The organism is Massilia eburnea, assembly GCF_009720745.1.
Classification (GTDB): Bacteria; Pseudomonadota; Gammaproteobacteria; order Burkholderiales; family Burkholderiaceae_D; genus Rugamonas; species Rugamonas eburnea.
Map to the genome: position 1 here is coordinate 1 of NZ_WNKX01000032.1, position 48,870 is coordinate 48,870.

Consider the following 48,870-nt stretch of genomic DNA (forward strand, 5'->3'; position numbering starts at 1 on the left):
TGGCTTATCGAAGATGGCTGTGGCGGGCGCCATCATGCGTAAGCTAGTGCATCTGGTTTACGGAGTCGTAAAGTCAGGCAAGCCCTTTGACCCAAATTTCCTGGGTAACGGGCTTGCTATTCAAGACGGTATCTGACCCCGACTTTCTATTGTTACTTCACGCCGTGCATCAGTTTCTGGATGAATGGCGCGAGGATGAACAGCAGTACGCCGCCCACCATCAGGATCCAGAAGCCTTGGGTGTAGCCTTCCAGCGCGGACTGCACCGACAGGCCTTTTTCACCGGACATCATCGCAGCCACGATGCCGGACAGGTTGTTGCCGATACCGGTGGACAGGAACCAGCCGCCCATGCCCATGCCTACCAGGCGGGTTGGCGCCAGCTTGGTCACCATCGACAGGCCGATCGGAGACAGGCACAGCTCACCGATGGACTGGATGACGTAGACCATGAACAGGGTCCAGAACGGGATCTTGCCGTGGGAATCAACCAGCTGGGTCAGCGCGTACATCAGCAGCAGGAAGGCGAAGCCGTTGCCCAGGATGCCCAGGCCGAACTTGCGTGGGATCGATGGGTTCTTGTTGCGGCGGCCCAGCCACACCCAGATCGCAGCGATGATCGGTGCGCAGGTGATAACGGCGATGGAATTCACCGACTGGAACCATGCGGTCGGGAAGATCCAGCCGCCAAAGTCGCGGTTGACGATATTCTCGGCCAGGAAGGTGAAGGAGCTGCCTGCCTGTTCGAAGAAGCACCAGAACATGATGTTGAAGGCGAAGATGATCATCATGGCGATCACCTTGTCGCGGGCCACAGGGCCGTTGCGCACGCCTTCCACGACCAGCATCACTGCCAGGACCAGGAACAGTACGGTCAGCACGCCCTGCAGGGCGGCAGCGCCAACGACCAGCAGCGCATACATGACTGGAATGACGCACAGTGCGCCCAGCACGACGTACAGGATGCGCTTTGGATCCTTGTTCTCTTCGGTCGGGGCGCCAATGCCTTTCAGGGTGGCGCGGCCGATGTAGAACCAGACCAGGGAAATCAGCATGCCGACGCCGGCGGAAATGAACACAACCTTGTACGCAGGCGTATCGCCGGTGTTGAAGACTTTCTGCGCCAGGGTCTGGGTGATCAGCGGTGCGAAGAAGGCGCCGATGTTGATGCCCATGTAGAAGATGGTGAAGCCGGAGTCGCGACGCGTATCAGCGACAGAATAGAGCTTGCCGACCATGGTCGAAATATTCGGCTTGAACAGGCCGTTACCTGCAATGACCGTCGCAAGACCGAGCTTGAAGATATCGGGGTTCGGCATGGCGATCATGAACAGGCCGGCAGCCATGAAGGCCGCGCCAACCAGGATGGAGCGCTGGTAGCCCAGCACGCGGTCGGCCACGTAGCCGCCGAACAGCGCGCCTGCGTAGACCAGGGCCAGGTAGGAGCCGTAGATCAGGTTTGCCTGCGCTTCACCGGCGGAGTCACCGTTGTAGAACTGCGCAACGACGTACAGGGTCAACGCCCAGCGAATGCCGTAGAACGCGAAGCGCTCCCAGAATTCGCTCATAAACAGCATCCACAGGGGCGCTGGGTGGCCCATGATCTGCTTGAATTCAGGAGGCTGGACCTCGATGGTTGGATTGCTTGCACCGCTCATGCGGCTTCTCCCGGTCGAAAAAAAGCGCATTTTAATCTACCCCGCACAGATCAAGGGCAATTTCGCGTGCTGCAAAGCAGCAATGTGGTATGTTTGCCAAGCTTGCGTCTGTGAATCGGCACAGCATGGGCGTATATTGGAAGTGCAGTCCCCGAAAAGTTAAATAAAAGGATTTATGTATCATGGACAGCAACGTTGTCGATACTCTCATCGCTCCGGAGGGCAGGCTGGAAGTCCTGTCCAAGGCGGAGGTGGTGCAATTGCTGGACTCCGGCAAGGGCGGCCTCTATAACATCTTCCGCAACTGCGCCCTGGCGGTGCTGAATTGCGGCAGCACGATCGACGATGGAAAGGAATTGCTGGATCGTTTCAAGTCGTTTGACATCAACATCCTGCAGCGTGAACGCGGGATCAAGCTGGAAATCAAAGGGGCGCCCGCCATCGCTTTCGTCGACGGCAAAATGATCAAGGGGATCCACGAGCACCTGTTTGCGGTGCTGCGCGATATCGTATTCGTCAATAACGAAGTTTCCGGGAACCCGAAGTTCGACCTGGCCCGCAGCGAAGGCATCACCGATGCGGTGTTTCATATCCTGCGCAATGCGAATGTGCTGAAGCCGCAGCTCAACCCGAACATGGTGGTGTGCTGGGGCGGCCATTCGATCAACCGCGCTGAATATAACTACTCGAAGGAAGTGGGCTACCAGCTTGGCCTGCGCGGGCTGGATATCTGCACTGGCTGCGGCCCCGGCGCGATGAAGGGGCCAATGAAGGGGGCGACGATCGGCCACGCCAAGCAGCGCTTTACCGGCGGGCGTTACCTGGGCATTACGGAGCCGGGCATCATCGCCGCGGAATCGCCTAATCCGATCGTGAACGACCTAGTCATCATGCCGGATATTGAAAAGCGGCTGGAAGCTTTCGTGCGCGTGGGCCACGGCATCTGCGTGTTCCCCGGCGGCGCGGGCACGGCGGAGGAGATCCTGTACATCCTCGGCATCCTGCTGCATCCGGATAATGCGGAGATTCCCTTCCCGCTGATCTTCACCGGGCCGGAAACGGCGCGCGAGTACTTCGTGCAGATTAATGAATTCATCGGCTTGACGCTGGGTCCTGAGGCGCAGAAGCGGTACAAGATCATCGTCGATGATCCGGAACTGGTGGCGCAGGAAATGCAGGAAGGGATCAAGCAGGTGCGCGAGTACCGCAAGTCGCGTTCGGATGCCTATTACTTCAACTGGGCGCTGAAGATCGACGACGAGTTCCAGCGTCCATTTGCGCCGACGCATGAGAACATGCGCAACCTGAGCCTGCACAAGAACCAGCCGGTGCATGTGCTGGCTGCCAACCTGCGCCGCGCTTTCTCGGGCGTGGTGGCGGGCAATGTGAAGGAAGAGGGCATCCGTACCATCGAGAAGTACGGCCACTTCGAAATCCACGGCGACAAGGAAATCATGGGGCCGATGGATGCGCTGCTGGCGTCCTTCGTTGCGCAAAGCCGGATGAAGCTGGCGGGCAAGGCTTACACGCCTTGCTACCGGGTGATCCAGTAATCAGCGTTTGCCTCGCTCGGGCGCCGCCTCACGGCGCTCGAGCAGTTTCCTGATTTCGCGCATTTCGTCGCGTAATTCAGCGCTGTCCTTGTGGAGTTCTGCGCTGTCGCGGCGCTGGCGGGCGTCCATTTCTGCGAATTTGGTCTTGAGCTCGCCAATATCCCTCTCCACCGTGGCGCGCCAGCGGGTGCTGCCGTCGCCTGCCTGGAAAGCGGCTGTCATCCCGGAAATTAACGAGGAATTGATGGCTCCGACGCCAAAAATGACGCTGAGGGCGACACTCAGGCCGGTAATAATGATGGTCGTATTCATTTTCCGCATGTGCGCCTCGAGCGAATCCATACGGCGGGAATGCTCGTCGAGCCGCGCGTTCTGGGCGTCAATGCGTGCGGAGAGCGCGGCGATCATGCCTTTCAGTTCGGCTACCGCGGTTTCAATCATGCCCCTGAGTTCGGCATGCATGCTGGCAACCTGGACTTCGAGACGCGTGACGCGCTCGCCAAGTGATGGCTCAAATTCCTGCGGATTCGCGGAGTTCATGAGCCATATGATGCGCCGCGCTTGCAGGAACTTCAAGCAAGCGCGGGCGTAGTAGAAAAAAGGGGTACGTCCCCTTTTTAGAAAAAGGGGACGTACCCCTTTTTATCAGTCTTCTTTGCGCAGGTGCGGGAACAGCAGGACGTCGCGGATGTTGGGCGAGTCGGTCAGCAGCATCATCAGGCGGTCGATGCCGATGCCGCAGCCGCCGGCTGGCGGCATGCCGTATTCCAGCGCGCGGATGAAGTCTGCGTCGTAGTACATCGCTTCGTCGTCGCCGGCTTCCTTGGCCTTCATCTGGGCCAGGAAACGGGCCGACTGGTCTTCGGCGTCGTTCAGCTCCGAGAAGCCGTTGGCGATTTCACGGCCAACCATGAACAGCTCGAAGCGCTCGGTGATGCCTTCGCGGGTGTCGGAAGCGCGGGCCAGCGGCGACACTTCGATCGGGTAGTCGATGATGAAGGTCGGTTCCCACAGCTGCGCTTCGGCGGTTTCTTCGAACAGGGCCAGTTGCAGCGCGCCCAGGCCGGAGGTGGCAAAAGGCTTCACGCCGAACTTCAGCAGCTCGGCCTTCAGGAAGTCCATGTCGTTCAGCTGCGCTTCGGTGTAGTGCGGAGCGTACTTGTTGATGGCGCCGCAGATGGTCAGGCGCTGGAATGGCTTGGACAGGTCCAGTTCACGGCCGCCGTAGGTCAGCACCGCAGTGCCCTTGGCGTCGATCGCTGCCTGGCGGATCACTTCTTCGGTGAAGTTCATGATCCACTGGTAATCGGTGTAGGCCGCGTAGAACTCCATCATCGTGAATTCAGGGTTGTGACGGACCGACACGCCTTCGTTGCGGAAGTTGCGGTTGATCTCGAATACGCGGTCAAAGCCGCCCACCACCAGGCGCTTCAGGTACAGTTCAGGCGCGATACGCATGTACATCTGCATGTCCAGCGCGTTGTGGTGGGTGATGAAAGGCTTGGCCGATGCGCCGCCGGGGATCGGGTGCAGCATCGGCGTTTCGACTTCCATGAAATCGTTCTTTTCCATGAAGCGGCGGATCGAGGAGATCGCAGCGGTACGCGCCTTGAAGGTACGGCGGGTCTCTTCGCTGGTGATCAGGTCGACGTAGCGCTGGCGGTACTTGGTTTCCTGGTCGGCCAGGCCGTGGAACTTGTCCGGCAGCGGGCGCAGGGCCTTGGTGATCAGGCGCACTTCGCTGACCTTGATGGTCAGTTCGTCGGTCTTGGTCTTGAACAGGGTGCCGGTCACGCCCAGGATGTCGCCCAGGTCCCAGCTGCGGAAGGCTTCCATCGCTTCCTCGCCGGTGGTGTCCACGGTGACGTAGATCTGGATGCGGCCATCGGCCTTCTGGCCCGAGGAATCCTGCAGGGTGGCGAATGCGGCTTTCTTGCCGGCTTCGCGGCGCAGCATCATGCGGCCGGCCAGGACTACGGAAACAGGGGCGGCTTCCAGTTCTTCGCGGGTTTTCTCGCCATACTGCAGGTGCAGGTCGGCAGCCTTGTGCTGCGGACGGAAGTCGTTAGGGAAGGCGACGCTCTGTTTCTCGCGGATGGCGGCCAGCTTGGCGCGGCGCTCGGCGATGATCTTGTTGTCGTCCTGGCCTGGCGCCTGGTCTTGCACTTGGTTTTCCGTAGTCATGGTTTTAAAGGTTTGTCAGTGTATTGATATCGATTTCGCTGAAGTCGCGTGCAATGCAAATCACATTGTCGAAAGTCTTAAACGCTTCAGCAGGCAAAGTGGTTGTCAGGACGACGCAGCGCATGCCGGCTCGGCGCGCCGCTTCCACGCCCAGGGGCGCGTCCTCGAACACGACGCATCGCGCCGGATCGGCGCCGCAGCGTTCGGCCGCCAGCAGGAACACGTCCGGTTCCGGCTTGCCGCGCTTGACGTCGGCTGCGCCGACGACGGTGTCGAACAGTTCGCGCACGCCCAGGCCGTCCAGCGTGAAGTCCACGTTGCTTTGCGGGGCGGCGGTGCCGACTGCCAGGCGGATGCCGGCAGCCCGCGCTGCACTCACCAGGGCGCTGAAGCCTTCCACGGCGCGCAGGTGCGGGGCGTAGATCTCGCGGTACAGCGTTTCCTTCTCGTCGATCAAGCCGGTCACGTGATCATGCGGCAGGCCCTGGCCGAGGTACTGGCCGATGATTTCGTGCCCGGTGCGGCCGGCGGTGGCGGCAAAAAATGCCGCTTCGTCGACAGCATGGCCGCGGCGGCTGAAAAATTCCAGCCATGAGCGGGTATGGAACCCCATGTTGTCGACGATGGTGCCGTCCATGTCGAAGATGAAGGCGCGCTGCTGCGTCATCTCTTAGATGCCTTGCTTCAGCGATGCGGAGATGAAGTCGTCCAGGTCGCCGTCCAGCACCTTGCCGGTGTTGCCGGTCTCGAAGCCCGTGCGCAAGTCCTTGATACGGGACTGGTCCAGCACGTAGGAACGGATCTGGTGGCCCCAGCCGACGTCGGTCTTGGAGTCTTCCAGCGACTGCTGCTCGCTCATGCGCTTGCGCAGTTCGAGTTCGTACAGCTTGGCCTTCAGCATGTCCATCGCTTCGGCTTTGTTGCGATGCTGCGAGCGGTCGTTCTGGCACTGCACCACGATACCGGACGGGCCGTGGGTGATACGCACCGCGGAGTCGGTCTTGTTGATGTGCTGGCCACCGGCGCCGGATGCGCGGTAGGTGTCGATGCGCAGGTCGGCAGGGTTGATCTCGATCTCGATCGAGTCATCCACTTCCGGGTACACGAACAGCGACACGAAGGAGGTGTGGCGGCCGCCGGCCGAGTCGAACGGCGACTTGCGCACCAGGCGGTGCACGCCGGTTTCGGTACGCAGGTGGCCGTAGGCGTATTCGCCTTCGACCTTCAGGGTCGCGGTCTTGATGCCGGCAACTTCGCCCTCGGATTCTTCCAGTACTTCGGCCTTGAAGCCTTTGCGGTCGCAATAGCGCAGGTACTGGCGCAGCAGCATGGAGGCCCAGTCCTGGGCTTCGGTGCCGCCGGCGCCGGCCTGGATGTCGATGAAGCAGTTGTTCGGGTCCATCGGGTTGCTGAACATACGGCGGAATTCCATGGTCTCGATGACCTTCTGGATTTCGGCGGTATCGGCGAGCACGGCTTCCAGCGTGTCGTCGTCATTCTCTTCCTTGCCCATGTCGAACAGTTCGCCCATGTCGCGCAGGTCCGATTCGGCCTTCTGCAAAGTCAGGACGACGCCTTCAAGGGATTTCTTTTCGCGGCCCATGTCCTGGGCTTTTTTCGGGTCATTCCAAACGGCCGGATCTTCCAGTTCGGCGTTCAGTTGTTCCAGTTTCTCGGACTTCTTATCGAAGTCAAAGATACCTCCGAAGTTCGGCTTCGCGGGTGGTCAGGTCCGCGAGCAGTTTGGCGAGGGAATTGATGCGTTCAGCTTCCATGGTTTTCAGGTCTGATAGTTATTAAATCGAACCTGAAATTATACCTCAGAGGCCGACGCCCCGGGCGAGTTACACCAGCAGGCTGAATTCGGCGCGGTAGAGGGAGTCGCCAGTGGCGCCTTTTGCGGCGCCGGCAGACTCGAGGTAGACCTGCATGCGTCCGGCGACGGTGTTGTCGATTTCATAAATCCCCGATGCCAGTGCCGGCTCGCCGGAAAATACGAGCGTGAATTGTTCGTGGTGCGGCGCCGCTTTTCCGGGACGTAGCGCGACCAGGTCGAGCGTCGTCCCGCGCTTGCCCTGGAAGGCGAGGAATTGCTGGCCAACCAGGTCGCGGAAACCCGCCATGCGCAGGCCCGAGGCCGCTGGGGGCGGCGCCGCCAGCGATGCTGCGCGGGCCAAGGCCGGTGCGCCGATCAGGCTGCCGGCCGCCAGGATGAAGTTGCGACGTTCCATGACTTATTCCTTTAACAAGGTTGGTTGCCATTCCATGGACAGGTAAATACCTTCCACGACACCGGGCTCGAAACCGAAACGCCGATACAGGCCGGCCGCGGGATTGCCTTGCAATACGTGCAAGCGCAGGGGCAGGCCTGCGTTCGTGCATTCCTCCTGCAACCCGGCCAGCAAGGTGCTGCCGATGTGTTGGCTGCGGAATTCTGGCAGCAGGCTGATGTCGACCAGGCGCAGTTCATCCTGGCCGCGTGCCACGTACATGCGTCCGGCCGGGACCCCGTCCGCCAGAACGATGCTTTCTTCCATGGCGGGAAAGCGATGCCGGTAGTCTCTTAGCTGCGCCTCGAATTGCATGCGTACCATTATCGCGCTGATGTCGTGATCGAGTAGCAGCAAGTCCTGGCGCGTGCTGGCAAGCAGCGCCAGCAGGAAAGACTGGTCGCCGGCGTCGACAGGGCGCAAGGTCGGTTTGCCGCTCATGGTCAATCAGTTACGGGGTGGGAAAGTGCCGTTCAGGGCGATGATGAAGTTCACCACCAGGTAAGGCTGCATATTGTTGTGGGCGCTGCCGCCCCCCGTCGTACCAAGCTGGCCGGTGGGCGATGGCGCTATGCCCGCGGCATCATGGTAAGGCGCGCTCAGGGTGATCGGCTTGGCCAGCAAGGCATTGGCCGGCGACTGCACCGATGCCGAGGTATTGGATGCCGCCATGCCGTGGTTATGCGACGGCATCTGCTGCAAGGTCAGGCTCACGGCCTCCTCACCGCCTTGTTCGCCGAGGTCGCGCGGCGTCAGGCCAGGGCCGCTGCCGGCGTGCATCGGCATGCGCTGGCGCAGGTCCGGCAAGCCGAAAGTGGTGACGCCATTGCCGCCATAAGTGGTGCCGAGGATGGAGAACAGGGCCGTGTTCTGGGCAATCGGAATCAGCTGGCCGTTGCACAAAGCCCAGCCAGCCGGCGCGAAATTTCCACCGAACATACGGATTTCGCCAATATAACGCTCTGCCATGTTGGGCTCCTGGACTAACTCTGGGTAGGGAAGATGCCTTCCAGGGCGATGATGAAGCTGACAGCCAGGAAGGGGGCCATATTGTCGTGGGGCTGGTTGCCACCGGTGGCCTGGATCGCCTGGGGCGCCATGGCGACGGTGCTGGAGCCGGCCGGGGCATACAACTTTGGCTTGGCCGGCGCCGCCGGCACGTAGGCGCCGGGCCCGGTCAGGTTGATGCCGGTGCCAGTCGGCGGTGGCGGGGTGGTGCTGGCGCCAGCAGAGTGGTTATGCGCGGGGAGCTGGCCGGTAGTCAGCGTCACGCTTTCCACGCCCGCGCGCTGGCCGATAACGTAGTTGTTGCCGCCTTGGGAACCCTGGTGCACCGGCACGCGCCCGCGCAGGTCCGGCAGCGCAAAAGTGGCTTGCCCGTCGCCGCCATAGGTGGTGCCAAGCAGCGCAAAGAGCGCGTCGTTCTGCGCAATGGCCAACAGTGCGCCATCGCAGAATGCCCAGCCTCGTGGCGGAAAATTACCTGCGAACAGGCGAATTTCGCCGATAAAGTTGTCCATACGCCGGTTCCTTTACTTCAGTTCTGCGAAGGGAAAATACCCTGCAGCGCGATGATGAAATTGATGGTCAGGTAAGGTTGCATGTTCTCGTGCGGCTGGCCACCGCCGGAGTTTCCGACCGTGTTTGGCGCCAGCGTGGCGCTGCCATCCAGCGGCGCGTAATAGTTCACTGCGCCGGATTCGACATTGCCCAGCACCCGCCCGGTCGGGTCGGCCTGATGGCTGGCCACGGTGGAAATGCCAAGGGTGTGCGTATGCGGCGGCATTTCGTTGGCAGTGAGCATGTGGCTGGCTTCACCGCCCTGCTGCCCAAGGTTGAAAAGCGCGCCCACATGCGCCGGCACGCGGCCGCGCAAGTCGGGCAGGGCGAAGGTGGTCTGCCCATTGCCGCCATAGGTGGTGCCGAGCAGGGCAAACAGGGCCTGGTTCTGGTTGATCGGGAGGATCTGGCCATTGCACAGCGCCCAGCCTTTCGGCGGGAAGTTAAATCCCGTCATCCGGATTTCGGCGAGATACGGTTCGGACATGCTGCCTCCTTGCAGGTGCATGCGCCCCTGCCGGGGCGTTGCGGCTATTAGGTGGGAAGGGGTGGTTCAGGAGCGGAAGCTGCGGCGGCGGCTCATGCCCAGCGCGGCAAGCCCGCCGGCCAGCAGCGCCAGCGAGGCTGGTTCCGGCACGCCTGGCGTACCCGGATCGCCGGGGCCGCGCAGGAATTCCAGGCTGATGTTGTCCAGCTGATTCCAGTAGATTGGGTCGTTGTTGAAGTTGCCGAATGCGAGCACCGTGCTGTTGGTGAGGGCGGTGACGGTGATGGTCTTGGTGAGCCAGTCGCCGGTCAGGTTGGTTTCGTCAAAAACGGTGACGCCTCCGAACTTCACCTGCGCCTCGTTGTCCGGATTGAATTGTGGGTCGGTGGTCCAGCGCTGCAGGTCGAACGTCAGCTGGTAGGTGGCGCCGGCGATCGTCGCGATGGTCTGGCTGAGAAAGCCAAGCTGGGTGGTATTCAAGTCGCCGAAGACGTGATTATTGGCGTCTGCCAGCGGAGAAGCCGTCACGTCGGTGCCAAAGGCTTGCTGGCCGCCGCCAGGGCTGGTCAGCGTCCACATGCTGTAATCGGCGGTGTTTTCAAAGTCGCCATTGGTGACCAGGTTGGGGCCTGCATGCGCGATAGCGGCCGAAAGAAGCAGAATGGATGTCAGTGCGCCGCGAATTTTCATGTTCATTTCCTTTGGCGGATGGCTGAAAAGATTGATTGGGATCATACTTCTCGATGTTGACAATCAAACATTTATTTCAGGCAACGTGGCACAATTGCAAAGATTCCATATAACTTTGCTAGTCACTTCGCGGCGGTTTAGAGTGCAAACTGCGGTTCTTCGAATTGCAAGATCCGTGAAAATGGCGTCTGACAAATATTCATCAGTAAATTTCATTCAAGAAGGCGATTGATGCGCTTCTCATATTTAGTTCCCGCGGCCGCCATCCTGGCTGCGTGCGGAAGCATTCCCAGCAAATTGCCGCAAGGGGCTCGTGCCTCGCTGGCGATCATCGAAACCACGGACTTGCACGCCAATGTGCTGAGCTATGACTACTACAAACTGGCGCCGGACGCCTCGCTTGGGCTGGAACGCACTGCGACCCTGATTCGCCAGGCGCGCAAGGATTTCCCGGATTCGCTGTTGCTCGATAACGGCGACACCATCCAGGGCACGGCATTGGGCGACTACCAGGCGCTGGTGGCGCCGGTCGGCTGCGGCCAGCCGCTGGCCATTTACAAAGCCATGAATGCCTTGGGCTACGACGGCGGCTCGGTGGGCAATCACGATTTCAACTGGGGCCTGGAATTCCTGGGGCAGGTGACGGCAACGAGTCCGCAGCACTGCGCCGGACCTGCGTTCCCGATCGTGCTGGCGAACGTGGTGGACGCGCATTCCGGCAAGCCGTTGTTTGCGCCATACCGCATCATCGACACGCACGTGACGGCAACCGGGCCGGATGGCAAGGCTGTGGCGGCAACGGTCAAGGTTGGGATCATTGGCTTCACCACTCCGGCCATCATGGGCTGGGACAAACGCTGGCTGGAAGGCCGTGTACGCACCGAGGGCTGGCGCGAGACCGCGCAGCGCTACATTCCCGAGATGCGGGCAAAGGGCGCTGAAGTCATCGTCGCCATTTCGCACGGCGGGCTGGATGGTGCGCAGTATGCGCCTTCGATGGAAAACGGCAGCTGGCACCTGGCCCAGGTACCTGGCATCGATGCGCTCTTGCTGGGGCACTCGCACGAGGTGTTCCCGAACGCCGCCAGCAAATCGGCGGGCTTCAACCTGCCCGATGTCGACAAGGCGCGCGGTACGGTGCACGGCGTGCCGACCGTGATGGCCGGCCTGTGGGGCAAGCAGATTGGTGTCATCCAGCTGGCGCTCCACCACGACGGCAAGCGCTGGGTGGCTGACTCGGGCGCGGCGCAGGTGGAAACGCGCAGCATCCAGCGCGCGGACCGCAGCTTTGTCGAGCCGGATCCGGAAATTGCGGCACTGGTAAAGTCAGAACATGAGGCGACTATCGCCTATGTGAAGACGCCGATCGGCGATACCGACTTCCGCATGTCCGCCTATTTCGCCGATGTTGGCGACGTTTCCGCGATCCAGGTCGTGAACCAGGCGCAGGCCGAGTATGTGCGCCGCTACGTGCAGGCCAACTTGCCGCAGTACGCTCAACTGCCGGTGCTGTCGGTCTCCGCACCGTTTAAGACCGGTGCGGCGGGAGTGGCGGATTACACCGATGTCGCCCCGGGCAACATGGCGCTGAACAACGCGGCCGACCTGTACCTGTACCCGAACGACTTGCACGCGGTGAAGGTCAACGGCGCGATACTGAAAGCCTGGCTGGAGCGCGCAGCCGGCCGCTTCAACACCATCGATCCCGCGCGCAGCGAGCCGCAGGAGCTGGTCAATACAGCCTTCCCGGGCTTCAATTTCGATATGCTGAGCGACCCGGATGTGCGCTACCAGGTCGATGTGACGCAAGCGCCAGGCCAGCGTGTCAAGGGACTTTCCTGGCGCGGCCAGCCGGTGCGGGCGGAGCAGGAATTCATCGTCGCGACCAACAACTACCGCGCCAGCGGTGGCGGCGGTTTCCCGGGGCTGGATGGCAGCAAGACCGTGTTCGCCTCGCCGGACAATAACCGCGCAGTGCTGATCGCGTATATCAAATCGGTGCGGCATCTGAACCGCGCCGCGAACGGCTCGGCGCACAGCTGGCGTTTTGCGCGGGTGCGGACCAAGGGGCCGGTGATATTCCATTCAGCGCCGGGCAAGCTGGCGCTGGCAAAGGATGCCGGCCTGGCCGGCATTTCAGTGGTCAAGGACGATGACGGGAGCGGAAAAGGCTATTCGCTGTATGCGATCGACCTCAATGAGGCTTCCGCTTCTCCTGCTGGACGAGAATGAATGGGCTGACGACGCTGGCCCACAGGTTGGCGTCGCTGGCGATCCATTCCTGGCATTGCTGGTCCGATACCTTGGCCAACTGGCCCGCTTCCATCCAGGCAGATATGCTGGCCTTGTCGTCGTGGGCGATGCGGACGGCGACGTCCACCAGGTCCAGTTCGTCGGCCACCCACACCACATTGCCCTGGGCGAAGTGCTTGAGCAGTTCGCTCCACGGGATGCGGGCGGTTTCGCGGTTTACTTTGGCGCGGAGTTCCGCGTCTTTTTCTGGTTTCAGCTGCATTTTCTGACTCTTAAATCGGTGGAATCTGCTCGACGATGGCCGCCGGCGAACCCCGCCATGTTAACCGATACGCCGGGCCTTTGCGAACATTGCCCACCAGCGCCGGGCGGAAGCAGGCGAGGTTGGTGCCGCCCGCGCGGCGCACGCTCGGGTAGATGATGCCGGTCGAGCCTTCGGCCAGGAGTTCGCGCGCCAGGCGCTGCGAAGCCACATAGCTGTCCGGGTCCAGGCAGCCGGCATATTCGGGTTGGCCGCAGATATCGTGGAACTGGGCGCTGAAGTCCGACAGCAAGGCCTGGTAGCTGACGCTGTCGTCGAAGCGGTCGATTTCGGCGTATTCCACGGTCTTGTGGAAGATCACTTCCGCCAGCGCCGTCTCATGCTCGAAAGCGCAGTACCAGGCGCCGCGCTGGCCGTCGTTGAAGCGGCTGCCTTGCGGGCGGGCGTAGGTGAAGGCGGCATTGATGCTGCGGTAGTTGGGCACGTAGTACACCAGTTCCTCGATGCCAATGCCCAGCGCGCCGCCATGTTCGGCGCGCAGCCGGGCATTGGTGGCGTTATCAAGTTCAAACAGCTGCTGCAGCTCGGCGTCGTTATCGGCGAGGGCAGCCAGCACGGAATCTTCTTTATCGACGAAGCGCGACGGGATCAGGCGTACGGTGTCGAATTGGCGCAGCAGGCGGAATGGCGGCAATTACAGGCCTCCGCGGCGAGCGTCGAGCAACTGGCGCACCGTTTGCATGGCGAGGATGCCGCCGGCTTCCATGTAGTCCAGCGGCGTGCGGCCGCCGAAAATGCTGTTGCGGTTGGCCAGGCTGACCCATTCGTCGGCCAGCTTGTCGCCGTAGATGATGTGCAGCGACTTGTAAATACCCAGCAGGTAGGAAATGCGCGTGATGCGGTCGACTTCCAGCACCCGGTCCGGGTGCTTTTTCCATTCGTAGAAGGCGCTGCTGGACAGGCCGCCCAGCAGTTCGCGGGCGTCGTCGTCGCGCAGTTTCCAGGCGGCGGCCAGCTTGAAAAAGCCCTTGAGGGCGGCTTGCGACAGGCGCTCGCGTTCTTCCTTGCGGCTCAGGTCAACTGTCTGCGGAATGGTGTATTCGCTGTTGGGGTAGGCAAAGGCGGGATTCATATATCCTCCGTTTATGGATTCTTTATACTCCACTTTCGAACTGATTGCAAGATTTGTGCGGAATCAAGGTCGAGCTTCCTGCCTGCTGGCAATATCGCACGATGGAGAAAATTCTTCCCGCACTGGAGGGGCAACTGAGGCGATTCCGGCGCCATGCGGCATGGCTGGCGGCGGCGCATCCCCGGCTGGCCCGTCAGCTGGGGCCGCCGGGCGCGCCGGATGCCCACGTTGACCGCCTGGTGCAGGGCGTCGCCATGATCCATGCCCGCACGGCGCTTTCGCTGGAGCGTGCACGCTGGCAGCAGGATGAGCAGTTGCTTGAATTGCACTTTCCTGAGCAGCTGCGTCCATTTCCCGATTGTGCGGTCGGGCCGGCCCGGGGCGCTGGTGATGGCGTCGCGATCCGGGGCGCCCGCTATTACCCCGGCCATATGGCGGCGATTGAGCTTGATATCGAATGCCGCGCTGCCGCCGGGGCCACGGCTGCCAGCATCTTTATCGACGGCGACGCCACCTTCAGCGCCGCCCTGCGCAGCGCCTTGCTTGCTGATGGCGCCGAACCGGGCGCCAGTTGCGGAGCCAGCGTCCGCCCGCTGGGCGCTGCCGATGCGCGAATCCTGGCCAGATGGCCGATCGCGCCGACCGGACTCGATCCGGACGAGGCGCTGCTTCCGCGTCCGCCAGGCGCACATGCCGGGCTGGCCCTGCTGCGCGAGTACTTCACTTTTCCTGCGCGCTTCAATGTGCTGCGGCTCGATCTTCAGCAGCTCGCAGGCGCTGGCAGCTGGACGCTGCGCTTGCCGGCGCCAGGCCCGGGTACGCCAGCTGCGCGGCTGCTTGAAACGCTGCGGCCCGGCCATTTGCGAGCGGGTTGGCGGGCCCAGGCAAAGCTGCGGCGCATGGCGGCGTCTCCCGTCCTGCTGGACGGACGGCAAAGTGAATACCTGCTGTCCGTTCCACCTGAGTGGGAGATATTCAGCATAGAGCGGATCCGGGTCGATGGCGCTGAGTGCCGGGACTGGACGGCGCGTTGCGTGGATGGCGCGCCTCCCGGCCACGAATGGCGCATTGCCTTCCACGCCGGCGCCGCGCGGCCCATTGGCGCGGTGGCATCAATCGAGGTCAATTGCTGCCGGCGCTCCTCGGTTCTCGGCAGGGTGGCGCGCGGCGCCGGGTGCCGCTGGCGCTTGAATTCCCTGCTTGCGCTGGAACAGGCTGCGCTCGATGCGTCCGCACTGCGCGAGCTGATGGCGACCCAGGCCGTCGCCAATTCGCCCGCCGCCCTGGCAATGATTGCAGCGGTGCGTTCGCTCGCGGCCTGTCCCGCATTGCTCCATCCTGGCCGCGCGGCGCCTTTACAGGGGACTGAGTTTCGCCTGGGCGTTGACGACGCAGCATTCGCCGGAAGCAGCGTGCAGCTTTTCGCCCAAGTGATGGACCGCTTTTTCGGTGAATGCGCGCACATCGATACATTTACCCGGCTGGTCCTGATGTCGGCTGGCACCAGGGAGGAGCTGATCCGATGCAAAGCGAGGAATGGCGCGATAGTCCTGGAGTGAGCGCGGCGAGCGCCCAGTGCTACAATTTCTTCCAGTTGGCGGGCCTGGTGGAGAGGCCCGCCTGGCGCAATGGCACGTCGCTGGCCTTTCCAGCCAGCGACATCTTTACGCTTGAGGGAAGCGCCGTCACTCCCGCTTGCATCGGTTTGCTCGGAATGGCCGGCGCGCTGCCGTACTGTTATTCGGAAGCGATCGCTCGCAATGGCGGAGCGGCCGCACGCGAATTCATGGACTTGCTGTCGGCGCCGGCCATTGATGCCTTCTGCACCGCCTGGCGCGAAGGGCGGCCCGGACCGGCCGCGCTGCCCGGCCTGCCGCCGCAGCGCGGCCCGCTGCGGGCACGGGCGCTGGGCGAGCGGCTATCGCTGGCGCTTGGTGTTCCCGTGCGGATCGAGCAATTTGCCGGGCATTGGGAAAGCCTGCCGTCTGCCCAGCAAAGCGCCCTTGGCAGCGGCAATGCCCGCTGCGGCACAGGCGCCTTGCTTGGCGAGCGTTTGTGGCGGCTCGATGGTTCGGTGCGGGTCCATATAGGCCCGCTGGACGGTTTGGCCTTGCAGTCTTTTCTCCCGGGAGGCCAGGGAGCCCTGGAGCTGGCATCCCGGTGGAGAAACGCCCGGGGCGACGGCAACCTGCTGGCGGAAGCACGCATCCATGTGCTGCCTGGTGCACGCGCTGGCATGAGGCTTGGCGCCGGCGCCTGCCTGGGACACGACGCGCTGCTGACGGTGCGCGAGGCAGGAGAAAGGGATGACTTGCGCTACCGGCTTTGCTAGGATGGGCCACCCAATCCAGGAGGAGACAAGATGAAAAAGATGGTCTTGCTGGCGCTGGCCGCCTCAATCGCATGCAGCGGCGCGTTCGCTGCCCCCAGCAACGCGGAATTGAAACAGCAAGTCGCCGACACCGAACGCGCTTTCGCAGCGACAATGGCAAAGCGCGATCACCCGGCCTTTGTCAGCTTCCTCTCGGATGAAGCGGTATTCTTCAACGGCCCCAACGTCTTGCGCGGCAAGGAAGCGGTGGCTGCGGAATGGAAGCGGCGTTACGAAAAGCCCGAAGCGCCGTTCAGCTGGGAGCCTGACCAAGTGGAAGTGCTGGATTCCGGCGCCCTGGCGCATTCCTCCGGACCGGTGCGCGACCCGCAAGGCAAGGTCATTGCCCGCTTCAACTCCATCTGGCGCCAGGAAGCGCCGGGCAAATGGCGCATCGTGTTCGACAAGGGTGAGCGCATCTGCGACTGCGCCAAGCAGTAGTCAGGCCGATTCGGCGTGCTCCACCAGGAGCTGGACGCGGGTAACGCCGTTGTATTCGTTTGCATCGAGCCGGAAGGCGACGCGTGCCCGTTCGCCCAGGGCATCGGTGTGGCCGAACCAGATCGCATCGTAACGGACGCCGTTCTTCTCCAGCATCAGCTTGAGGTGGCGGTCTTTCAGGATGCGCTGGCTAAGCACGCGGAATTCATCGCAGAACACCGGCGGGGCAAAGCCCTGGCCCCAGACCTGGCCATCGAGCAGTTCGATGAACTGGGTGGTGTAACAGTTTTCTTCGAGCGGGCCGTCGGTCTCGATCACGCGTTCCAGCTGCGATTCGCTCAGCCAGGCCTGGCCGATGGCTTCGAAGGCGGCGCAGAAGTGTTCAAAGGCTTCAGCGCGCAGGCTCAGGCCCGCCGCCATGGCGTGGCCGCCGAATTTGTCGATCACGCCGGGCGCTCGCTTGGAGACCAGGTCCAGCGCATCGCGCAGGTGGAAACCGGGAATCGAGCGCCCGGAACCTTTGATCATGCCATCGCCGGCAGGGGCGAATGTGATCGTGGGCCGATAGAAGCGTTCTTTCAGCCGCGAGGCCACGATCCCGATCACTCCCTGGTGCCAGCTGTCGTCGTAGACGCATATGGTGCTGCGGTCGGCGGGCTGGAAATCGTCCAGGTGCAGCAGGGCCGTGTCCTGCATCTCGGCCTCGATCTCGCGCCGTTTCAGGTTGATGTCGTTCAGTTGCTGCGCCAGTTCCCAGGCGCGCGTTTCATCGTCGGTAATCAGGCATTCGATCCCCAGCGACATATCCTCCAGGCGGCCGGCGGCGTTCAGGCGCGGACCGATGGAGTAACCCAGGTCGATAGGCGAGGCGTTGCGCGCAGAGCGCCCCGCGACGCGGAACAGGGCGGCTACGCCCGGATGCATGTCGCCCCGCCGCATACGCTTCAGGCCCTGCGCAACGAGGATACGGTTGTTCGGGTCGAGCTTGACCACGTCGGCGACGGTGCCAAGGGCCACCAGGTCGAGCAGGCGATCGAGCTTGGGCTGGGTCAGGGCGTCGAATACACCGCGGCGGCGCAATTCGGCGCGCAGGGCCAGCAGCACATAGAACACGACGCCCACGCCGGCCAGGTGCTTGGACGGGAAACCGCAGGCCGGCTGGTTGGGATTCACGATCACGCGCGCGTCGGGCAAGGCGTCGCCCGGCAAGTGGTGGTCGGTCACCACAACGTCGATGCCGCGCCGTTTCGCTTCTTCCACGCCTTCAATGCTGGCAATGCCGTTATCGACCGTGATGATGATGTCGGGATCCTTCTCGCGGGCGGTCAGTTGCACGATTTCCAGCGTCAGGCCATAACCGTATTCAAAACGGTTGGGAACGATGAAGTCGACGTTGGCGCCCATGGAACGCAGCCCGCGCAGGGCGGTGGCGCAGGCGGTGGCGCCGTCGCAGTCATAGTCGGCCACGATCACCATGCGCTTGCCGGCGGCGATCGAATCGGCCAGGAATTCGGCGGCGCGATCGATGTGCAGCAAGCCTGTTGGCACGATCAGGGCGGCGAGTTCGCTGGAGAGTTCCGCCGGACTGTTCAAGCCGCGTGCGGCAAACAGGCGGGCCAGGACAGGGTGAATGCCGCCCTGGCGCAGCTTTTCAGCTTCCTGCGGCGGGCAGTGACGGATGGCGATACGGGTCATTGCGAAAGATTTTTCAGGTTCTGTGCGCGCCAGAATTTGCGCAGGGCGGACTTGCTGGTGCGGATTTCGGTCCAGCCTTCGCGGCCGGTCAGGATCAAGGTCAGTTCTCCGGTGCTGCCATCGCGCAGGGCGGCCAGCAAGGGGGCGAACCAGTCGGCTTCCAGTTGCTGCATGGCGCCAAGCCAGGCGCCCCAGTCGTTGCCCGCGCCCATCGGGATCAGGTGGGGCAGGACCAGGGTTCCCGCTTCGCCGGGCGCAGCTTGCTTGCCTGGGGGGCCCAGGGCGGCCAGCCAGGAAGGCGGCGCGCCAGCAGGTCCGGCTGCGGGCCAGCTGGCGACGGCAATAGAATGAGTGCTGGCTGGCTGCGAAGCGGGGACGCTTGCGCCGCCCCACATCCAGAACGAGTTCACCGGCGCCAGGCCGTGGTACTGGCGAGCCTCATTGACGGGATGCTCATGCCACAGCATCTGGATCTCATTTTGCAGCTTCTTGAAGGCCAGGGCGGTAGCGCCCTCCGGCATCCAGTCGGCGAGGTTGCTGCCCATTGCCGCGTCGGGGGAAGCGGTATCGAGGTCACGCCAGCTATCGGCCCGCATAAACCACGTGTTGGCATCGCCCCAAACCAGTTCGTCGAAAAACGGCTTGGCCAGGTCGAACAGGACGCGTGCATCGGCTTCGTCCAGCAGGAGGCGGCGCGAATCGGCCAGCACCAGGTGGTTGCGCGCCAGCTGGATGTGGACCGGATGGACGATGAACCAGTAGCCTTGCGCCGGGGCCAGCCCGAACCCCTGCATCACGGCCGCGGCAAGGCCGCCCAGCTCGCGTTCCAGCCATGCTTCATGCGGCAGGAGGCGCCCGTCTTCGGCCGGGGAATGCTTTTTTAGCAAGCTGTTGCGCGACAGGAGAGCGGCCAGGGCCGGGGCCTGCAGGTTGCGTGAAAGTTCCGGAGCCAGTTCGGCGGGCGGCAAGGCGAAAGGGAGGACGACGGTTGTGGAAGCCATGCGGCATTGTAGTGGAATCTCTTTATATGGCAAACTGCGGGCTTTACTGTGTCAATTTATTAAAAATGCCGTTTGAATGGCTGGTTGGCCTGCGCTACACGCGCGCAGGCAGGCGCAATGGGCGCAATAGCTTCATCTCCTTCATCTCCGCGATTTCGATGGCAGGCATCGGGCTTGGCGTCACCGCCCTGATTGTCGTGCTGTCCGTTTATAACGGTTTCCAGACGGTGGTGACCGAGCGCATGGTCTCGGTGCTGGGGCACGTGGAAGTCTACGAAGTGGGCGGGACGGGCCTGGCGGACTGGCATTCCGTCGCTGCCGAAGCTGCCCGCAATCCGCAGGTGAAAGGGGCAGCGCCCTTTATCGAGATGCAGGGCATGCTGGTGCATGGGGGCGATTATTTGCGCCCATCGATCGTGCGCGGCATCTTGCCGGGTGAAGAAACCAAGGTTTCCGAAATCGGCAAGCAGATGAAACAGGGCAGCCTCGATGCGCTGCAGCCGGGCGCATACAAGATCATCCTGGGCGCCGAACTGGCGCGCGAGCTGGAAGTGAAGATGGGCGACCGTATCGCGCTGGCTATGTCGCAGGGGAATTCGGCGACGAATATGGCGCCCCTGATGCGCTCCTTCACCGTGGCCGGCACGTTTGAGGCGGGCCACAATGAATTCGATTCCGGGCTGGCGCTGGTCAACCTGGAAGATGCCCAGCAAATCATCAATGCCGTCGGCCCGTTCGGGCTGCGCCTGCGCCTGCAGGATATGCAGAAGGCGCCCGAGGTGGCGGCCGAATTGCGCAATTCCCTGCCGGGCCGGCTGGTGGTGCGCGACTGGACCAGGCTCAATTCGACCTGGTTGGCCGTGGTGAAGTCGCAAAAGAACATGATGTTCATCATCCTGACCATGATCATTGCCGTGGCGGCCTTCAACCTGGTGGCGACGCTGGTGATGACGGTGACGGATAAACAGGCCGATATCGCCATCCTGCGCACCCTGGGCGCTTCGCCGTTTTCGATCATGAAGATTTTTGTCGTGCAGGGAGCGCTGGTGGGGGTGATCGGCACCGCAATCGGCGTCGCCTGCGGCGTACTGCTGGCGTGGAATGTCGGCTCGATCGTGGGCGGGATTGAAAGCCTGTTCGGCGTGCACTTCCTGTCGAAAGAGATCTATTTCATCAGCGCTGTGCCGTCGGACCTGCGCTGGGGCGACGTGGGCGTGATTGCGGCAACGTCCTTGCTGCTGGCATTTATTTCGACCCTTTATCCAAGCTGGCGGGCAGCCCGCGTGAAACCTGCGGAGGCCCTGCGTTATGAGTAAGAATTTGCCATTTGAGTGGATTGTCGGCCTGCGCTATACCCGGGCGGGCAAGCGCAGTGGCCGCAACAGCTTCATTTCCTTCATCTCGCTGATTTCCGTCGCCGGCATTGCGCTGGGTGTGGCGGCCATGATCATCATCCTGTCGGTGATGAACGGCTTCCGCAAGGATGTCACGGGCCGCATGCTGTCTGTCCTGGCGCACGTGGAAGTATTCGAGCGCGGCAGCAGCTTGCCAAACTGGCAGGAACTGGAGCGAAAGCTGCAGGCCAATCCCGAAGTGAAGGGCGCAGCGCCCTTTGTCCAGGTCGAGGCCATGCTGTCGCACGGCGGCGAGGCCCTGCGTCCGGCCGTCGTACGCGGCGTGTTGCCCGAGCAGGAGCCGAACGTTTCCGACCTGGTACGGACCACGCGCTATGGCAGCTTTAACGACTTGAAACCGGGGGAATACCGCATCGTGCTGGGCGTGGATGTGGCCCGCGCCTTGCAAGTGAACCTTGGCGACAAGGTGACCATGGTGCTGCCGCAGGGGACTGTAACCCCGGCCGGCATCGTGCCGCGCATGCGCACGTTCACGGTGGCCGGCGTATTCGTGGCCGGCTATCAGAAATTCGACGACAGCATGGTGTTCATCCACATTGAGGATGCCGAAAAGCTGTTGCGCCTTGATGGACCGGCCGGACTGCGCCTGCGCCTGGCCGATATGCAGCGGGCGCCGGAAGTGGCGGGCGAGCTGCAAAAGCTGGTTCCGAAGGAAATTACTGTACGGGATTGGTCAAAACTCAATGCGACCTGGTTCGCAGCGGTGCAAACTGAAAAACGCATGATGTTCGTCGTGCTGGCGCTGATCGTGGCGGTGGCGGCTTTCAACCTGGTGTCCACCCTGGTGATGACGGTGACGGACAAACAGGCTGATATCGCCATCCTGCGCACCATCGGCGCTTCGCCGCGGTCGATCCAGAAGATCTTTGTGATCCAGGGCGCGCTGGTCGGGCTGCTCGGCGCCTTGCTCGGTGTGGCAGGCGGCGTGCTGGTATCGCTGAACATCGACGTCATTGTTCCATTTATTGAAAACCTCTTGGGAGTGCAATTCTTGCCGAAGGATATTTACACAATTAGCTCGGTGCCATCGGACATGCATTGGTCCGATGTCGGCGTGATCGGCGTTGTGGCCGTGCTGCTGGCGTTCGTGGCGACGCTGTACCCAAGCCGCTGGGCCGCCAACGTCAAACCTGCGGAGGCGCTGCGCTATGAGTGATGTACTGAGCTGCCGCAACCTCGGCAAGACTTTCACCCAGGGCAATTACGTGGTGAAGGTGCTGGAAAAGATCGACCTGTCGGTGCAGCGCGGCGAGCGCGTGGCGATTGTCGGCGCGTCCGGTTCGGGCAAGTCGACGCTGCTGCACCTGCTGGGCGGGCTGGATACGCCGACTACCGGCAACGTGGTCCTGAAGGGCGAAGACTTCGCCAGGCTGAATGAGGCCGGGCGCGGCGACTTGCGTAACCGCGAACTGGGCTTCGTCTACCAGTTCCACCACCTGCTGCCCGAGTTTTCGGCGCTGGACAATGTGGCAATGCCGCTATTGATCCGGCGTGTCAAGCGCGCCGAGGCGGAGCGCCAGGCACAGGAAATGCTGGCGCGCGTGGGCCTGGCCAAGCGCGTGACCCACGTGCCGGGCGAATTGTCCGGCGGCGAAAGGCAGCGCGTGGCGCTGGCGCGTGCGCTGGTCACCCAGCCAGCCTGCGTGCTGGCAGACGAACCGACCGGCAACCTGGATCACGCGACCGCCGAGCAGGTGTTCGACTTGATGCTGGAGCTGTCGCGCACCCTGGGCACGGCCTTCATCATCGTGACCCACGATGCCAGCCTGGCCGAACGCTGCGACCGCATGCTGCGCCTGACCGACGAAGGCTTGAATCCTGCCTGAAAGGCGCACCATGTGGATCGATACCCATTGCCATCTCGATGCCCATGAATTCGGCGAGCGCTCGCTGGCGCTGGCGGCGCAGGCGCTGGCGCGCGGGGTGGGCATGGTGGTGATTCCGGCGGTTGATCGCGCCAATTTCCCGGTGGTGCGCGAACTGGCGCACCAGGCGCCGAACACCAGCTATGCATTGGGTATCCATCCGATCTATGTGCCGCATGCGGTGGAGGAGGACCTGGACGCAATGCGCACTGCGGTCGGGGAGGCCATGACCGATCCGCGCTTCGTGGCGATCGGCGAGATCGGGCTCGATTTCTTCATTCCAATGCTGTGCGAGCCGGAGATGCGCGAGAAGCAGGTGTATTTCCTGCGCGAGCAGCTGAAGATTGCACGCGATTTCGAACTGCCCGTCTTGTGCCATGTGCGCAAGTCGCAGGACCAGGTGCTGAAGCATGTGCGGCAGGTCGGTCCTGCGGGCGGTATCGCGCATGCCTTCAATGGCAGCTTCCAGCAGGCGCAGGCTTACATCGATGCCGGGTTCAAGCTGGGCTTCGGCGGCAACCTGACCTTCACGCGCGCGCTGCAGATCCGCCGCCTGGCGGCTGAACTTCCCCTTTCTTCCATCGTGGTGGAGACGGATGCGCCGGACATTGCGCCTTCATGGATTCATCCGGGCGTGAACACGCCGGCCGAGGTGGCGGGTATTGGCGAGGCCCTTGCAGGGTTGCGCGGCGAACAGCCTGAGCTTGTCGCCAGGACGACTACCGAAAATGCGCTGGATGTCATGCCGCGCTTGCGGGCCTTGATGGCCGCCTGAGCGGCAAAGCCGCCGGGGAGGGGAGATGCGCTGCGCAATCCTCGGCTTGATCGGCGGTGTGGCCTGGCTTCAGGTGCAGGCGGCGCTACCCGGCACCGGGCTGCAGCTCATCTGCGCAGTGGCTGCGGCGCTGGCCGCGCTGGTGGCCGCGCCGATCAGGCTTCCCGTGCTGTTCCTTCCTCATTTGATGCGCATAGCGCTGGCCGGCACGGCTGGCGCCCTGTCGAACGAACTGGCCAAGGCCGATGAGGGCCGGGACTTCGATGTCATCGGCACGGTCGACAGCATGCCGGGCCGGCTGGATGGCGCCATCCGCTTCAACTTCGCCGTCGAAACGCCTGCCGCCGTGCCTCCCTTGATTGTGCTCTCGTGGTATGCGGGAGCGCGGGCGGGCGGAGGCGCACCGCCGCCGGAATTGCTGCCCGGCGAACGCTGGCGCCTGCGCGTCAGGCTGCAGCGGCCACATGGCAATGCCAATCCTTACGGCTTCGATTACGAGGCGCTGCTGCTGGAGCAGGGCATCAGGGCGACAGGCTATGTACGCGCCGAGGGACGCAATGAACGCCTGGCCGGCTTCGTTCCGTCTCCGCACAATGCCGTGGAGCGCGCACGTTACGCGATACGCGAACGCATCGGCGCTGCGCTGCCGAATGCCCGGTACGGCGCTGTGATTGCCGCCCTGGTGGTGGGCGACCAGCGCGGCATTTCGCAGCAGGATTGGCAGGTGTTCAGCCGGACGGGGATTTCGCACCTGGTCTCGATCTCCGGCCTGCATATCACGATGATCGCGGGACTGGCGGCAGGACTGGCAGGGTGGCTCTGGCGGAAATCGTTCTTTGTCCCGGACTGGCAGTTGCCCTTGCTGCTGCCGGCGGCCCGGCTCGCGGCAATTGCCGGGATGCTTGCCGCCTGGGGGTATGTCGCCCTGGCCGGTTTCGGCGTGCCGGCACAGCGCACGCTCTACATGCTGGCAGTGGTGGCATTCGCGGTGTGGCTGGACCGCTTGTCGGCCATCTCGAACGTACTGGCGCTGGCGGCGGCCGTTGTCGTCATTCTTGATCCCTGGGCGGTCTTGTGGCCGGGATTCTGGCTGTCATTTGGCTGCGTCGCCGCGATCCTCTACGCAACCGTTGGCCGGATGGCGCGCATCGAGGCTGACGTGGCGGCGCCCGGCAGCGACTTCAATGGCGCGCGCGAAAGCGGCGATGGCTGGTGGTCTGGACGGGCAGCCAGGTTGCGCGAGAACTTGCGGCAGGCGGCCGTCACGCAGATGGCGGTGACGGTCGGGCTGGTCCCTTTGACGATGCTGATGTTTTCTCAGGTTTCCCTTGTGAGCCCGCTGGCGAACGCGGTAGCGATTCCGGTCGTCAGCCTGCTGGTGGCGCCGCTGGCACTGGTGGGCAGCGTCCTGCCCGCGCCGCTGGCGGCGCTGGTTCTCCAGTCAGCGCACTGGCTTCTGGCAGCCTTGCTGGATTGGCTGCAGTGGCTTTCGGCCCAGCCGCTGGCTGTCTGGTCCGCGCCCGCGCCGTCCTGGCCGATGTTTGTTTTCGCATTGGCTGGCACCGGCTGGGCGCTCGCCCCGCGCGGCTGGCCGATGCGCTGGCTTGGACTGGCTTGCTGGCTGCCGCTGCTCTCAGCAAAGCCGGAAAGTCCGCCGCCCGGCGCACTGCGGGCGATCGCCTTCGACGTAGGGCAGGGCATGGCGATGCTGATTGAGACCAGTACGCATCGCCTGCTTTACGACACAGGTCCCGCCTACAGCCCCGAGATCAATGGCGGCAACCGCGTCATCCTGCCGTATCTGCGGGCGCGCGGGATCAACGCGCTGGACGGGGTGATCGTCACCCACAGCGACAGCGATCACTCCGGCGGCGCGCTGGCCATCCTGCACGAGGTGCGCGCCGGCTGGGTGCTGTCCTCGCTGCCGGATGGTCATCCGATCGTTCGCGCCTCGCCAATGCATGCGCATTGTGTCGCCGGGCAGCAGTGGGAATGGGACGGTGTCCGCTTCGAAATGCTGCATCCAACGGCGTCCAGCTACGGTGAGCCGGAACTGAAGCCCAACGCGCGCGGCTGCACGCTGAAGATCAGTACAAAATCGGGCAGCATGCTGCTTCCGGCCGATATTGAGGCGCCGCAGGAGGCGGCGCTGGTCGCCTCCGTGCCCGAAAAACTGCGTGCCGAAATCCTGCTTGCGCCGCATCATGGGAGCGGCACCTCGTCCACGCCAGGCTTCCTCGCCGCCGTGCAGCCACGCGATGCATTGTTCCAGGTGGGCTACCGCAACCGCTACCACCATCCGCGCGGCGATGTGCTCGGGCGCTACCTTGAATTGGGCGCCGGCATCTGGCGGACAGACGAGTCAGGGGCCGTCAGCGTGGAAATCGGCGCCAGTCCCGGCTTGAGCGCCTACCGCCAACAGCATGCGCGCTATTGGTACGGCCGCTAAACACGCCAAAACAGAACACTTGCGACAGTGCTTTTGTTCCATTCCGGAGCACCTGCGCTTTCAGAAGCATGGCACGGACCTTGCAAACCAAAAGGGTGAACGTCCTTCGGACCTTCGCCACCAAACCTACATCAAGGAGACTGTCATGCAATGGAGTAACCCAGAGTTCATCGACTTCCGCTTCGGTTTTGAAATCACGCTGTACATCTTCAACCGTTAAACGGAAAAGGCCACCGGCAGCCTGCGGTGGCCAACCTGAATCATGAAGATCATCGTACTCGGCTCGGCGGCAGGCGGCGGCTATCCGCAATGGAATTGCAACTGCCGCAACTGCGACGGTTTTCGTACGGGACTTGTGCGCAGCCGCCCGCGCACCCAGTCTTCGATTGCGGTTTCGGCAAACGGCACTGACTGGCTATTAGTCAATGCGTCGCCTGACATCCTGGCCCAGGTGCGCGCCACGCCGGCGCTGCAGCCAGCGCGCAGGGTCCGCGACACGGGGATCGCCGCCGTGCTGCTGATGGATGCCCAGGTCGATCACGTCACCGGCTTGATGATGCTGCGGGAGGGGCCGGCGATCCCCTTGTACTGCAGCGAACCGGTGTGGCAGGACCTGCGGGCCGGCTTTCCCCTGGCACGCGTGCTGGAACACTATTGCGGCGTGCAATGGCATGAACTGCCGGTGCAGCAGGGCGATCGCACCGGCTTCACCGTACCCAGGATGGATGGCTTGCGCTTCACTGCCGTTCCCCTGGACAGCAAGGCGCCGCCATATTCGCCGCATCGCGAGGCGCCGGTTGCGGGAGACAATATCGGGCTGCTGGTGGAGGACCTTGCCAGCCGCAGGAAACTCTTCTACGCGCCCGGCCTGGGCTCGATCGCGCCGATGACGTCAGCTGCCATGCGCGAGGCGGACTGCCTGCTGGTCGACGGAACGTTCTGGACCGAGGATGAAATGATCGCCCTTGGCTTTTCCAGTAAGCCCGCCGCCGCCATGGGACACCTGCCACAGCATGGCCCCGGCGGAATGATCGAAGTCCTGGACGGGATGCCGGCCGGCCGCAAAATCCTCATCCACATCAACAACACCAACCCTGTCCTCGATGAAGACTCTGCCCAGCACGCAACGCTGCTAAGGCATGGCATCGAGCTGGCGCATGACGGCATGGAGATCGAACTATGAACATGATGTCACGACAGGAGGTCGGCTTCCAGCCGCGCTGGGATAAAGCGACCTTCGTAGACCAATTGATGGCAAACGAGAAGTACTACCATATTCACCACCCCTTCAACGTACGCATGCAGGACGGCAGCCTCACACCGGACCAGATCCGGGGCTGGGTGGCGAACCGGTTCTACTACCAGATTTCGATCCCGCAGAAGGACGCGGCCATCCTGGCCAACTGCCCGGACCGCGAAACGCGCCGGCGCTGGCTGCTGCGTATCCAGGACCATGATGGCTGCGACGGCAATGCCGGCGGCATCGAAGCCTGGACGCGCCTCGGCGAAGCCGTGGGCATTCCGCGCAGCGAGCTCTGGTCGCTGAAGCACGTGCTGCCCGGTGTGCGCTTTGCGGTGGATGCATACGTGAATTTTGCCCGCCAGGCGCCTTGGCAGGAGGGCGTCTGTTCATCGCTGACTGAATTGTTCGCTCCAAAGATCCACAAGGACAGGCTGGCGAGCTGGCCGAAGAATTACCCATGGATTGAAGCGGAAGGCTTGCATTACTTCCGCAGCCGCATTCCGCTGGCCCAGCGCGACGTGGAGCATGGCCTGCAGGTGACACTGGCCTATTTCCAGGGGCGCGAACAGCAGGAGCGCGCGCTCGAGATCCTGCGCTTCAAGCTGAATGTCCTGTGGTCGATGATGGACGCGATTGACCTGGCTTATGGAGGCGGCAATGAATGAGCAGCCAAGACTTTCGCGCATGTTCCGCCTGCAATGGGAGGAAGCGCAGGACGCTTATGTGCTCCTGTACCCGGAGGGCATGGTCAAGCTGAATACCAGCGCTGCGGAGATCATCAAGCTTTGCGACGGCCGGCGTGCGCTGGGCGAGATCGTGTCGCAGCTTGAACAAGCTTTCGCGACCAGCGGGCTGGCGCCGGCGGTGCGGGACTTTGTCGCCACCGCTCAGCAGCGAGGCTGGCTTGTCTAGCGCGGCCATCGGGCAGGCAGCAGCCGCTCCGGCGCCATCGGCAGCAGCGGTGGCGCCGCCCAAGTGGCTGCTGGCCGAGCTGACTTACCGCTGCCCGCTGCACTGCGTGTTCTGCTACAACCCGGTGGATTACGCGTCGCGGCCGAATGAGCTGGACACAGCGCAGTGGATCGATGTGCTGCGGCAGGGCCGCAAGCTGGGCGCGGTGCAGCTGGGCTTCTCCGGCGGAGAACCCTTGCTGCGGGATGACCTGGAGGATCTGGTGGCCGCGGGACGCCAGCTGGGTTACTACACGAACCTGATCACTTCGGGCATTGGTTTGACTGAACAGCGCCTGCGCCGCCTGACCGAAGCGGGCCTGGACCATATCCAGCTCTCGTTCCAGGATTCGAGCAGGGAGATGAATGATTTCCTGAGCAGTACCCGCACCTTCGAACTGAAGTCGCGCGTGGCCGCGCTGATCAAGCAATTCCATTACCCGATGGTGCTGAACGTGGTCCTGCACCGCTATAACCTCGATCATGTCGGCCGCATCATCGACATGGCGCTGGCGATGGGCGTGGAATACCTGGAGCTTGCCAACACCCAGTATTACGGCTGGGGGCTGGTGAACCGTGCGCAGCTCATGCCAACGGCGCAGCAGTTGCGCAAGGCCGAGGAGGTAGTCAACGAATACCGCGAACGCATCGGGAACCGGCTGCGGATACTGTTTGTGGTGCCGGACTACTTCGAATCACGGCCCAAGGCATGCATGAATGGCTGGGGGGCGGTATTCCTGGGCGTGGCCGCGGATGGCGCCGCCTTGCCGTGCCATGCCGCGCGCAGCATCCCAGGCTTGGCTTTCCCGGACGTGCGTGAAACGAGCCTGCACGATATCTGGTACGCGAGCGAAGCCTTTAACAAATTCCGCGGCGACGCCTGGATGAAGGATACCTGCCGCACTTGCGAGGACAAGGACAGGGATTTCGGCGGCTGCCGCTGCCAGGCCCTGGCGCTGACGGGGGATGCAGCCAATCCTGACCCTGTATGCGGGAAATCCGCTGCGCATGGCGAACTTAAGCAAGTCGTGGTCCATGCGCATCGTGCCCAGGCGGCCGGGGAGCTGAAGCCGCTCGTGTTCCGCAGCGATGCCAATTCGCGCCTGTTAAGCTGAACCGGGCGGCGGGAGACGCCGAGCTGCATAAGTTGTGTTTCTTTCATCATGGAAGCTGCAAATATGGTCGATAACGTCCTCAACTGGCATAATTAGAGGCTTTGCACGAAACACGTGTTGCCATAGCTTTTAGAATAAGTTGATGACAAAACCGAAAGTCCATTTCGCCCACGCGAACAGCTATCCCGCGGGTACCTATCGCCAATTCTTCGAGTACCTTGGCCGGGATTTTGATGTCCAGGCCCTCGACATGCACGGCCATAACCCGCGCTATCCCGTGGAAGACGGTTGGGCAAAACTGGTGGAGGAGCTGGTCGCCGAACTGGAAACCCGCTATCAGAAAGCGCCGGTAATCCTGGTCGGCCACTCCCTGGGCGGGATGCTCAGCCTGATGGTGGCCGCCCAGCGCCCGGACCTCGTGCGCTGCCTGGTCATGCTCGATTCGCCTGTGGTGGCTGGCTGGCGTGCCAGTTTCTGGCGCCTGTTCAAGAAAACCCGCCTGGCCGACCGCTATTCGCCGGCGCGCTTCTCGGTGAAGCGCCGCAACGTCTGGCCAAGCCACAAGGAAGCGATGCGCCACTTCGCCAGCAAGGAAGTCTTTGGCGCCTGGGCGCCCGGCGTATTGCAGGATTACCTGGAAAGCGGCCTGGAAGAACATCCCGAAGGCGTGCAGCTGCGCTTCCGCCGCGAGATCGAGACCGCCATCTACCGCAGCCTGCCGCACCATATCGGCCAGCTGGTAAAGGGACAGTTCCCGGTGCCGGTGGCTTATGTCGCGGGCGATAACTCGGTGGAAAACCGCCAGGCCGGCCTGGAACACACGCGTGCCCTGGTGGGCCGCAACTTCCGGATGATGCGCGGCTCGCACCTGTTCCCGATGGAGATGCCGCGCTATGCGGCCGAACTGACGCGCGATTTGATCGTCCAGATGCTGGGCGACCAGCTGCAGGCTTCGCAAGAGCCCCAGCGCCTGCGCGCCTGATGTAAAATCCGCACCATTATTTAAACCAGAAAGCCTCTGCGATGACGATTAAAAGCGATAAATGGATACGCCGCATGGCGGAACAACACGGCATGATCGAGCCTTACGAGCCGGGCCAGGTGCGCTCCGTGGACGGCCGCAAGGTGATTTCCTACGGCACCTCCTCCTACGGCTACGACATCCGTTGCGCCGACGAATTCAAGGTCTTCACCAACATCAACAGCACCATCGTCGACCCGAAGAATTTCGATTCGAACTCGTTCGTCGACGTGAAGAGCGACGTCTGCATCATCCCGCCGAATTCCTTCGCGCTGGCCCGTACCATCGAGTACTTCCGTATTCCTCGCAATGTGCTGACCGTTTGCCTGGGCAAATCGACCTATGCGCGTTGCGGCATCATCGTCAACGTGACCCCGTTCGAACCTGAGTGGGAAGGCTACGTGACCCTGGAATTCTCGAACACGACCCCGCTGCCGGCCAAGATCTATGCTGGCGAAGGCTGCGCCCAGGTGCTGTTCTTCGAAAGCGACGAGATCTGCGAAACCTCGTACAAAGACCGCAACGGCAAGTACCAGGGCCAGCACGGCGTGACCCTGCCTAAGGCTTAAGCTTCCGCCACAGGGAGCGCGAGCTCCACACAAAGTCCGCCGCCGGCACGATTGGCGGCGGCGATGCGGCCGCCGTGCTGCTGCACCACCTGCTGGGCGATTGCCAGGCCCAGTCCATGTCCGTCCACGTCTTTTTCCGTACTGCTGCCACGGTAGAAAGGCTGGAAAATCTTCCCCAAGTCTTCTTGCGCAATGCCAGGCCCGTGATCCATGACACGGATACGCATGTAGCGCGCGTCGCGTACGATTTCCACGTCGACCCTGCCGCCTGCAGGGCTGTGCTTGATGGCGTTGCGCACGACGTTTTCGATGGCGCGCGCCAGCAATTCGGGCTGGCCGGTGAGCTGGGCGTCAGCGCCTCCGCTGAAGGCGACTTCGCGGCCGTTGGTGGCGGCTTCGAACCTGGCGTCCTGCAGGATGTCCTCGAGCAGTTCGCCGAGGCTGAATTCCTGTTGCGGGGAGTCGAAGGCGCCAGCTTCGAGGCGCGATAAGGTGAGGAGCTCGCCCACCAGCTTGTCCATGCGTACGCTCTCGCGTTCGATGCGCTCCATCGAAGCGGCGGCCTTATCCGGCTGCTGGTGCGCCAGGCCGATGGCTGCCTGCAGGCGCGCCAGCGGCGAGCGCAACTCGTGCGAAACGTCGTGCAGCAGGTTCTTCTGGCCATCCAGCAAGGCGCGCAGGCGGGCGGTCATGCGGTCGAAATCGCGGCCCAAGGTGGTGAGTTCGTCGCCGCCGGCGCGCGGCTTGCCGCCGAAGCGGGGCGCCAGGTCGCCGCTGGCAGCAGCGTCGAAGGCTTGCCGCAACGCGCGGATCGGCCGCGCGAAATACCATGCCAGCAGGGCTGCAAAAAGAAGGCTAGCCAGTACGGCGGCCCCGATCGGGATATAGGGCGTCAGTGGACGGACGCGAGCCGGTGGACCGCCCGGGTCGCCGCGGCCGGGGCCCGGGCCAGGGCCCGCCTCCGGCGTGCCGCCAGGACCCGGAGGGCCAAAAGCCAGGCCGCCAGCGGCGGAGCGGGAGGCGGGAGGTGCGTCGGCCGGCGGCGGTCGATGGAAGTCCTGGCGCCGGAAGGCACGCGGGTCGAGGCCAGGAATTCCCGACCCTGCAAGCAGCGCGCGTGAGTCTGGCCCTTCGAGTTCACCCAGGTGCCGGCGCGAAGGCAGGAAGAGCAGATAGCGCTGCCCCTCGGGCGAGGTGACGTTGCGCACTCCGCGCGGATCGGCGCTTGCCAGCATTTTCTGCGCTTCCGACAGCATGCCGGGAGTGGTGATGCGTCCCAGGAGTTCCTTGCCGTCCTCACCGACCGCGTACACGCGATGGCGCGGCATATTTTCCAGCAGCTGGCGCAGGCCATCGGTTCCGCCGTAGGCCAGGGTCGCCGCCGCGGATTCGATCGATATTTCAGCCGGCGGTCCGGTCTCGATATCGGACGGGCGGGTCTCGGCGGCGGCGCGCGCCTTGAGCCAGACCGCACCGCCGATCGCGGCGGTAGCAGCCACCTGCGCCAGCAGGATCGACAAGAAAAATTTCCAGAACAATCGGCCCACGGCTTACTCCCGAAGCAGCTGGTAGCCCAGGCGGTATACGGTCTGCAGGCAGGAACGGCCATCTGAAATGGAACCGAGCTTGTGCCGCAAACTGCTCATATGGACGTCGATATTGCGGTCGAAGCGCGCCATTGGCCGTCCTAATCCCTGCTCGGACAGGACGTTCTTGCTGACAGGTTTACCGGCATTGCGCGCCAATACTTCCAGCAGGTTGAATTCGGTGCTGGTCAATTCCAGCGGGATGCCGTTCCAGGCAGCGCGGCGCTGCTCCGGCCACATGGACAGCTGGCCCACTACGAGTGGACCGCTGCCGTTGTCTGGCACCGCCTGGGTGCGGCGCAGGATGGCGCGGATGCGCGCGGTCAGTTCGCGCGGCGTGCATGGCTTGGTGACGTAATCATCCGCACCCAGCTCGAGGCCGACGATGCGGTCGGTATCGTCGCCGCGCGCAGTCAGCATCAGGATCGGCATCTGGCTCACTGCGCGGATACGGCGCAGCGTCTCAAGCCCGTTCATGCGCGGCATCATCACGTCGAGGACGGCAATGGCGTAGAGGCCGGTCAGGGCGCAGGCGGCGCCGCTTTCGCCATCGTGGGCGGCAGTGACGTCGAAGCCTTCCTGCACCAGGTATTCCTGGAACATGCCGACCAGTTCGACGTCGTCGTCAATCAATAGGACCTTGTTCATGGCGACCATGATAACAAATCAGCCGTGCCGGGCTGCTCCATCTTTACATGCTTTTACCCGCGACTTACGGCGCTTTACAGGGCGTAGCCAGAGAATGGAATCTCCTACCCATTACTGGAGATTGACAATGAATAAGAGCAGATTGATCCAGCTGCTGCTGGCGGCCGCCATGGCGCTGCCGCTGGCGGCAAGTGCGGAAGAAGGTGTGCCGACGGATGGAGATCGTCCACCATTCGGCGGGCCGCGCGGCGAAATGCCGGGTGCTCACCCGGGCCATCCTGGCCAATTCGGCACGTCAGGCATGCCATTCCTGCATGGAATCGAGCTGTCGGATAGCCAGGAAGACAAGTTTTTCCAACTGATGCACAGCCAGGCGCCTTATCTGCGCGAGCAGCAACGCGCCCATGAGAAGGCGATGCGCGCGCTCCATGAGATGCGCAATGCCGACAAGTTTGATGATGCTGCCGCGGCCAAACTGGCGCAGGCGGCGGCGCAGGCGCAGGCCAACCTGATGCTGGCCCATATCCGCACGCACCAGAAAGTGCTGGCCGTATTGACGCCTGAGCAGCGCAAGCAGTTGGATGAGCGTATGGCGGCGCGTCGCGAACGTGGAGGCCCGCATGAACGTTGATTCGATCTCCAGCAGCAGCTACGCCAGCCAGGTGTCTTCAGGCGGTTCCGGCAAGGCGGTCCAGGCGCCGCCTCCGCCACCGCCAGGACCGCCGCCGGGCGAGGGCGGCTTTGTCAGCGCCATCGGGTCTGCACTGGAGTCGTTGGGCGTGACCGACGTCTCCGCCGGCGACAAGGAAGGCGCTTCAGCGGCACTGGGCAGCTTCCTGCAGCAGTTGATGACGTCCCTGCACGAACAAGGCGAGGCAGGCGAGGCATCGGCTGACGGTGCGGGCGGCCCCGGCCGGCTGGCGCAGGACTTGAAAAGCCTGGTCTCATCGCTGCATGGCGACTCGGCGGACAGCGCTTCCGCATCGTCCTCGCTGGAGACTTCGTTTTCGTCCTTGCTTGATTCCCTCGGCGCCGACAGCAGCGATTCCAGGACCAAGCTTGAGAGCTTCCTGCAAACACTGGCGGACAAGCTGCCCCAGGCAGGCAGCAGCGGGAACCTGGTTAACACCACTGCCTGAAAGGAGAACGAATGGACGCACATGATCACAGCCTGGCAGCGGATCTCGAAGCTATGATGAACATGGGGAGTACGCGCCGGCGCTCGCTGCGCCTGCTGCTGGCCGGCGCGGCTTCTCTGCCGCTGCTTGGCTGCGGCGGCGGCTCGGACAGCAGCAGCGGCGAAAGCAGTAGCGGTACCACCGGCAGCGGCGGCAGTACCGGCAGCACGGCTACGAGCAGCAACTGCTCCGTTATCCCCGAGGAGACGGGCGGTCCATACCCGGGCGACGGCACAAACAGCAACGCCAGCGGCATCGTGAACGTGCTGACGCAATCTGGCGTTGTACGCAACGATATCCGCAGCAGTTTCAATGGTCCGACCGGCACTGCCGCCGGGATCCCCTTGACCATCAAGCTCAAGATCATCAACGCCAACAACGGCTGCGTGGCTGCCGGCAATTTCGCCGTCTACCTGTGGCACTGCGACAGGGATGGCCGCTACTCGCTGTACTCCAGCGGCGTGACGGACCAGAACTACCTGCGGGGCGTTCAGGAAGCCGATGCCGACGGCAACCTGTCCTTCACGACCATTTTCCCAGGCTGCTACGACGGCCGCATGCCTCACGTGCATTTCGAGGTCTACCGCAGCCTGGCGCAAAGCACAAGCGCCGGCAACCGCATCAAGACCTCGCAATTTACCTTCCCGATGGCGACTTTGAACGAAGTCTATGCAACATCCGGCTATAGCAGCTCGGCCACTAACCTGACGCATATCAGCTACGCCACGGACAACATCTTCAGCGACGGCTACTCGCTGCAGCTGGGGACAATGAGTGGCAATGTCGCAGACGGCTACATCGTCACGCTGACAGTCGCAATCGCGGCTTGAGCCCTTGCCCGAACGTTCGCGTTTGGGCACACTGTGCGCCTTGTGAATGCTCCGATATTCTCTTCGCTTAGTTGCCTTCGTCTATGGGGTGACATTGCTGGCTCAAGCTTTTGCAGAGGACGGGCGAGCAGGGTGGGGCCTATTTCTGCACTTGCGAGTCGGCTAGGGAGAAACCGAAATTCGTCGTACGAGGCGCATTGACCATCGTTTCGACAGCCAATGAAATCAGTCAATCGCAGGTCAAGGTCCGTAGAGTTGGCGCGAACTTCGTCATCGATCCATCCGGCATCAGCCGAGACTATTGCGGTGCCGGAGCTGAATGGCCGCGTACAATCGCGATTGAACCGGGCAAGAAGAAATGCAAGGTATCCCGCTGATGAGACGTTTTACGCTTAAATGAGCAGCTCTATGAAAAAGCGAGTAATAAAGCTGCCAGCAGCGACAGGAATTCGCTGCAAGGCGGCCATCAATGGAAATCACTTTTCCTGCCTTCCGGCACAAAAATTCGAGTCAAGCGCGGTGCGCCGAAGTCTCCCAATCGATGCCACGGGATTTGGAACCTAAAAAAACAAGGCCCGCAGCGGATCTGCATCCGGTGCGGGCCTTGTTTTTGCGTAACGCTTACTGCTTGACGCAATCCACGAAGTAGTCCTTGCGGCCATTGACCTCTCGCTTGACCAGGCCATGCACGTCGGTCTCAAAGCCAGGGAAGCGTTCGTTGAAGTCGCGTGCGAAGCGCAGGTAGTCGACGATGGTCTTGTTGAAGCGCTCGCCCGGGATCAGCAGCGGAATGCCCGGTGGGTAAGGCGTCAGCAGGATCGAGGTAATGCGGCCTTCCAGGTCGTCCAGCTGCACGCGTTCGATTTCGCGGTGCGCCATCTTGGCGAAAGCGTCCGACGGCTTCATCGCAGGCACCATGTCCGAGAGGTACATCTCGGTGGTCAGGCGCGCCACGTCATATGCCTTGTAGAAGTCGTGGATCTGCTGGCACAGGTCGCGCAGGCCCATTTGTTCGTAGCGCGGGTTGGCAGCCGAGAACTCCGGCAGGATGCGCCACATCGGGGCGTTCTTGTCGTAGTCGTCCTTGAACTGCTGCAGCGCGGTCAGCAGGGTGTTCCAGCGGCCCTTGGTAATGCCGATGGTGAACATGATGAAGAAGGAGTACAGGCCGCACTTTTCGACGATCACGCCGTGCTCCGCCAGGTACTTGGTCACGATCGAGGCCGGGATGCCGGTCTCGCCAAACTGGCCGTCCAGCGACAGGCCCGGGTTGACGATGGTGGCTTTGATCGGGTCGAGCATGTTGAAGCCCGGCTTGAGGTCGCCAAAACCGTGCCACTTCTTGCTGTCCTCAGTGAAGATCCAGTCTTCCTGCGAGCCGATGCCTTCTTCCGCGAAGCTGTCCGGACCCCAGACCTTGAACCACCAGTCCTGGCCCCATTCCTCGTCAATCTTCTTCATTGCGCGGCGGAAGTCCAGCGCTTCCAGGATGGATTCCTCCACCAGGGCGGTGCCGCCAGGCGCTTCCATCATGGCCGCAGCGACGTCGCAGGAGGCGATGATCGAGTACTGCGGCGACGTCGAGGTGTGCATCAGGTAGGCCTCGTTGAAGGCATCCTTGTCCAGCTTGACGGTCTCGGAGTCGCGTACCAGCACCTGCGAAGCTTGCGACAGGCCTGCCAGCAGCTTGTGAGTCGACTGGGTCGAGAAGATCATCGATTCTTTTGCGCGCGGGCGGTCCTTGCCGATCGCGTGCATGTTCTTGTAGAAGTCGTGGAAGGTGGCGTGCGGCAGCCAGGCTTCGTCGAAGTGCAGGGTGTCGATTTTCCCATCCAGCATTTCGCGCAGGGTTTCCACGTTATATACCACGCCGTCATAGGTCGACTGCGTGATGGTCAGGATGCGCGGCTTCTTGTTGACCGCAGCCTGGGCGAACGGGTTGTTGGCGATCTTGCGCTCGATGCTCTCCATGGTGAACTCTTCGAGCGGGATGGGGCCGATGATGCCGAGGTTATTCCGGGTCGGCATCAGGAACACAGGGATCGCGCCGCACATGATGATCGAGTGCAGGATGGATTTGTGACAGTTACGGTCAACCACGACGATATCGCCCGGCGCCACGGTCGAGTGCCACACCATCTTGTTGGAGGTGGAGGTGCCGTTGGTGACAAAGTAGGCGTGGTCGGCGTTGTAGATGCGGGCGGCATTGCGCTCCGACGCAGCGACCGGGCCGGTGTGGTCCAGCAGTTGGCCCAGTTCTTCCACCGCATTGCAGACGTCGGCGCGCAGCATGTTCTCGCCGAAGAACTGGTGGAACATCTGGCCGATCGGGGACTTCAGGAACGCCACGCCGCCGGAGTGGCCAGGGCAGTGCCAGGAGTAGGAGCCGTCGTTCGCGTAGTGCACCAGGGCGCGGAAGAAGGGCGGCGCCAGGCTGTCCAGATAGGACTTGGCTTCGCGGATGATGTGGCGCGCCACGAATTCCGGGGTGTCCTCGAACATGTGGATGAAGCCGTGCAGTTCGCGCAGGATATCGTTCGGGATGTGGCGCGAAGTGCGGGTCTCGCCGTACAGGTAGATCGGGATGTCCGCGTTCTTATAGCGGATTTCCTCGATAAAGGTGCGCAGGGAGGACAGTGCGAAATCGGTCTCCTCCGGACTGCCGGCGCCGAATTCTTCGTCGTCGATCGACAGGACGAAGGCCGAAGCGCGCGACTGCTGTTGGGCGAACTGGGACAGGTCGCCGTAGCTGGTCACACCAAGGACCTCCATGCCTTCCTTTTCCATCGCCGCTGCCAGGGCGCGAATACCCAGGCCGGACGTGTTCTCGGAACGGAAATCCTCGTCAATGATGACGATGGGGAAGCGGAATTTCATCGATGATCTCCAGGCGCGACCAAGCGCCTCAAAAAAATAAGACCGGGAGTATCGCAGATTTTGCGATCCCGGTGTTAAAAAAACCAAAACCGGTAAGCCGGTGTCAGACCCACAGGGTCAGACACCAGCCCTGCGGCAGCCGCGTAGACCGGTTTTAGAGTGCAGCCACCACGCCCAGCCCGATGCCTACAGCCGCCACCGCATAAGTGCCATACATCAGCCACTTACGATGGGTCAGCAGGGTAATCGCAGCCAGCGCGATGGCGATTTGCTCCGCCGTGGTGGCCAGCGCCCACTGGTGGTGCTTGTGCAGCGCGTGGTCCGATTCATGGTCCCATTCCGCCGACTTGGCTTCCCACTTCTCGGCATCCTGCTTGATCGCTTCCTTTTCTTCCTTATAGCGCGCCACGTCGGCCTTGTATTTCTCAGGATCGACGTTCGGCAGCGTCATGGCCAGTTCCGCCAGGTTCTGCTTGGCCGACTTGGACTGGTAATAGTTCCAGCGGTTGGCCGCTTCGGTCTTGGCAATGGCCGCATTGTTCTTGAACAGGGCCGCATCGTTCTGCGTAGCACCGCCCTGGTAGCCGAAGATTGCGCCCACCGTGGCCAGGATCGCCGTGGTTACTGCGATATTGCCGGAAAATTTATCGTTGCTGTGTGCTGCGTGTTCCACGGCGTGGTCGTGCGGGCCGTGGACGTGAAAACCGTGTCCGGACATGTTCTAGTTCCTGGTGTAGGTGATAAATGCGTAAGGCAGCCCGGCTGCCGAAACGTGTTCTTCCCGCGCCACTTCCTGCCATGCGCCCGCCGGCAGTTCGGGGAAGAAGGCATCGCATGCATAGTTTTGGGCGATGCGGGTAATTACAAGCTTGTCAACCAGGGACAGCGCTTGCTCGAAAATCTGCCCGCCGCCGATCACGAATGCCTCGTCCACGCCATCAACCATGGACAGCGACTCTTGCAGCGAAGCGGCACGCTCCACGCCTTCATGCCGCCATTCGGCGTTGCGGCTGATGACGATATTGCGGCGGTTAGGCAAAGGGCGGCCGATCGAGTCGAAGGTCTTGCGGCCCATGATAATCGGGTGGCCCGAAGTCAGGCGCTTGAAGTGCGCCAAGTCCTCCGGCAGGTGCCACGGCAGGGTGTTGTTGATGCCAATGCCATTACTGGCGTCCGTGGCAACGATGATGGTCAGATTTGTCATGGCCGACATTATATATCGGAGCACTTTGCAATCTGGTCACGTTGCGGAATTGCGCCATCGCAAGTTTTATTTGGCCCAGAACGGGCACTTGTGAAATTTCGAGAGTTTTGTCCGGGGTTGCCTGACGTATCGTACTTTCAGCGCGCTAGGAATTACTGCTGAGTAATTTCGATTGTAGGTTTCATAACGATACGGAGCAGGAGAACCCCCTGATGAAACACCCACTCAAGCATCCCAATGGGAATGCCGGGCGCGCTATTCTCGCCCTGGCCGACGGCACTCTTTTCGAGGGCGTCGCGATCGGCGCCAAGGGCGCCACGGCCGGCGAAGTTGTCTTCAATACGGCCATGAGCGGCTACCAGGAAATCCTGAGTGACCCAAGCTACAGCCGCCAGATTGTCACGCTGACTTACCCGCACATCGGCAACACCGGTGTCAACCGTGAAGACGTGGAAGCTTCGCGCATCCACGCCGCAGGGCTGGTGGTGAAGGACGTGCCTTTCCTGGCATCGAATTTCCGTTCCGAACAGGACTTGCAGTCCTGGCTGGCGGAGCAGGGCGTGGTGGCGATCGCGGGCATCGATACCCGCAAGCTGACGCGCATCCTGCGTGAAAAAGGCGCGCAGTCCGGCGCCATCGTTGCCGGCGCCTCGGCCGAGGAAGCGCTGCGCATGGCGCGCGAGTTCCCGGGCCTGGCCGGCATGGACCTGGCGCAAACCGTCAGCACCGCAGCACCTTACGAATGGACCGAAACGGAATGGATGCTGGGCCATGGCCATGGCCGCCAGTTGCAGCCCGGCTGTCACGTGGTGGCCTTCGACTTTGGCGTGAAGGCCAATATCCTGCGCATGCTGGCTCAGCGCGGCTGCCGCGTCACGGTGCTGCCGGCAAAGGCAGGCGCCGCCGCCGCACTGGCGCTGCGCCCGGACGGCGTCTTCCTGTCCAACGGGCCCGGCGATCCTCAACCCTGCGACTACGCGATCGAAGCAACCCGCGAACTGATTGAGCGCGGCGTGCCGACTTTCGGCATTTGCCTGGGCCACCAGATCATGGCGCTGGCTTCCGGCGCACGCACGCTGAAGATGAAGTTCGGCCACCACGGCGCCAACCATCCGGTGCAGGATGTGGAAACCGGCCGCGTGATGATCACCTCGCAGAATCACGGCTTTGCGGTCGATCCCGACTCGCTCCCGAATAACTGCGCAGTCACTCACATATCCCTGTTCGACGGCTCGCTGCAAGGTTTCCGCCGCACCGACAAGCCAGCCTTCTGCTTCCAGGGCCACCCGGAAGCATCGCCGGGCCCGCATGACCTGGCGCCGCTTTTCGACCGCTTCGTTGGCATGATGGAGACCGCGCGTCATGGCTAAGCGTACCGACATCCAGCGCATCCTGATCATCGGCGCCGGCCCGATCGTGATCGGCCAGGCCTGCGAATTCGATTACTCCGGCGCCCAAGCGTGCAAGGCACTGCGCGAAGAGGGCTACGAGGTGGTGCTGGTGAACAGCAACCCGGCTACCATCATGACCGACCCCGGCATGGCCGACGTCACCTATATCGAACCGGTCACCTGGGAAACGGTGGCGCGCATCATCGAGAAGGAACGTCCGCAAGCCGTCCTGCCGACCATGGGCGGCCAGACCGCCCTCAATTGCGCCCTGGACCTGCACCGTCATGGTGTGCTGGACGCCTTCAACGTCGAGCTGATCGGCGCCACGCCGGAAGCGATCGACCGCGCCGAGGACCGCGCCAAGTTCAAGGAAGCCATGGGGCGCATCGGCCTGGAATCCGCCCGTTCCAGCATCGCCCACACCATGGCCGAAGCCTGGCAGGCGCAGGAGAAGCTGGGCTTCCCGGTCATCATCCGCCCTTCGTTCACGATGGGCGGAAGCGGTGGCGGCATCGCCCGCAATGCCGATGAATTTACCGCCATCTGCCTGCGCGGCCTGGAACTGTCGCCCACTTCCGAATTGCTGATCGAAGAATCGCTGATCGGCTGGAAAGAGTTCGAGATGGAAGTGGTGCGCGACCGCAAGGATAACTGCATCATCGTTTGCTCGATTGAGAACCTGGACCCGATGGGCGTGCATACCGGCGACTCCATCACTGTCGCACCGGCCCAGACCCTGACGGACAAGGAATACCAGGTCATGCGCGACGCCGCGCTGGAAGTGCTGCGTGAAATCGGCGTGGACACCGGCGGCTCGAACGTGCAGTTCGCCGTCAATCCGGAAAACGGCCGCATGATCGTGATTGAAATGAATCCGCGCGTGTCGCGCTCCTCTGCGCTGGCGTCGAAGGCAACCGGCTTCCCGATTGCCCGCGTAGCCGCCAAGCTGGCGGTAGGCTTTACGCTGGATGAACTGCAGAACGACATTACCGGCGGCGCCACGCCGGCCTCCTTCGAACCCGCCATCGATTATGTGGTAACCAAGATCCCGCGCTTCGCTTTCGAAAAGTTCGCCGGCGCAAACGACCGCTTGACCACGCAAATGAAATCGGTGGGTGAGGTGATGGCCATGGGCCGCACCTTCCAGGAATCGTTCCAGAAAGCCTTGCGCGGCCTGGACGTCGGCGTGGACGGCTTGCAGCGCATCGCCACCGGCCGCGACGTGATCGAGCAGGAACTGCGCCTGCCGGGCCCGCAGCGCATCTGGTACGTTGGCGAAGCGTTTGCCCAAGGCATGTCGCTGGTTGAAGTGAACCGCCTGTCGCATATCGATCCCTGGTTCCTGGCCCAGATCCAGGACCTGGTGGAAGTGGAGGAATGGGTGGCCACGCAGCAGCTGGGCGGCTTCGACCGCCATGTGCTGCGCTGCCTGAAACAGCAAGGCTTCAGCGACCGCCGCCTGGCGCATCTGTTGGGGGTACATGAAGACGCGGTCCGGGCGCAGCGCCATGCGCAAGGCATCCGTCCGGTCTACAAGCGTGTCGACACCTGCGCCGGAGAATTCGCTTCGCACACCGCCTATATGTACTCGACCTACGACGAGGAATGCGAGGCGCAGCCGACCAATGCGCGCAAGATCATGGTGCTGGGCGGCGGCCCGAACCGGATCGGCCAGGGCATTGAGTTTGATTACTGCTGCGTGCATGCCGCGCTGGCAATGCGCGAAGACGGCTACGAGACCATCATGGTCAACTGCAATCCTGAGACAGTGTCGACCGACTACGACACGTCCGACCGCCTGTATTTCGAGTCGCTGACGCTGGAAGACGTGCTGGAAATCGTCGCCCTGGAAAATCCGGAAGGCGTGATCGTGCAGTATGGCGGCCAGACCCCTCTCAAGCTGGCATTGGCGCTGGAAGCCAACGGCGTGCCCGTCATCGGCACTTCGCCCGACATGATCGATGCCGCAGAAGACCGCGAACGGTTCCAGAAGCTGCTGTTCGAGCTCGATTTGCGCCAGCCATCCAACCGCACCGCCCGCACCGAGCTGGAAGCCGTCGCCATGGCGGAGGAAATCGGCTATCCGCTGGTGGTGCGGCCGTCTTATGTGCTGGGCGGACGGGCCATGGAAATCGTCCACGAAAGGGCCGACCTCGAGCGCTATATGCGCGAAGCGGTGAAGGTCTCGCACGATTCGCCGGTGCTGCTGGACCGCTTCCTGAACGACGCGATTGAAGTCGATGTCGACTGCGTGAGCGACGGCGTGGACGTGGTGATCGGTGGCGTCATGGAGCACGTGGAGCAGGCCGGGATCCACTCCGGCGATTCCGCCTGTAGCCTCCCGCCATATTCGCTGGCCGACAGCACGGTGGCCGAAATCAAGCGCCAGACAGTGCGGCTGGCGCGCGGCCTTGACGTGGTGGGCCTGATGAACGTGCAGTTTGCCGTGCAGCGCCAGAAGGCCGACGGCCGCATGGTGGACCGGATCTTTGTGCTGGAAGTGAATCCGCGCGCCTCGCGCACCGTCCCCTTCGTCTCCAAGGCAACCGGCATCCAGCTGGCCAAAGTAGCCGCGCGCTGCATGGCCGGCCGTTCGCTGGCAGCGCAGGGCGTGGTGCAGGAAGTGATTCCGCCTTATTACAGCGTCAAGGAGTCCGTATTGCCGTTTGCGAAGTTCCCTGGGGTCGACACGATCCTTGGGCCGGAAATGAAATCCACCGGTGAGGTCATGGGTACCGGTCCGACCTTCGGCGAGGCTTTCCTGAAGGCGGAGCTGGGCGCCGGCGTGCGCATTCCCGAGCAAGGCCACGTGTACATGCGGGTGCGCAAGGCCGACCAGGCGCGCGCCGTAGCACTGGCGCGCGAACTGGCCGACGCCGGGTATTCCCTGTGCGCCAGCGAAGTGACGGCGGCCGTGCTGGAAGCGGGCGAAGTACCCGTCAACACGATTGAAGACGAAACCCTGCTTGGCTTGCTGGCCCTGCGCGAAATCGCCATGGCCGTAGTCACGGTCGACGAAAAGCGCAGCGCCATCGCCGCCACCCGCAGCCTGCGTACCGCCGCCCTGTCCAGCGGCACGGTGATGTTCACCACCATCGCGGCGGCGGAAGCGGCGGCCGAAGCCCGCAAGCACTCCGGTTGCACGGCTGTGCGCTCGCTGCAGGAGCTGCATGCGCTGGCCGACAGCGAGCAGCGCCGGGCCCCTCCGCCGGCGCCTCGGCCCGTGCCGGGGGCGGTCGACCTCGCCGCGGCCGAGTGGAAAATGCCGGAGCGCCGCAGGGATGCGCGCCAGCGCGCCGTCGGCGTGGAGCCGCTCAAGGTCTTCATCCGCCAGCCCTTCACCGAATCGGACGAGCGCGAACAGCGCATGATCGGCGACATCATGCAGATGATCGACAGTGCCAATGGCCTGCCGCACGTCTTTGATTACCTGACCGGGTTGCAGGCGGAGAGCGCGGAAACCTTCCGTGCCTCCTTTGAACGCAGCCAGGGCTTGCCGTTCACACCGCAGAATTTCCGCCGCCATCGCCTTGCATTGCTGGACCAGGCCGACGTCATGGTCAACATTCGTGTCGGAATGAGTGAAAGCAGTGCATTTGAGTTGAGCTATCACATATTCAAAGGCCGCCGAACGCCTATCCTGTTCCTGGTATGGAAGGGCGCGCCGATCAAGACAACGCTGCTGCGTGAACTGGAAGACCTGGTCGACATTACCTATATCGAGTTCGACGAAGTATCAGAGTTGCGGGGCCGGTTGCATCAGTTTTTCAAATCGTTGGTAAAGGAGTAAGCGATGTTCAATAATTTTAAGATCAAAACCCTCTTGGTGGGCGTGCTAGGCCTGCTGATTGGCTTGCTGGCGATCATTGGCGGCCTGGGAATCCTGAGCGCTGAACGTTCGGTCGGGCTGGTCAAAGACGTTACCGTCGCCAACCAGAAGAATATCGCGGAGCGCAACGCTATCCGTCTCGACATGGAAACCGGCCGCAGCCAGATCCTGCAGGCCTTGCAGCACAATCCCGAACTGGCCTGGAGCAAGCTGCATGACCACCCCCTGACCAATCACTTCAATATCGTCGACGACGTGACGGCGCGCGTGACCAAGCATTGGGAAGACTACCTGGCCAGCATCAAGTCGCCCGAGGAGCGCAAGCTGGCGGAGGAATGGTTCGCCAAGAGCGACGGGCTGGGCGTCGCGCATGTGCGCGCCGCCACCGCAGCCGTCAAGGAAAACCGCTGGGACGACGCCGAGACCGTTCTGATCAAGAAGGTCAACCCGTCCTACCGCGTGGGCGACGTCGCGCTCAAAGCGCTGGCTGACTACAGCGACAAGCGTATCCAGGATGATGCGGCCGCGGTCGCGTCGAGCCTGAGCCGCAACACCACCACCGTCACCGTTGTCCTGCTGGCCGGCCTTGCGCTGAGCGTGTTCGCCGGCCTGCTGCTGATGAAGGCCATTTCGGAACCTCTGGCCGAAGCGATGGCCGTCGCCCACCGCGTAGCCGATGGCGACCTGAAAGGCCAGGCCAGCGCGCACTCGGCCAATGAATTCGGCGAACTGCTGCGTGCCTTGGACAAGATGCGCGACAACCTGGCCGCCATCGTCGCCGAAGTGCGCAGCGGCAGCGATACCATCTCCAGCGCTTCCGGCCAGATCGCGGCCGGCAATATGGACCTGTCGCAGCGCACCGGCGAGCAGGCCGCTTCGCTCGAAGAGACTGCGTCGTCGATGGAAGAGCTTACCAGCACAGTGCGCCAGAACGCGGACAATGCGCGCCAGGCCAACCAGCTGGCCGTGTCGGCATCGAATGTGGCGACCAAGGGCGGCGAGGTGGTCGAACAGGTGGTGGAAACCATGGGCTCGATCAACGAATCGTCCAACAAGATCGTGGACATCATCGCCGTCATCGACGGCATCGCGTTCCAGACCAATATCCTGGCGCTGAACGCGGCGGTGGAAGCGGCACGCGCCGGCGAGCAAGGGCGCGGTTTCGCGGTGGTGGCCAGCGAGGTGCGCAACCTGGCGCAGCGCTCGGCCGCCGCCGCCAAGGAAATCAAGCAGCTGATCGACGATTCGGTCGGCAAGGTGGAAAGCGGCGCCAAGCTGGTAAACCAGGCTGGCGCCACGATGAAGGACATCGTGACGAGCATTCAGCGCGTGACCGATATCATGGGCGAAATCACCAGCGCCACCCAGGAGCAGACTGCCGGTCTTGAACAAATCCACCACGCCATTACGGAGATGGATACAATCACCCAGCAGAACGTGGCATTGGTCGAGGAAGCGGCGGCCGCATCGGGCGCCTTGCAGGACCAGGCAAGCAGCCTGTCGCGCGTCGTCAGCGTGTTCCAGATCGATAGCCAGGGCCGCACCGCGTCGGCCGCCGTGCAAGCCCGCGCCGTGATCCAGGCCGTGCGCAGCAAACCCGCCGTTCCGGCCAGGGTGGCCAAGCCGGCACTGCGCGAACCGAAAGCTCCCGCTGCGCGCAAGGTAGCCAACAGCCAGGTGGGGGATTGGGAAGAATTTTGATTTGAGGAGTGCGATTGGACCACAAAGATTTTGAACACCTGGTACGCCGCCTGGAGCTGGATTCGCATGCCAGCCCGGCTGCGTTCCGCCGCAAGGTCATTGCGATCAGCCTGTCGGCCTATCTTGTCTTGTTTGGCGCGCTGGGCGGCCTGGTCGCATCCTTCGTTTTGCTCATGCAGTGGGCTCTTGCATCGCACCGCGCCTTCGTCACCGTCAAAATCGGGCTGTTCGGACTCTTCCTCCTGCCGCTGATCTTCGTTGTTCTGCGCGTGATGTTCATGCGCCTTGACCGCCCGACCGGGCGTGCGCTGGCGCGGGAAGAGGCGCCCAAACTGTTCGATATCCTCGATAAACTGCACGCCAAATTGAAGGGGCCGCGCATTCATCATGTCCTGGTGACCGATGAATACAACGCCGCCATCTGCCAGCACGCCCGCTTCGGCATCTTCGGCGGCTATCGCAATTACCTCATGGTTGGCTTGCCCTACCTGCTCGGCGCCACTTCAAAGGAAATGCTTGGCACGCTGGCCCATGAATACGGCCATTTGTGCGGCAACCACGGCAAGCTGGCGACTTCGGTCTACCGCCAGCGCCGTTTGTTCGTCGAGATGTACCAGCATGTTGAGGAGAGCGCGGAAGACAATGTACTGAGCCGCGTGATGGCGGGCGCGCTGGGAAAATTCTTCCCTTATTACAGCGCCTACACCTTCGTTCTGGCGCGCCAGCAGGAGTATGAAGCCGATGCGATGGCGGTCGAAATGGCGGGACGGACTGCGCGTGCGAATGGACTGGTGCGGGTCCACTTGCTCGGTCCCTGGGTCTACCGTTCCTTCTGGCCCAAGATGTATGAAAATGCGGATCGCGCGGAACGTCCGCCATTCATGCCGTACGCCTCGATGCGCATGGCGTTCCGGGCGAACTATGATGATTGGGCCAACAAGGCGGCGCTGGATGCCGCGTGGGCCGTGCGCTCGGACGTGGACGACACGCATCCCTGCCTGCGTGAACGCCTCGACGCGATAGGGCTCGCGCCGTCCTTGCCTGAAGTGGTTGACCTGTGCTCCGCCGATGTGATGCTGGCTTCCGGAGTCGGCAAACAGTTGGAGGCGGAATTCGACAAGCAGTGGTGGGAGGCCAATGCGCGCGGCTGGCGTGAGCGGTATCGCCATGTCACCACCTCGCATGCGCGCATAGGCGCGCTGGCCGGGCAGCCGCTTGCCAAGCTCACGGTGGCCGACATGCAGGAACTGGCCTCGCTGCAGCTGGAATTCGGGACGCCTGATGCCGCCAAGCCGGTGCTGCAGGCCTTGTTGAAGCGTCCGGGCGGCCCGTTCCCGAAAGCGTCCTTGCTGTACGGGCGCGTGTTGCTGGCAGAAGGCAACCGCCAGGGCGTCGACCATCTGCGCGAGGCGGCGCTGAATGATCCGCGCCTGTTGAACGAAGCTGCACAGCGCGGCTACCACTACCTGCTGGAGAAGGAAGGGGAAGACTCCGCCAACCTGTGGTGGAGCAGTGTCGTCCCCGAAGAGGAAACGGCTTAAACGGCCATCGGCGCTGTCAGCGGCGCGTGGTGCTGGTAGCCTGCCAGCGTGAAGTCGGAAGGCTCGATCTTCTCCAGCCACTCCGGTTCATACTTGCCGGTTTCGGCGAACGATGGCACGCGGCTGTTGATGATCAGCTGCGGCAGCGGCAGCGGTTCGCGCTTCAACTGTTCCTGCACCATTTCCATGTGATTCTCATAGATGTGCGCATCGCCTATGAAGTAGCTGAACCAGCGCGGCTTGTAGCCGGTCAGGCGCGCCACCAGGTGCAGCAGGGCCGCGCCTTCAGCGATATTGAACGGGGTGCCAAGACCGATATCGTTGCTGCGTACGTAGAGGCAGAGCGATATTTCGCGCGTGGTGGCGTTCGGGATGAACTGGTACAGCAGGTGGCATGCCGGCAGGGCCACCTGGTCCAGTACCGCAGGATTCCAGCCGTGGAACAGGATGCGGCGGCTCGATGGATTGTTGACGATGGTGTCCAGGCATTCGCGCAGCTGGTCGATGGCCTTGTACATCAACACCTTCTGCACGCCGTCTTCGACAAGCGGGGCCACCTGGCGGAAGCCATTGCGTTCCGCGTCCGCAATTTGCGCGGCGGCCGCGGCTTCGAGCACTTTGTAGCCTGGCCACTGGCGCCACTGCACGCCGTAGACCGGGCCCAGGTCGTCGGTCCCGGTGCGGTGCGGATTGGCCAGCCATTGCTGGTTTTCGTTGGCATTCTGGTCCCACACTTTGCAGCCCAGGGCGCGGAAATCGGCGGCGCTGCGAGAAGCGCGCAGGAAGGCGCACAGTTCCCCCACCACCGATTTGAAGGCCAGCTTCTTGGTGGTCACGGCGGGGAAACCGTCGTTCATGTCGAAGCGCATCATGGCGCCAGGCACGCTCAGGGTGCGGATGCCGGTACGGTTGTCCTGCCAGCTGCCTTGTTCCAGCACGGTGCTGATCAAATCCTTGTACTGCTTCATGCGTTTCTCCGTTTATCGTTTGTTGCCACGGCCGCCGGCCTTGGCGGCAGCTGCGCGGCCTGCCGCGCGAGCCGATGATTTTGCGCCGCGCGTTGCAGTGACGACGACCTTGCCGCCGCCTGCACCCGCGCCCGGGCCACTGCGGCCGCCGCCCGTGG

The 48,870-nt window shown here is 62.7% G+C and carries 46 protein-coding genes; 24 read left to right on the forward strand and 22 right to left on the reverse strand.

Annotated elements, in window-relative coordinates:
• Positions 1-152: 152 nt before the first annotated feature.
• The gene (locus GM658_RS25715; protein WP_155456926.1) at positions 153-1,658 is read right to left on the reverse strand and encodes a peptide MFS transporter; all 1,506 of its coding nucleotides are present in this window, start codon (positions 1,656-1,658) and stop codon (positions 153-155) included.
• Positions 1,659-1,840: 182 nt separating this feature from the next.
• Here GM658_RS25715 and ppnN point away from each other — a divergent pair, with 182 nt between their 5' ends.
• Positions 1,841-3,211 (forward strand): nucleotide 5'-monophosphate nucleosidase PpnN, encoded by a 1,371-nt coding sequence (gene ppnN / locus GM658_RS25720; protein WP_155456927.1) that lies wholly within the window; start codon positions 1,841-1,843, stop codon positions 3,209-3,211.
• On the opposite strand, the gene GM658_RS25725 is transcribed toward ppnN, so the two are convergent.
• From GM658_RS25725 to GM658_RS25770, 10 genes are all read right to left on the reverse strand, one after another.
• On the reverse strand, positions 3,212-3,751 hold the full coding sequence (locus tag GM658_RS25725) for a hypothetical protein (RefSeq protein WP_170298979.1): 540 nt from the start codon (positions 3,749-3,751) through the stop codon (positions 3,212-3,214).
• Positions 3,752-3,856: 105 nt separating this feature from the next.
• The gene (gene lysS, locus GM658_RS25730; RefSeq protein WP_155456929.1) at positions 3,857-5,395 is read right to left on the reverse strand and encodes a lysine--tRNA ligase; all 1,539 of its coding nucleotides are present in this window, start codon (positions 5,393-5,395) and stop codon (positions 3,857-3,859) included.
• 4 nt (positions 5,396-5,399) lie between these two features.
• The gene (locus GM658_RS25735) at positions 5,400-6,062 is read right to left on the reverse strand and encodes an HAD family hydrolase (RefSeq protein WP_155456930.1); all 663 of its coding nucleotides are present in this window, start codon (positions 6,060-6,062) and stop codon (positions 5,400-5,402) included.
• A 3-nt stretch (positions 6,063-6,065) separates the two neighbouring features.
• Positions 6,066-7,170 (reverse strand): peptide chain release factor 2 gene (prfB, locus tag GM658_RS25740; RefSeq protein ID WP_155456931.1). Its coding sequence is split into 2 segments (ribosomal slippage): positions 6,066-7,088 and positions 7,090-7,170, totalling 1,104 coding nucleotides; the frame shifts between segments, so codons are not numbered across the junction.
• Positions 7,171-7,239: 69 nt separating this feature from the next.
• Positions 7,240-7,626, reverse strand: a complete 387-nt coding sequence (locus tag GM658_RS25745; RefSeq protein WP_155456932.1) for a DUF6916 family protein — start codon at positions 7,624-7,626, stop codon at positions 7,240-7,242.
• Between the two features lie 3 nt (positions 7,627-7,629).
• Positions 7,630-8,106: a GNAT family N-acetyltransferase gene (locus tag GM658_RS25750; RefSeq protein ID WP_155456933.1), complete on the reverse strand. Its 477-nt coding sequence runs from the start codon at positions 8,104-8,106 to the stop codon at positions 7,630-7,632.
• Positions 8,107-8,112: 6 nt separating this feature from the next.
• Positions 8,113-8,634 (reverse strand): phage tail protein, encoded by a 522-nt coding sequence (locus GM658_RS25755; RefSeq protein ID WP_155456934.1) that lies wholly within the window; start codon positions 8,632-8,634, stop codon positions 8,113-8,115.
• A gap of 14 nt (positions 8,635-8,648) precedes the next feature.
• Positions 8,649-9,185: a phage tail protein gene (locus GM658_RS25760; protein ID WP_155456935.1), complete on the reverse strand. Its 537-nt coding sequence runs from the start codon at positions 9,183-9,185 to the stop codon at positions 8,649-8,651.
• A gap of 17 nt (positions 9,186-9,202) precedes the next feature.
• Positions 9,203-9,712, reverse strand: a complete 510-nt coding sequence (locus GM658_RS25765; protein ID WP_155456936.1) for a phage tail protein — start codon at positions 9,710-9,712, stop codon at positions 9,203-9,205.
• A 66-nt stretch (positions 9,713-9,778) separates the two neighbouring features.
• Positions 9,779-10,402: a DUF642 domain-containing protein gene (locus GM658_RS25770; RefSeq protein WP_170298980.1), complete on the reverse strand. Its 624-nt coding sequence runs from the start codon at positions 10,400-10,402 to the stop codon at positions 9,779-9,781.
• 231 nt (positions 10,403-10,633) lie between these two features.
• On the opposite strand from GM658_RS25770, the gene GM658_RS25775 reads away from it, so the two are divergent.
• Positions 10,634-12,634: a bifunctional 2',3'-cyclic-nucleotide 2'-phosphodiesterase/3'-nucleotidase gene (locus GM658_RS25775; RefSeq protein ID WP_155456937.1), complete on the forward strand. Its 2,001-nt coding sequence runs from the start codon at positions 10,634-10,636 to the stop codon at positions 12,632-12,634.
• Here the strand turns inward: GM658_RS25775 and GM658_RS25780 are convergent.
• Genes GM658_RS25780 through GM658_RS25790 form a run of 3 tightly spaced genes read right to left on the reverse strand, consistent with a single transcriptional unit; the run spans position 12,597 to position 14,049 of the window.
• Positions 12,597-12,917, reverse strand: a complete 321-nt coding sequence (locus GM658_RS25780) for a DUF2288 domain-containing protein (RefSeq protein WP_155456938.1) — start codon at positions 12,915-12,917, stop codon at positions 12,597-12,599. The two genes, GM658_RS25775 and GM658_RS25780, sit on opposite strands and share 38 nt — an antisense overlap.
• A gap of 10 nt (positions 12,918-12,927) precedes the next feature.
• On the reverse strand, positions 12,928-13,611 hold the full coding sequence (locus GM658_RS25785) for an RES family NAD+ phosphorylase (RefSeq protein WP_155456939.1): 684 nt from the start codon (positions 13,609-13,611) through the stop codon (positions 12,928-12,930).
• Positions 13,612-14,049 carry an MbcA/ParS/Xre antitoxin family protein gene (locus GM658_RS25790; RefSeq protein WP_155456940.1) on the reverse strand — a complete coding sequence of 146 codons (438 nt, stop codon included), beginning with the start codon at positions 14,047-14,049 and terminating at the stop codon, positions 13,612-13,614.
• Positions 14,050-14,150: 101 nt separating this feature from the next.
• Between GM658_RS25790 and GM658_RS25795 the strand changes: the two genes are divergently transcribed.
• Genes GM658_RS25795 through GM658_RS25805 form a run of 3 tightly spaced genes read left to right on the forward strand, consistent with a single transcriptional unit; the run spans position 14,151 to position 16,861 of the window.
• On the forward strand, positions 14,151-15,608 hold the full coding sequence (locus GM658_RS25795) for a type VI secretion system baseplate subunit TssF (RefSeq protein ID WP_155456941.1): 1,458 nt from the start codon (positions 14,151-14,153) through the stop codon (positions 15,606-15,608).
• The gene (locus GM658_RS25800) at positions 15,572-16,381 is read left to right on the forward strand and encodes a type VI secretion system baseplate subunit TssG (protein ID WP_170298981.1); all 810 of its coding nucleotides are present in this window, start codon (positions 15,572-15,574) and stop codon (positions 16,379-16,381) included. The genes GM658_RS25795 and GM658_RS25800 overlap by 37 nt, the downstream gene beginning before the upstream one ends.
• Before the next feature lie 30 nt (positions 16,382-16,411).
• Positions 16,412-16,861, forward strand: a complete 450-nt coding sequence (locus GM658_RS25805; protein ID WP_155456943.1) for a YybH family protein — start codon at positions 16,412-16,414, stop codon at positions 16,859-16,861.
• Here the strand turns inward: GM658_RS25805 and recJ are convergent, their stop codons facing one another.
• Entirely contained in the window at positions 16,862-18,556 is a 1,695-nt protein-coding gene (gene recJ / locus GM658_RS25810) for a single-stranded-DNA-specific exonuclease RecJ (protein ID WP_155456944.1), read from the reverse strand.
• A complete protein-coding gene (locus GM658_RS25815; protein WP_155456945.1) occupies positions 18,553-19,557 on the reverse strand; it encodes a hypothetical protein in 1,005 nt (334 codons plus the stop codon). The genes recJ and GM658_RS25815 overlap by 4 nt, the downstream gene beginning before the upstream one ends.
• 65 nt (positions 19,558-19,622) lie before the next feature.
• Between GM658_RS25815 and GM658_RS25820 the strand changes: the two genes are divergently transcribed.
• The 12 genes from GM658_RS25820 to dcd all read left to right on the forward strand — a co-directional run bounded on the left by GM658_RS25820 (position 19,623) and on the right by dcd (position 30,959).
• On the forward strand, positions 19,623-20,873 hold the full coding sequence (locus GM658_RS25820; RefSeq protein WP_229417073.1) for a lipoprotein-releasing ABC transporter permease subunit: 1,251 nt from the start codon (positions 19,623-19,625) through the stop codon (positions 20,871-20,873).
• Entirely contained in the window at positions 20,866-22,128 is a 1,263-nt protein-coding gene (locus GM658_RS25825) for a lipoprotein-releasing ABC transporter permease subunit (RefSeq protein ID WP_155456947.1), read from the forward strand. Before GM658_RS25820 ends, GM658_RS25825 begins: the two co-directional genes overlap by 8 nt.
• The gene (gene lolD, locus GM658_RS25830) at positions 22,121-22,798 is read left to right on the forward strand and encodes a lipoprotein-releasing ABC transporter ATP-binding protein LolD (RefSeq protein ID WP_155456948.1); all 678 of its coding nucleotides are present in this window, start codon (positions 22,121-22,123) and stop codon (positions 22,796-22,798) included. The genes GM658_RS25825 and lolD overlap by 8 nt, the downstream gene beginning before the upstream one ends.
• A gap of 10 nt (positions 22,799-22,808) precedes the next feature.
• Positions 22,809-23,612 carry a TatD family hydrolase gene (locus GM658_RS25835; protein ID WP_155456949.1) on the forward strand — a complete coding sequence of 268 codons (804 nt, stop codon included), beginning with the start codon at positions 22,809-22,811 and terminating at the stop codon, positions 23,610-23,612.
• Between the two features lie 25 nt (positions 23,613-23,637).
• Positions 23,638-26,061, forward strand: a complete 2,424-nt coding sequence (locus GM658_RS25840; RefSeq protein ID WP_155456950.1) for a DNA internalization-related competence protein ComEC/Rec2 — start codon at positions 23,638-23,640, stop codon at positions 26,059-26,061.
• A 145-nt stretch (positions 26,062-26,206) separates the two neighbouring features.
• Complete coding sequence (pqqA, locus tag GM658_RS29835; RefSeq protein ID WP_155456970.1) at positions 26,207-26,281, forward strand: pyrroloquinoline quinone precursor peptide PqqA; 75 nt, start codon at positions 26,207-26,209, stop codon at positions 26,279-26,281.
• 39 nt (positions 26,282-26,320) lie between these two features.
• On the forward strand, positions 26,321-27,244 hold the full coding sequence (gene pqqB, locus GM658_RS25850; protein ID WP_371865284.1) for a pyrroloquinoline quinone biosynthesis protein PqqB: 924 nt from the start codon (positions 26,321-26,323) through the stop codon (positions 27,242-27,244).
• Between the two features lie 5 nt (positions 27,245-27,249).
• Complete coding sequence (pqqC, locus tag GM658_RS25855; protein WP_503826369.1) at positions 27,250-27,969, forward strand: pyrroloquinoline-quinone synthase PqqC; 720 nt, start codon at positions 27,250-27,252, stop codon at positions 27,967-27,969.
• Positions 27,962-28,216, forward strand: a complete 255-nt coding sequence (gene pqqD, locus GM658_RS25860) for a pyrroloquinoline quinone biosynthesis peptide chaperone PqqD (protein ID WP_155456952.1) — start codon at positions 27,962-27,964, stop codon at positions 28,214-28,216. The genes pqqC and pqqD overlap by 8 nt, the downstream gene beginning before the upstream one ends.
• Positions 28,209-29,369 carry a pyrroloquinoline quinone biosynthesis protein PqqE gene (gene pqqE / locus GM658_RS25865; protein ID WP_155456953.1) on the forward strand — a complete coding sequence of 387 codons (1,161 nt, stop codon included), beginning with the start codon at positions 28,209-28,211 and terminating at the stop codon, positions 29,367-29,369. The genes pqqD and pqqE overlap by 8 nt, the downstream gene beginning before the upstream one ends.
• 142 nt (positions 29,370-29,511) lie before the next feature.
• A complete protein-coding gene (locus GM658_RS25870) occupies positions 29,512-30,351 on the forward strand; it encodes an alpha/beta fold hydrolase (RefSeq protein WP_155456954.1) in 840 nt (279 codons plus the stop codon).
• Positions 30,352-30,392: 41 nt separating this feature from the next.
• A complete protein-coding gene (gene dcd, locus GM658_RS25875) occupies positions 30,393-30,959 on the forward strand; it encodes a dCTP deaminase (protein ID WP_155456955.1) in 567 nt (188 codons plus the stop codon).
• Here dcd and GM658_RS25880 read toward each other — a convergent pair.
• Positions 30,956-32,506: an ATP-binding protein gene (locus GM658_RS25880; protein WP_170298982.1), complete on the reverse strand. Its 1,551-nt coding sequence runs from the start codon at positions 32,504-32,506 to the stop codon at positions 30,956-30,958. The genes dcd and GM658_RS25880 overlap by 4 nt on opposite strands.
• Positions 32,507-32,509: 3 nt before the next feature.
• Positions 32,510-33,193: a response regulator transcription factor gene (locus GM658_RS25885; protein WP_155456956.1), complete on the reverse strand. Its 684-nt coding sequence runs from the start codon at positions 33,191-33,193 to the stop codon at positions 32,510-32,512.
• A 127-nt stretch (positions 33,194-33,320) separates the two neighbouring features.
• Here GM658_RS25885 and GM658_RS25890 point away from each other — a divergent pair, with 127 nt between their 5' ends.
• The 3 genes from GM658_RS25890 to GM658_RS25900 are packed head-to-tail and all read left to right on the forward strand — an operon-like array spanning position 33,321 to position 35,201.
• Positions 33,321-33,824 carry a Spy/CpxP family protein refolding chaperone gene (locus tag GM658_RS25890; RefSeq protein WP_155456957.1) on the forward strand — a complete coding sequence of 168 codons (504 nt, stop codon included), beginning with the start codon at positions 33,321-33,323 and terminating at the stop codon, positions 33,822-33,824.
• Positions 33,814-34,332: a hypothetical protein gene (locus GM658_RS25895; protein ID WP_155456958.1), complete on the forward strand. Its 519-nt coding sequence runs from the start codon at positions 33,814-33,816 to the stop codon at positions 34,330-34,332. Before GM658_RS25890 ends, GM658_RS25895 begins: the two co-directional genes overlap by 11 nt.
• 11 nt (positions 34,333-34,343) lie before the next feature.
• Positions 34,344-35,201 carry a dioxygenase family protein gene (locus tag GM658_RS25900; protein WP_155456959.1) on the forward strand — a complete coding sequence of 286 codons (858 nt, stop codon included), beginning with the start codon at positions 34,344-34,346 and terminating at the stop codon, positions 35,199-35,201.
• A 621-nt stretch (positions 35,202-35,822) separates the two neighbouring features.
• On the opposite strand, the gene GM658_RS25910 is transcribed toward GM658_RS25900, so the two are convergent.
• The 3 genes from GM658_RS25910 to GM658_RS25920 all read right to left on the reverse strand — a co-directional run bounded on the left by GM658_RS25910 (position 35,823) and on the right by GM658_RS25920 (position 39,282).
• Positions 35,823-38,078, reverse strand: coding sequence for an arginine/lysine/ornithine decarboxylase (locus GM658_RS25910; protein WP_155456961.1), 2,256 nt, complete (start codon positions 38,076-38,078; stop codon positions 35,823-35,825).
• A gap of 154 nt (positions 38,079-38,232) precedes the next feature.
• Entirely contained in the window at positions 38,233-38,796 is a 564-nt protein-coding gene (locus GM658_RS25915) for a DUF4337 domain-containing protein (RefSeq protein WP_155456962.1), read from the reverse strand.
• A 3-nt stretch (positions 38,797-38,799) separates the two neighbouring features.
• Positions 38,800-39,282 (reverse strand): dihydrofolate reductase, encoded by a 483-nt coding sequence (locus GM658_RS25920; RefSeq protein ID WP_155456963.1) that lies wholly within the window; start codon positions 39,280-39,282, stop codon positions 38,800-38,802.
• 212 nt (positions 39,283-39,494) lie between these two features.
• On the opposite strand from GM658_RS25920, the gene carA reads away from it, so the two are divergent.
• From carA to GM658_RS25940, 4 genes are read left to right on the forward strand one after another with little or no spacing between them, the layout of a single operon-like run.
• Positions 39,495-40,652: a glutamine-hydrolyzing carbamoyl-phosphate synthase small subunit gene (gene carA, locus GM658_RS25925; RefSeq protein ID WP_155456964.1), complete on the forward strand. Its 1,158-nt coding sequence runs from the start codon at positions 39,495-39,497 to the stop codon at positions 40,650-40,652.
• Entirely contained in the window at positions 40,645-44,463 is a 3,819-nt protein-coding gene (gene carB, locus GM658_RS25930; protein ID WP_155456965.1) for a carbamoyl-phosphate synthase large subunit, read from the forward strand. Before carA ends, carB begins: the two co-directional genes overlap by 8 nt.
• A 3-nt stretch (positions 44,464-44,466) precedes the next feature.
• A complete protein-coding gene (locus GM658_RS29685) occupies positions 44,467-46,203 on the forward strand; it encodes a methyl-accepting chemotaxis protein (RefSeq protein WP_155456966.1) in 1,737 nt (578 codons plus the stop codon).
• Positions 46,204-46,217: 14 nt separating this feature from the next.
• Positions 46,218-47,744 (forward strand): M48 family metallopeptidase, encoded by a 1,527-nt coding sequence (locus tag GM658_RS25940; RefSeq protein WP_155456967.1) that lies wholly within the window; start codon positions 46,218-46,220, stop codon positions 47,742-47,744.
• Here GM658_RS25940 and GM658_RS25945 read toward each other — a convergent pair.
• Positions 47,741-48,712, reverse strand: coding sequence for a thymidylate synthase (locus tag GM658_RS25945; RefSeq protein WP_155456968.1), 972 nt, complete (start codon positions 48,710-48,712; stop codon positions 47,741-47,743). The genes GM658_RS25940 and GM658_RS25945 overlap by 4 nt on opposite strands.
• Positions 48,713-48,870: the final 158 nt, after the last annotated feature.

Coding starts and splice junctions, on each gene's coding strand:
- GM658_RS25745 (WP_155456932.1), bottom strand. CDS start 7,626: ATGGAACGTCGCAACTTCATCCTGGCGGCCGGCAGCCTGATCGGCGCA.
- GM658_RS25790 (WP_155456940.1), bottom strand. CDS start 14,049: ATGAATCCCGCCTTTGCCTACCCCAACAGCGAATACACCATTCCGCAG.
- GM658_RS25915 (WP_155456962.1), bottom strand. CDS start 38,796: ATGTCCGGACACGGTTTTCACGTCCACGGCCCGCACGACCACGCCGTG.
- GM658_RS25775 (WP_155456937.1), top strand. CDS start 10,634: ATGCGCTTCTCATATTTAGTTCCCGCGGCCGCCATCCTGGCTGCGTGC.
- GM658_RS25760 (WP_155456935.1), bottom strand. CDS start 9,185: ATGGACAACTTTATCGGCGAAATTCGCCTGTTCGCAGGTAATTTTCCG.
- GM658_RS25920 (WP_155456963.1), bottom strand. CDS start 39,282: ATGACAAATCTGACCATCATCGTTGCCACGGACGCCAGTAATGGCATT.
- GM658_RS25900 (WP_155456959.1), top strand. CDS start 34,344: ATGGACGCACATGATCACAGCCTGGCAGCGGATCTCGAAGCTATGATG.
- GM658_RS25890 (WP_155456957.1), top strand. CDS start 33,321: ATGAATAAGAGCAGATTGATCCAGCTGCTGCTGGCGGCCGCCATGGCG.
- GM658_RS25735 (WP_155456930.1), bottom strand. CDS start 6,062: ATGACGCAGCAGCGCGCCTTCATCTTCGACATGGACGGCACCATCGTC.
- recJ (WP_155456944.1), bottom strand. CDS start 18,556: ATGACCCGTATCGCCATCCGTCACTGCCCGCCGCAGGAAGCTGAAAAG.
- GM658_RS25805 (WP_155456943.1), top strand. CDS start 16,412: ATGAAAAAGATGGTCTTGCTGGCGCTGGCCGCCTCAATCGCATGCAGC.
- GM658_RS25945 (WP_155456968.1), bottom strand. CDS start 48,712: ATGAAGCAGTACAAGGATTTGATCAGCACCGTGCTGGAACAAGGCAGC.
- GM658_RS29685 (WP_155456966.1), top strand. CDS start 44,467: ATGTTCAATAATTTTAAGATCAAAACCCTCTTGGTGGGCGTGCTAGGC.
- ppnN (WP_155456927.1), top strand. CDS start 1,841: ATGGACAGCAACGTTGTCGATACTCTCATCGCTCCGGAGGGCAGGCTG.
- GM658_RS25910 (WP_155456961.1), bottom strand. CDS start 38,078: ATGAAATTCCGCTTCCCCATCGTCATCATTGACGAGGATTTCCGTTCC.
- lolD (WP_155456948.1), top strand. CDS start 22,121: ATGAGTGATGTACTGAGCTGCCGCAACCTCGGCAAGACTTTCACCCAG.
- GM658_RS25835 (WP_155456949.1), top strand. CDS start 22,809: ATGTGGATCGATACCCATTGCCATCTCGATGCCCATGAATTCGGCGAG.
- GM658_RS25795 (WP_155456941.1), top strand. CDS start 14,151: ATGGAGAAAATTCTTCCCGCACTGGAGGGGCAACTGAGGCGATTCCGG.
- GM658_RS25770 (WP_170298980.1), bottom strand. CDS start 10,402: ATGAAAATTCGCGGCGCACTGACATCCATTCTGCTTCTTTCGGCCGCT.
- GM658_RS25885 (WP_155456956.1), bottom strand. CDS start 33,193: ATGAACAAGGTCCTATTGATTGACGACGACGTCGAACTGGTCGGCATG.
- dcd (WP_155456955.1), top strand. CDS start 30,393: ATGACGATTAAAAGCGATAAATGGATACGCCGCATGGCGGAACAACAC.
- GM658_RS25755 (WP_155456934.1), bottom strand. CDS start 8,634: ATGGCAGAGCGTTATATTGGCGAAATCCGTATGTTCGGTGGAAATTTC.
- GM658_RS25870 (WP_155456954.1), top strand. CDS start 29,512: ATGACAAAACCGAAAGTCCATTTCGCCCACGCGAACAGCTATCCCGCG.
- GM658_RS25815 (WP_155456945.1), bottom strand. CDS start 19,557: ATGGCTTCCACAACCGTCGTCCTCCCTTTCGCCTTGCCGCCCGCCGAA.
- GM658_RS25750 (WP_155456933.1), bottom strand. CDS start 8,106: ATGAGCGGCAAACCGACCTTGCGCCCTGTCGACGCCGGCGACCAGTCT.
- carA (WP_155456964.1), top strand. CDS start 39,495: ATGAAACACCCACTCAAGCATCCCAATGGGAATGCCGGGCGCGCTATT.
- lysS (WP_155456929.1), bottom strand. CDS start 5,395: ATGACTACGGAAAACCAAGTGCAAGACCAGGCGCCAGGCCAGGACGAC.
- GM658_RS25825 (WP_155456947.1), top strand. CDS start 20,866: ATGAGTAAGAATTTGCCATTTGAGTGGATTGTCGGCCTGCGCTATACC.
- GM658_RS25895 (WP_155456958.1), top strand. CDS start 33,814: ATGAACGTTGATTCGATCTCCAGCAGCAGCTACGCCAGCCAGGTGTCT.
- GM658_RS25840 (WP_155456950.1), top strand. CDS start 23,638: ATGCGCTGCGCAATCCTCGGCTTGATCGGCGGTGTGGCCTGGCTTCAG.
- GM658_RS25820 (WP_229417073.1), top strand. CDS start 19,623: ATGCCGTTTGAATGGCTGGTTGGCCTGCGCTACACGCGCGCAGGCAGG.
- carB (WP_155456965.1), top strand. CDS start 40,645: ATGGCTAAGCGTACCGACATCCAGCGCATCCTGATCATCGGCGCCGGC.
- GM658_RS25800 (WP_170298981.1), top strand. CDS start 15,572: ATGCAAAGCGAGGAATGGCGCGATAGTCCTGGAGTGAGCGCGGCGAGC.
- GM658_RS25725 (WP_170298979.1), bottom strand. CDS start 3,751: ATGAACTCCGCGAATCCGCAGGAATTTGAGCCATCACTTGGCGAGCGC.
- GM658_RS25780 (WP_155456938.1), bottom strand. CDS start 12,917: ATGCAGCTGAAACCAGAAAAAGACGCGGAACTCCGCGCCAAAGTAAAC.
- GM658_RS25715 (WP_155456926.1), bottom strand. CDS start 1,658: ATGAGCGGTGCAAGCAATCCAACCATCGAGGTCCAGCCTCCTGAATTC.
- GM658_RS25765 (WP_155456936.1), bottom strand. CDS start 9,712: ATGTCCGAACCGTATCTCGCCGAAATCCGGATGACGGGATTTAACTTC.
- pqqD (WP_155456952.1), top strand. CDS start 27,962: ATGAATGAGCAGCCAAGACTTTCGCGCATGTTCCGCCTGCAATGGGAG.
- pqqC (WP_503826369.1), top strand. CDS start 27,250: ATGTCACGACAGGAGGTCGGCTTCCAGCCGCGCTGGGATAAAGCGACC.